The following is a 46,292-nucleotide window of genomic DNA, read 5'->3' on the forward strand; positions in this document are numbered from 1 at the left end:
GCGTCAGCGCTCTGGCTACCAAGCGCCCGCTCTACCCCAACCTGTAGCAGTGCCCGCCGTGTGGGCCGCGAAGGCCCACACGGCGCCGGTCACCACGGCCCCATCCCCTGTGCTCAATGAGGAGGACAGCCATGGCCATCAGCGTCTTCGACCTGTTCAAGATCGGTATCGGACCGTCCAGTTCGCACACCGTCGGCCCGATGAAGGCGGCCCGGACGTTCGTATCCGGGCTGCGTACCGAAGGCCTGCTGTCGCGGGTCTCCCACGTGCGGGCGGAGCTGTACGGCTCCCTGGCGCTCACCGGCAAGGGACACGGCAGCGACACGGCCGTGATCCTGGGGCTGATGGGGCATGCCCCCGAGCTCGTGGACGTGGACTCCGTCCCGCAGCTGGTGGAGGAGGTGCGGACCGCCAGGACGCTGTTCCTGGGCGGCCCGGACGGCCCACCGGTGGCCTTCGACCCTGCCGTCGACGTGGACTTCCGGCGTAAGGAGAGCCTGCCCGACCACCCGAACGGGATGCGCTTCGTGGCGCTGGACACCAAGGGCGTCGAGGTGGCGGCCAAGGTGTACTACTCGGTGGGCGGCGGTTTCGTCGTGGACGAGCGGGCCGCGGGCGCGGACCGGATCAAGGCCGACGACACCGAGGTCCCCTACCCCTTCGCTTCCGCCGAGGAGCTGCTGGAGCTGTGCGACCAGACGGGCATGTCGATCAGCGCCCTGATGCTCGCCAACGAACAGGCCTTCGGCCGCACCCCGGCCGAGATCCGCGCCGAGCTGCTGGAGATCTGGGCGGCGATGCGCCAGTGCGTGCGCCGCGGGGTAACCACCGAGGGCAGCCTGCCCGGCGGCCTGAAGGTGCCCCGCCGGGCGCACCGGCTCTACCGCCAGCTGGGCGGCAACTGCGACGACCACGGCCTACTCGCCCCCACCCACGTGGACCCGGACCCGATGCGCGGCAGTGACTGGATCACGCTGTACGCCCTGGCCGTCAACGAGGAGAACGCCGCGGGCGGCCGCGTGGTGACCGCCCCGACCAACGGCGCGGCCGGTATCGTCCCGGCGGTCCTGCACTACTACCTGCACTTCAGCCCGGGCGCGGGCGACGACGGCGTGGTCCGCTTCATGCTGACCGCGGCGGCCATCGGCATACTGTTCAAGCAGAACGCGTCCATCTCCGGCGCCGAGGTGGGCTGCCAAGGCGAGGTGGGTTCGGCCTCCTCGATGGCGGCGGCCGGACTGGCCGAGGTGCTGGGCGGTTCCCCGGCCCAGGTGGAGAACGCGGCGGAGATCGCCATGGAGCACAACCTGGGCCTGACCTGCGACCCGATCGGCGGCCTGGTCCAGATCCCGTGCATCGAACGCAACGCGCTGGCCTCCGTCAAGGCGATCAGCGCCACCCGCATGGCCCTGCGCGGCGACGGCAGCCACTTCGTGAGCCTGGACAAGGTCATCAAAACCATGCGCGACACCGGCCGGGACATGCACGACAAGTACAAGGAGACCAGCCGCGGCGGCCTCGCGGTCAACGTCATCGAGTGCTGAGGGGCGCCGCTCTGCACGTATTAACGAGCGTCGCACCGCACGGATAGATGTTAACAAAGATCGCGCACTGGAGTGCGCTTGACCAACACGATCGCCGTGTGTACCTTTTTGTTTGAAGGATGGTCCATGCGATCGCGCTTTCGGTGAACCCACCCGGGCGGCGCGTGTAACCCTGCCCCGGAAAAAGCCGTGCCCCGGGTGGCATGCGATGCAGAGGCGAACCCGGGGCGTACGACTCTTATAGTACCCGATCTGTCACCCCCTACCCTCTGCGGCCCGACCCGAGGTAGATCGAAGGTTGTCGTGAGCACTGGCTTCCCGGAGTGGATGAACTCCGTGTACTCCTCCCCGCGCCTGACGCCCTATCTCCGGCACAGTCAGGGCGACCCGGCCAGGGCTGCCAACCTGTACTACTGGAACACCATGGTCTCCGCTGCCTTCTTGGGCCCTTTGCACACATTCGAACTAGCCTTGCGTAACTCAGTCCACAACCGCCTGGGCACCCACTTCAGGCAGGAGGACTGGTGGAACAGGGCCCCGCTGGACAACGAGGGGCAGCGCCTCGTCCGCCAAGCGCAGTCCCGCTTTCGCCGTGCGGCCACCCCAGACGACATCGTCGCCGAACTGTCCCTCGGTTTCTGGACCTCGCTGCTCGCCCGCAGGTACGACCGGGTTCTCTGGGTCCCTGCGCTCCACCGCGCCTTTCCCGGCTACCGGGGGCCGCGCCGCGACCTCCAGGACCAGCTCTATTCCCTGCGCCTACTGCGCAACCGCATCATGCACTGCGAGCCGATCCACCACCGCCATCTGGAGGCGGACCACGCCAAACTCTACGCAGTGCTGTCCTATATCAACCCCGAAGCCGCAACCGGGATCAAACCCATGGACAGGGTGCCCGAGGTGCTCCTGGTCAAGGAACAGATGTGCAGGGGTGACCTTCCGCCGAGTTTCTGAGGAAGACCGTCGTGGATCAGAACGAACTGAAACTCGTATCGAGGGCACAACTTGCCCGCTATGCCGAGGTCAGCCGCGCCGCAGTGACCAACTGGGGCAAGCGCGAGGCCAACTTCCCCGAACCGGCGGACGAAGAAGGCAACCTGTTCGACCTCGACCAGGTCATCGCATGGCTGTCCACACGTGCCATCCCGGCCAACGCCCGCCACCCGCACGAATCAGCCGGTGCCACCTACGCCGATCGCGTGCGCGCCACAGTGGCGGGCGACGCCCCGGGAGCGATGTCAGGACCAAGACATCGATTCCCGGTCGACACCGACAGCGTCGACAGCGCCGTCTTCCGTTTGCTGAACGACCTTCGGGGTTTGTGCGAACCAACCGAGTCCGCTCTCCTCATCGCGGTACTCGTCTTTCTCCGCGCCTCACATGCTGAACAGTGGGGCCTTTTAAGGGAACGGACCGGTCACGGCACCGTTGACGGGTCCGTGTTCGCGGCCGACTTCTGCGGCCACATCCCCCCTTTCGTCCCCGGCTATCTCCAAAGGCTGGGGGCTGACGCCTTCACCACGGCAGTTCGTGGAGTTGACACGATCGACGCCCAAGGCCAGGAGCAGGACATCCTGTTGACCGCCTTCAACAGCGCTCTTTCCCGCCACTCGGATCTGCGCACCCCGGAGCCAGTGGTGCGCATGATGGTGGACCTCCTCACACCCGATAATCCTTTCGACAGTGTGTACGACCCCTTCTGTCGGACGGGCGAGTTCCTGGCTGAGGCCGTACGAGCACGAACGGAAACCGATCCGACGCGAATCCCCCGTGTCAGCGGTACCACTTTGAACGAGCTGGTCTTCGGTATCGCCAGTATGAACATGCTGATGCACGGCATCGAGGCCGACTTCGGCCGCCGCCCCGGATTGCCCTGGGACCGCGACTCCGCAGACGACACCGCAGATCTCGTCCTGGCCAATCCGCCGTTCAACCTGCGCATGTGCAGCCCCCCCGGAGACTCCACGCGCGAGAGCTTCCGCTACGGAGAACCACCGGAGGAGAACGCGAACTTCCGCTGGCTCCAGCACGTGATCGACCGCCTTTCTCCGAACGGTAGGGCGGGCGTGGTGATGGCCAACGGCGCATCAAGCTCGGCCAACGCCAAGGAAGCCGTGATCAGGGCGAACATGGTCGAGGATGGTGCCGTGGAGTGTCTCATCACCCTCCCCAGTCGGCTCTTCCAGCACACCGCCATCCCCGTGACCCTGTGGATACTGAAAGCTCCGACAGGTAGGTGCGAGGAGGTCCTCTTCATCGACGCTAACGGACTCGGCAGCATGACCTCGCGTACGATCCGAACTCTCCGAGAAGAGGACATCGCACTCGTCCAACACGCATACAACGGGTGGCGTAACGGGGAGCGAGATGGCTCCAAGAGTGAATCGTCGAGTATCAGCTACGTCGCAAAGATTCAGGAGATACGCGACAAGAAGTACTCACTTCGCCCATCGATCTATGTCACCGGACGTGCACCGCAGACGGGCCAGGCAGAGCAAGCGGAAGTGCTCACGTCACTCATCCGATACCTGGACTCTCTGGAGGCACAGATTCCCTACCTCGATGCCAAAACCAGTCAGGTGCTCCAGGAGGCACGGAAATGGATTCGTTAATCGGCCCGCTACCCGACGGTTGGAGCGGGCATCGGCTGGACGAGGTCTGCGAGATCCAAGCAGGCCCCTCTGGCGCGACCCTGCCCTCCCAGGAGCTCGGCAAGCAGGGAACCCCGCTGGTCAGACCCGGCGACATCGCCGACCGGCGAGTGTCGGATACCGGCCTGGCCCACGTCGCCCGCACGACGGCTGGACGGCTGCACCGCTACCGGCTCCGCTCGGGCGATATCGTCGGCACCCGAACCGGAACACTCGGCAGATTCGCCCGGGTCACCTCGGATCAACAGGACTGGCTGTACAGCACCCAACTGCTTCGTGTGCGCCCGTCCGAACGAATGGATCCCGTGTACCTGGTGCACTATCTGACCCTGCCCACGGTCCAACACTGGATCGACAGACACGCCTCTGGAAGCACGGTCAGTTCGCTCACGATGGACACACTGCGATCGCTCCCTACGGCTCTACCTCCCCTACACGTTCAGCAGGAGATCGGAGCTTCCCTCGAAGCCCTGGATGACAAGGCTTACCTGCACGCCGAAATCAGCCGGACCACGAGCGAACTGCACGACGCTCTGGCCCCCATGCTCTTCTCCGGTCGAGCACACGCTTCAACAACCAACACATGACACCCGCCCCTGAAGGGGTAGACCCCAGCTGAGGATTTTCAGTCCTCTCCGAGGCAGTACGGTGGCATGTTATTAACCGTTGCACTGGACAGGGTTATCAAGACGATGCGCGACATGCACGGCAAGTACAAGGAGACCAGCCGCGGCGGCCTCGCGGTCAACGTCATCGAGTGCTGAGCGGCCCAGCAGTTCGGTTCAGCGCGTGAAAAGTGCGCAGGGCAGCGGCGATGGCCTCGATATCGCCGAGTTTTCCCTCGGCGACGTCGAGGACGAAACGCTCGGCGCGATCCACATCGACAGGTTCCGCCAGGGGCCACCCGTTCACTTCGAGGAAAGTCGCCGCGGAGTTCCACGCGGCTCGCTTGTTGCCGTCGAAGAACACATGGTTTCTGGCCAGGGAGTGCATCAACGCAGCGGCCTTCTCAAAGATGTCCGGGTAGTGCTCGTCCCCGAACGAAGACCCCATCGGGCGGTGGACCGCACTCTCCAGCAGCCCGGTTTCGCGAACCATGGCAGGGCCCTGGCCTTCCTGGGCCAGGGCCATGGTGGTGATTTCGATGACCATCACCGAGTCCAGGTAGAAGACGTCGTCCACCTACTTGGCGAGCCTTTCGTTGAGCTCGACGGAGAGGGTGGTGACGCGCTTTGCCGCAGCCTCGAAGCGGCGGCGACGGACATCGGCGAGCACGCTCTCCCGCATCTCCTGGACCAGCTCCTGCGGTGACCGCTGCTCAGCGGCAGCTGTCTGCCGAATCTGTTCCGACTCCGCCTCTGTGAACTCGATACCGAGCGCGGACATGCTCACCCCCTGTAGTACACGTCTGGCTACCAGAGTACACACAGGCGCCGAGAGACGGATCTGATCTTCCGAACGGGAATCACCTGGGGACATCTCGGGTTGTACCAGGCGCACGGTCGACAACCGGGCTTGAGCTTCCCACCCGCTCGCCCAGTCGACCGTCACCCCGGGTCTGGTGGCTCGAGCCCAGCTCGCCACCAGACTCGCCCCTGTCCCGGGCCTTTCGCAGCAGGAAATCCACGGATTCTCTCACGGCAATTCCCGGAGCCCTGTGGGCGGTCGCTCAGTCGTAGATCGTCGACCGATGTCCCGCCTGGACCACGACAATGATCAACTGACCATTGTCGACCGTGTAGACCACACGGCAGTCCCCGGCTCTCAGTCGACGGTGCCCGGGCACACCGACCAGTGCGGTGGTACCGAACGCGAACGGGTCGGTTTCCAGCTCGGCGAGTTTGCGCAGGATGGCCATAGCGTAATCGCGTGGCACCTTGCGGAGTTCCAGCTGCGCCTCGACCTTGAACACAGTCGTGTACTTACTCATCACGCGCCAAGGTCTCAGCCATGACGTCAGCGATCGGGACCGTGGGGGAGTTCCGCCTTTCCTCGACGAGTCTGCGCAGCTCTTCCTCCTCCCGGACCCTGGCCTGTTCCAAGACCTCCATCGGCACGAAAGCCCCGACGGCTCTGCCATGACGAGTCACCACGGTGGCGTCGCCTGACTTCGCCCGGTCGATCGCTTCGGACAGGTGGGCACGGAACTCTCGAGAGGACAGCGTCTGAGTCATGCGACAAGCGTACTTTGAGCACACTGTGTACACAACGTACTTTCATGGGGAGGAAGCCGCATACACAGGCCCGACCCCAGACGAAGCCCGCCGACCCACTACGGACCGCTCCCCTTTGACCGCATCCGACCATCGCGCTCGGACCAGGCCGTCCGGGCTCGGATTTTCAGCGGATCGGCCTGCCCCCATCCGCCTTTCGCGAAAAACGCGTGGATGTTCTCACTTCAATTCCGAAAACCCCGCGAATTCACACCATCCGCGAGTGGTATAGATTTCGGCCGTGACCTCCAGAACCCTTTCCCCAGTTATGCGCGTGCTCGTCCCCACGGCCGCGCTGTCCCTGTTCCTCTCGGGCTGCGGCCTCGTCAACAGTTCCTCGGGCGAAGAGGAAACCACCTCAGCCTCGGCTGAGTCCCCCGCCGCAGAGGAAGAAGCCCCTCAGGAAGAGGACACCGAGGAGGAGTCCGAGGAAGAAAGCTCGAACACGCCTTCTCTGGCCGACCCCGGGATCCTCACGGCCAACTGCGGTGTGCGGGAAGGGTGGGTCGAGTACACCCTGTACTCCGACACCGCCGAGCAGATTCTCCATGCCCGCTTCGACATCCTGGGCGTCGACCGCGCCGAGTCCCCGGACCTCTCGCACGGCCGGGCGGTGGACGCCGGTATCGCCCTGGGCACCTCGTGCCACAAGGAGGCGCCTCCCCTGTTCCCCGAGCGGCACCTCGTCCTGGTCACCTTCAGTGAGGAGGTGAACGGTAACGACGTCAAGGGGTTCGGAGTCCTGTCCGAGGACGGCGTGTTCACGGCGCTCAGCCCCGAACAGGAGGTCGGCGACTTCGCTACCCCGATCAACTACGTCCACCCGGTGGCCGACCCGGAGCGCGACAGAATCCTCTTCGTTCAGGACGAAGGCGGGAGCGAGCACACCATCCACGCGATGGATCTGGAGAGCGGGGAGATCACCGACCTCGACGGCACCTGCGCCAGGATGCGTTGCGACCAGCTCACGGTCGTACCGGGGATCGACGCCGCCGTGCTCTACGGGCACCACTTCGTCGGCATGGCCGTGATCGACGACGGCACGGGGCTGGTCGGAAGCGTCGACTCGCACCTCGCGCACTACTACGACCTCAGCGACCAGGTCGGCGCCGACGTGGTCGATCTGACCCGTGACGGCATCAACTCGAACCGCTCCTCCGATGTGCGGGTGGACCCGACGGCCACCTTCCAGGCACTCGACGACGGCACCCTGGTCTTCGACGACAACGTGCTGAGCGTCATGGAGTTCACTTCGGAGACCCCCGCGGAGTACGAGGCGGCGAACGAGGGCGTCATCTACATCGAACAGGAACCGCTGCCCGCCGACCGGACCCTGATCCCGGAGGGCACCCGGTCCAACTCCGCCGCTTTCGTGTCCCACGACTCCTCCGAGGTCGTCTTCCGCTCCAAGGCGCCGAACGGCGACACCAGCTGGTACCGGGTTCCCGCGGACGGATCAAGCGAACCAGAGAAATTCCCCGGGCTACCCACGAACCTCAACGCGATCCTGTCCTGGACGTAGCACGCGAAAGGGGTCGGCGCGCAGTGCGCGCCGACCCCCGCTGGTTCCCGGAGTACCTCAGGCCAGGCTGCGCCGGGGGTTCTTAGCCGGGGCGGTCATAGACATCCGGATGACCGTGGGGACCTGGTCCAGTTCGAGTGCGCCGCGCAGGTTGGCGATCGCCTCCGAGCGGACCCGCTGCCACACGCTCGCCACGTCGGCATCGTCCTCCAGGGTCAGCGCCAGCCGCAGGTGCGGACGGTCGCTGGACTCGGTCAGGCGGGCTCGGGCCCGGCGGACCCCCGGGTAGTCGGCGACCTCCTGTTCCAGGGCGCCGCGGGCCACGCTCTCGGTCATCTCGACGTTGCCCGCGTCGTCGCGTTCCAGGAAGAGTCGACCCACTGTGTCGTTCATGCCCTGCACCATCAGCCACCGCAGGGCCAGGAAGCCCGCCACAAAGGCGACAGCCACCGCCGCGTAGGGCACCCACCGCTGGGCGAGCACCTCGTTCACCTGATCCCCGAGCAGGGGCGAGGCGGCCAGGTCACCGCCGAACAGGCCCTGCCCCACCGCCAGGGCGGACAGCCCCCCGGACAGCAGTACCGATCCGACGATCACCAGGCCCAGGCGGTTGCCCCGGGCCGACCTCCGAGACCTGTCGCGCGCCATGGTCAACCCTCCGCGTATCGAACGTGCGTGGCGATCCGCATGCTTCGCAGCGGTGCCAGTTCCTCCAGACGGTGCTCCACGGCCGCGGTCACCTCGGCGGGCAGTCCGCGTGACTCGCGCATACCGGTGCGCACGTGCACCCGGAGCTTGTTGCCGCGCACGGCCACGTTGACGCTGTCGACCCCGCTCACGTCCTGGGCGGCAGCGGCCACGGCCCGGCGCAGCGCGGGCCGGGTCAGGCCGACCACCAGCGCCGGGTCGTCGGTGCGCAACGCGGTCCACCGGCTCTGTCCGGGGGCCAGCGCGACCACGATCAGGGCCAGGCCGATCAGTGCCAGGACCCCCGAGGCGATCTGCACGGAGGGTTCCGACCAGGTGGTGGCGGCCGCGTAGTCGGTGGCTGCGCCGACCGGGATCAGGCGTAGCGGGTTACCCGCGAGAGCGGCGATGACCTCGGCTGCGGCGACCACGGCCACCACCAGGATCACGAGTCCGGTGAGCACCGCAGGCCAGGAGCGGCGCGGCCGGAACGTGTGGACTGCGACCCGCTTGGCGCGGCGGTCGAGCCCCTGGCTCGGACGACCGAGCACCTCTTCCACGGTGGTCATGTCAGCGCACCAACTCCGCGATCTCGATGTCGATATGGTGGACCTGTTTGCCGGTGATCCACTCGAGCCGGTTCTTGACGTGTTCGCGTACCGCCTGGGCGACCTGACGGGTGGGCCGCGGGTAGTCCACCTCGATGCGCAGCCGCAGAAGGACGACCTCTCCGCTGACACGAGCGCGGGCCGCCCTCGAACGCGCGGCCCGCGCCCCGGGGACCTCGCCGACGGCCCTGGCGGCCGTCTTCTCGATCACGGCCCCCGGGATGTCGGTGCGGCCTCCGGGGTCCCGCGTGCGGGCGTGCTTTCCAGCCCCCTCCCCCGGGGGTGCGGCCACCCGTTGGCGGGGGACCGTATCGCTCCGAACGCCGACCACGACCTCACCCCTGTCTACGCCGACCGCCGTGTGAACATCTCGGCGAGGTCGATCTCACCCTCCATCGCCCGGCCCGCGACGAACCCGACGAGGCCGAGGACCAGAACCAGCGCGAAGGCGGGAAACCCGCCGAACGCCGCCGCGAGCCCGAGCACCGTCCCGTAGGACAGTCCAACGATGGGCCACATGGCTACCCCCTCTAATCAGAACGCCCTGCTTGTAGGTCTGTGTTCAGCTGGCGGTGGTGCGTGTGCCATCACCGAGGCCGGCGACCACGTCCTCCACGGACACGTGGACGGCGCGGCCGCCGGACAATGGGGCCAGGCCCCGGCGGATCTCGGTGGCGATCTCCGGCAGCGGACGCCCGTAGCGCACGACCACGCCGACCTCGACGTAGCCGTCGCGTACCGTCACCCCCCGGATCCGTCCCCCCGGCACGGCCGTGCTCAGGGTTCCGAAGGCCCCGGAGGACAGTTCAACCACGTCGGGAAAGCCCGTGGCCGCCTCGGCGATGGTCCGTGCGGTTTCGCTGCGGGCGTCGCTGCCGGCCACGGCTAGCGGACCCTGGGTTCGGAGTCGCCGTCGTCGGCGGACTCGTCGTCCTCGGGCAAGTGGATGTCGTCCACCTTGATGTTGATCTCGGTGACCTCGAGGCCCGTCATCCGCTCGACCGCGTTGGTGACGTTGCGGCGCACCGCGGCGGCCAGATCCTGGATGGCCGCGCCGTACTCGACGACCACGTCGATGTCGACGGCGGCCTGGCGCTCCCCGACCTCGACCGAGACCCCCTGGGCCACCGAGCTGGAAGAGCTACCGCCGCTCACGGCGTCGCGCACGGCCCCCACCATGCGGGCAGTCCCACCGCCCATGGCGTGGACACCGCCGATCTCACGGGCCGCCATTCCGGCGATCTTGGCCACGACACCGTCGGCGATCTGGGTGTGGCCGTGCTGCTCGTCCCGGTTGGCGGCGTTACGCTTACTGGCGGCGTCGCGGGCGCTCGGCACCGCGGCTTCGGTCTTCATGTCCGACACTGGTCCCCCTACGCAGTGTGCAAAACAGTGTGCAAACCGTTCTGGAGTCTTCTACTTCTTCTTGAAGACGTCCTTGATCTTCTCCCCCGCGGACTCGAACGCGTCCTCGGCCTTGTCCTTGAGCTCCTCGGCCTTGCCCTTGGCCTTGTCCGCGGCGTCCTTGGCCCCGGCCTTGGCCTGGTCGGCCTTGCCCTCGAACTCGGTACCGCGGTCGCCGGTGGCCTTGCCGAAGGCTTCCTTGCCCTTGCCGGCAACGTCGTCGAAGTGCTTGCCCATTTGTGCCCCCTGATCAGAGTCGGTTCGACTCAGGGTTGATGGACCGAAACCCAGGTCGGCCCGGGTCGGGACGACCGGAGAGGTTTCGACCTCATCACACCATATACACACTCTATGTAGCCAACAAGATACTGAGAGCCATGAATTGCTGGTACAGAGGGTCATGGTCTTACCATCCTTGCCCCAAAACCCCATCCGGAACCCCGTCTGGGCCAGAAAAACGTCAGGGGTGCCAGCAGGCACCCCTGAGCGTCCGAAATCGAGTTGTCCCCGGCCGCGTCGCCGGGTCATCGGCTAGTCGAAGATGACCGTCTTCTCGCCGTTGAGCAGGACCCGGCGCTGGGCGTGCCAGTTGACGGCGCGCGCCAGGGCCACCGACTCCAGGTCGCGGCCGATCGCGGTGAGCTGCTCCGGGCTGTGTGTGTGGCCGACCCGGGAGACCTCCTGCTCGATGATCGGGCCCTCGTCCAGATCAGCCGTGACGTAGTGGGCGGTGGCACCGATCAGCTTCACCCCGCGTGAGTGTGCCTGGTGGTAAGGGCGGGCGCCCTTGAAGCTCGGGAGGAAGGAGTGGTGGATGTTGATGATGCGCCCGGACATCTTGGTGCACAGCTGCTCGGAGAGCACCTGCATGTAGCGGGCCAGCACCACCAGGTCGACATCGTAGGAGTCGACCAGCTCCAGGATCCGCCCCTCCTGCTCACGCTTGGTCTGCGGGGTGATCGGCAGGTGGTGGAAGTCCACGCCGTAGGAGTCAGCCAGGAACTCCAGGTCGGGGTGGTTGGAGACCACCGCGGCGATGTCGATGTCCAGCAGGCCGCTGCGCTGGCGGTAGAGGAGGTCGTTGAGGCAGTGCCCGAACTTAGACACCATCACGATCATGCGCGGGCGCACGTCCCGGGCCTGCAGGTCCCACTCGACGAACGAGTCGCCGGGGCCGCTGCCGAAGTCACCGGCCAGGGCGGCGAAGGCGCCGCGCAGCACATCCTCGCCGACCGCGCCGGAGGTCCCGGACTCGGTCACGAACTGCATCCGCAGGAAGAAGCGACCGGTGAAGTGGTCGCCGTACTGCTGACTCTCGGTGATGTTGCACCCGTGGTCGGCCAGCAGGTTGGCCACCGCGGCCACGATGCCCCGACTGTCGGGGCAGGCAAGGGTCAGGACGTACTCGCGCTCGCTCATGAAAGGAACCACTCCCGGGGTCGACCGGCCGATCAGCCGTGACGCCCCAGGATATCGAGCGTACGGAACCGGTGAAGTCGTTCCCGGGGTATCCCGTGTCACCTGCGGGTTCCCCGGAATTTATCGAAACCCGCAAAATCGGACCCTGCGGACAATATGAAAGACATTCATGTTCTGGCATCCTCATGACATGACTAGCCTGCGTGAGAAGTACGAGGCCGCCACGCGCGAAATCCAGGCCCCCTTCGCCATGGTCGACCTGGCCGCCTTCCGCGCCAACGCGGCCGACCTCACCCGCCGCGCCCACGGGCGCCCCATCCGGGTGGCCAGCAAGTCCGTGCGCTCCAGGGAACTGCTGCGCACCGCCCTAGCTCTGCCCGGCTACGCGGGCATCATGGCCTTCACCCTGCCCGAGGCGCTCTGGCTGGCCACCGCGGGCCCCGAACCGGTCAGCGACGACATCCTCGTCGCCTACCCCACCGCGGACACCGACGCCCTCACCGAACTGGCCTCGGACCCCGCCGCCGCACGCGTGATCACCCTGATGGTGGACGGCACCGCTCACCTCGACCTCATCCGCGCCGCCGTGGCCAAGGCCGACCGCGGCCCCGACGCCCCGGCGGTCCGGGTCTGCCTGGACATCGACACCAGCTGGCAGCCCCTGGGCCCCGGCGTGCGCGTGGGCGCCTACCGCTCCCCCGTCCGCACCCCCGCCCAGGCCGCCGCGCTGGCCCGCGCCGTCGTACGCCGCCCTGAGCTGGAACTCGACGGGATCATGGCCTACGAAGGGCAGATCGCCGGGGTGGGCGACGCTCCCCCCGGCCGTCCCCTGTACGGGCGCCTGCTACGCGCCGTCCAGCGCCGCTCCGCCCTGGAACTGGCCAAACGCCGGGCCGCGATCACCCGCGCGGTACGCCGGGTCGCCCCGCTTCGCTTCGTCAACGGCGGTGGTACCGGGAGTCTGCACACCACCGGACGCGAACGGGCGGTGACCGAACTGGCCGCCGGTTCCGGCCTCTACCAGCCGCACCTGTTCGACCAGTACCGGTCCTTCAGCGGCCGCCCCGCCGCGCTGTTCGCGCTGCCCGTGGTCCGCCGGCCCGCCCCGAACGTGGCCACCGTCCTGGGCGGCGGCTACCCGGCCTCCGGGCCCGTCGACGCCCACCGCGCCCCGGTCCCCCACCTGCCGGCGGGCCTGTCCTACAGCGCCACCGAGGGCGCGGGCGAGGTCCAGACCCCGCTGATCGGGGAGGCAGCCCGCGACCTGGCCGTCGGCGACCGGGTGTGGATGCGCCACGCCAAGGCCGGCGAGCTCTGCGAGCGCTTCGACACCCTGCATCTGATCGACTCCGACACCGGAACGTACGAGGGCGCGGTGCCCACCTACCGGGGCGAGGGCCAGACCTTCCTCTGATCCTCACCCCGACAACAGAGCCCCGAACGCCATGGAACGGGCACAACGGAACGGGGGCCCGCGCGATCCTTCGCGCGGGCCCCCGTTCCGGACTGTCGGAGGTTGGGTGCGGCTACTTCCGCTTGCGGCGGACCGCCCAGGCGACAACACCCACCGCGATGACCGTACCGACCCCGGCCGCGAGGATCAGCGCCTCGGGCGGCAGCTGACCGCGCGACTGGTAGGTGGTCACCACCTTGTCGTCACCCTTGATCACGATGCTGCCCTCCTCGGGCTGCACCAGGTGGCTCTCCACACGCACCGCGCCGCCGCCGAGCACGAGCGCCCGGGCCTCGTCGAAGATCCGGGTCCCCCGCTCCTTGGCCTTCGCGACCTGGCGCCGGGCGATGTTGGCCGGGCGGGCCTGCACGCTGAGCTCGTCCAGGGTCTCCGCCAGCCGGCGCTGCTCCCGGTTGATCTCAGCCTGGATCTCGTCGGGGGTCTGGCGCGGTTCGGTGTCGCTTTCCGCCATTCGGCTGCCTCTCTCCACTAGCGCACGGTTGTCTGAGAGTCCGAGTCCGAGCCGGTGTCCTGACCCTGCTCCTCCGCGCCGTCGGACGGACCGGAAAATCTCAGCGCGCCATCGATTCCGTCGACCACACGGAAGAAGTCCCGCGTGGACAACCACAGTTTATAGATGATGGCGATCTCGAAGGCGAGCAGCAAAACGCCGACAAACGCCGTGATCCAGCCGATAATCCACGGACCGAAGAGGGCCGCGGCGACCGGGGCGACCATGAAGACCGCCATCTGGAACTCGATCCCGCCGACCAGGTGGGTCCGGATCCGGCGGGCGTTCAACGCCGCCCAGAACCGCTGGTACCAAGGGAAACGAGTCCGGAACTCCTGGTGCAGGTCCACCTTGGGCAGGGTCAGGTCCGGCTGCTTGCCCGCGGTGCGCTGGTTGCGCGCCTCCCGCTCGTTCTGGCTGCGCAGGATCTGCTCCAGCACGCCGATGCCGTGTCGCAGCACCGCCTGCTCGCCGCCGTCACTCATCGTCCGGCGGCCGCCGCCGGTCGCGTCACCGGTGGCGTCACCACTGGCGTTGCCCTCAGGCTCCAGCATGGACAGCGCTGCGCGGGCCCGCTCCAGGGCCGCCGCCAGGTGCGAACGCATCTCCCGGCGGACCTTGTACACCTGGAGCGCGTTCAGATAACGCAGCATGTCGAGGAAGACCACGGCCAGCGCCAGCCAGACGAACGCCACGTGCTCGGTCTCCCGGTACTGGCCACCCATCAAAGCGACCACGCACACCAGGACCCGGAAGCGGTCCGAGACGTAGTCCATCCAGGCACCGAAGAGCGATTCGGAGCCAGTGAGCCGGGCGAGCTTGCCGTCCGTGCAGTCCACGAGGAAGCACACGTAGTACAGCAGGGCACCCAGGATGAGCAGCTGCCAGAAACCGAAGGCGAAGCACACGGCCGCGCCCAGGCCCAGGAAGAGGGCGACCACGGTCAGCTGGTTGGGGGTGATCGACGTCCGGTTGGCGATCTGCCGCACGAGCCGGACCGCGATCGGGTCCACGAGGTAGACCGTCAGCCAGGAGTCGCGTTCCTTGAGCGTACGAGCCCTGACCTCGTCGAGTGTGAATCCAGGCATCGTGGCGAACTACTCCCAAAGCGAAGCGGATGTGTCCCGGTCGGCGGCCGCCGGACACATCCTGCGGGTCACGGGCGGCCCGCGCACGCTACGCCATGTCCCAGGGGGCGGCCAACCTATAGCACATGGTCAACAATAGGTGATCGAACCGCTGGTCACTCCCAAAGCGGATGAACCGAACCGGAATCGCAACCGAAGAACCACCGCCTCGCCGACCAGCGCCGACGAACCGGCCCCCCGGCAGCGAGAACGTGACGCTCGGTACTGTGTGCCATGAACATCCGGACCGGTATACCCGGTCCGCCAGCCGCAGACAGGAAGAAACATCGTGAGCGAGCCCATCCGCCTCGAACCCGGCGACCAGGCACCCGACTTCACCCTCGACGACGCCGACGGTCGGCCCGTCAGTCTGAGCAAGGTGCTGGCCGACACCGGCAAGAGCGTCGTCCTGTACTTCTACCCGGCCGCCATGACGCCCGGGTGCACCACCCAGGCCTGCGACTTCCGGGACAACCTCACCGAGTTCGCCGCCGCGGGCTTCACCGTCCTGGGCGTCTCCCCGGACAAGCCCGAGAAGCTCGCCCAGTTCCGGGAGAAGGAGAGCCTGACCTTCACCCTGCTCGGCGACCCCGGCAAGGACACCCTGAGCGCCTACGGGGCCTTTGGTGAGAAGAAGAACTACGGCCGCGTCGTTCAGGGGGTCATCCGCTCCACCGTCATCGTGGGCGCCGACGGCAAGGTCCAGAAGGCCTTCTACAACGTGAAGGCCACCGGCCACGTGGACCGCATCAAGAAGGAACTGGGAGTCTGACCCGGTTGATCGGTCGTCCGGTAACCACGGGGCCGGACGACCGGTCGTCTCCCGAATCCCGGTAGAGTGGCCCCGTCGGGGCCGTAGTCCAACTGGCAGGAGACGGCAGCTTTAGGTGCTGTACAGTGCGGGTTCGAATCCCGCCGGCCCCACGAAAAAGGGATGACCTCGCAGCTCGTGCGAGGTCATCCCTTTTTACTTACCGGCCTATGTCTCCAGACCAAAGAGCGCCCACATGACCAGGGCCAGCAGGGCGATGATACCCAGCCCCACGGCGGCGGCCCGGGTGAGGTGGCTGCGGTCGGAGTGCTTGCCCGACTTGGTCAGGCCCAACGTCTCGGAGGACTCGCGGATGGACAGCATGATCGAGTTCATCGCCTCCGGGCTGTGCCGCAGCCGTTCGCTGATGGACTCGGCCAGGGCGTGCGCGCCCGCGCGGAAGTGCTCCCGGGCGGACTCACGCTCCTCGGTCTGCTCGCCCTCGGCCGCGGCGCCATCGGGGCCGCCGACCGGGGTCTCACCGGGGGCGGGCTTCTCCGGAGCCCAGGGGGCCAGGGCGGCGATGCGCAGCATCTTGGCGGCGTTCTCCGCGCTCAGCCGCTCGCCGGGCTCGACCCGTAGCATCCCGGCCAGCACCGGGGCGAGCGGACCGGCGTTGGCGGCCTCCTTCGGCTCGTCCAGCTGTTCCTGGCGCAGGATCTTGATGTAGCCCTTGCGGTCATAGGGCGGGTAGCCCTCGACGGCGGCGTACAGGGTGGCGCCCAGGGACCAAATGTCGGACTCGGGGCCGACCGGGCCTGCCTTGGCGCGCTCCGGAGGGATGTAGGCGGGTGAGCCGATGATGCGCCCGGAGGAGCTCAGCGCGGACTCACCGTTCCAGGCGGCCAGTCCGAAGTCGGTCAGCACCACCCGTCCGGCCTCGCTGATCATCACGTTGTCCGGCTTGACGTCGCGGTGGACGATGCCCTCGCCGTGCGCGACCTTGAGCGCGTCGATCAGGTTCAGCCCGATCTCGGCCACCCGCTGGTAGGGCAGCGGGCCGCCGACCTGGATGATCTCCTCCAGGGTGGAGGCCTCCAGCAGTTCCATGACGATCCACGGCCGCTCGTCCTCGTCCACGACGTCCAGCACGGTGACCAGGCTGGGGTGGGTGAGGCGCCCGGCGACGCGGGCCTCGCGGGTGGTGCGCTGGACCAGCGACTCGCGCTCGGAACGGCTCAGGTCCGCGGGCAGGCGGAGCTCCTTGACCGCGACCTCGCGCTTGATGACCAGGTCCATGGCGCGCCAGACGGTGCCGACACCGCCGCGGGCGATCTCGGAGGTCAGCTGGTAGCGACCCATCAGCAGCCGTCCGCCGGCCTCCGGCTCAGCCACGGCCGCCTCTGGACGCGCGGAATCGGGCGACGTCTGGGGCCGCTGCGTGTGGGGGTTTTCTAGGGAGGACACGGTTATCCACGGGTCCATTCACCGGCCATGGTGGCCTCCTGCGGAGCATTGCGGTCGCTGTCACCACGTAGGTGCACGGATCACTCGTTATACCAGCATGACGCAATGTCCACGCTGGTGGTTGCCTGATGGCTGACACATAGGTTCGGTTTCGTTATGTCCGAGGGAGAGCCACACATGCCATGACAAGGCTCTCCCTTGCCAATCCTTGACCTGAACCGGGTTTCGTGCACGTGCGTCGGCGCGTGCACGAAACCCCTGGCGATCAGCTCCAGAGGGACTCGGGAGAGCGCACCTCGACCGGGCCGACCTCGGTCTTGGCGAGTGGTTCGCGCAGGCTGTCGGCGTCGCCGACCACCACCACGACGGCCTCCTCCGGTCGAAGGTACTCGACCGCGGCGCCGTTCAGGTCCTCGGCGGTGAGTTTCTCGTACCCGGCACGGTTGCGGTCCACGTAGTCGTCGGGCAGGTCGTGCACCACCATGTCGACCAGCGCCCCAGCCATGGCCCGGGCGGTCGAGTAGGTGACCGGGAGCCCCACGATGTTGGACTCACGGACCGAGGCGAGCTCGTCCTCGGTGACGCCCCCGTCGCGCAGCTTGTTGATCTGCTCCAGGGAGGAGGTGACCGAGTGCGCGGTGGTAGCGGCCTCCACCTGCGTGCTCATGAAGAACACCCCGCTGTCGCGGCGCAGGTCGAATCGGCTCCCAGCGCCGTAGGTGTAGCCCAGGCGCTCGCGCAGCTCCATGTTGAGGCGGGAGGTGAACATCCCGCCCAGGACGTCGCTGACACCCTCGGCGCGCGGCAGGTCCACCTGCGAGCGCGAGGGGGCGCGGTGCGCGATGACCAGGGCCGACTGGACCGAGCCGGGGCGGTCCACGATCAGCACGCGGGGCAGTTCGCCGGGCGGCGGGGCGGGCGCGGTGACCTGCCGTTCAGGCGTGGGCGAGGCGTCACCGAAGACGATCCGGCCCAGTTCCTCGAGGTCGACGTTGGCCAGGTCGCCGACGACCACGAGGGTGCCGGCGACCGAGGCGATCGAGTCGGCGTGGAAGCGGGCGACGGTCTCGGGGGTGATATCGGCCAGCTTGACCGGGCCGCCGGCCAGGGGCGTGGCGTAGCGGCCGGTGAACAGCTGGCCGCCGAGGCTGCGCATGGCCAGGGTGGAGGCCGAGGAGGCGTCCAGCCAGAAGCGCTCCAGGAGCTGCTCGCGGCGGCGCACGACATCATCGGCGGTCAGGGCGGGGCGGCGCACGGCATCGGCGAACAGGCGGACGGCGTCGCCGAGGCGGCTGGTGGGCGCGTCCAGGCCGGTGATGAAACCGTCCCAGTTGACGCGGGAAATCCACTCGGCGCCGTAGCGCTCCAGGGCCGGGGCCAGGGAGCTGTTGCCGTCGGGGCCGTCTTCCAGGGCCTCGCTAGTCAGGGCGCTGACGCCCATGGCGTCGAGCGGCTCGACGGCACCACCGAAGGGGTGCACGAGACGGAGGGAGGCCAGCTGCTGGCCAGGCACGTCGATGGCGACGACGGTGCCGCCGCCGACGCTGACGCGCTGCGGCTTGGGAAAGGTGAAGGACGCGGGGGCGCCGAGGTCCGGGCGGGTCTGCTGCATGCTCTGCGGCTCTTTCTGCGCTTGGCGGGAACGGGCGGTGACGCCTGGGTGGCGGTGACGCCGGTACGGCGGCTATCCCTGCGGGGCGTTGGCCGCGGCGTCGGCCTCGGCTTCCACCTCGAGCGTCTCGGCGGCGGTCTCGGACTCGGGGTCGAACCGCACGACCAGCATGTTGTCGTCGACCAGCAGGCGCTCGGCCACGGCCCGGACCTCCTCGGCGGTGACGTCCGCCCAGCGCTCAGGCCAGGTGTAGGCGAGCTCGGGGTCGCCGAGCAGCTGAGTGCAGCTACCGATGGAGTCGGCCAGTCCGGAAGGGCTGGCGATGGAGTGGAGGTGCTCGCGCTCCAGCACGGCGCGGGCCCGGTCCAGTTCCTCATCGGTGATCCCGGAGGCGAGCTTGGCGACCTCCTCGCGGATGGCCTGCTCCAGGACGTCACCGGCCACACCCTCGCGGGCGAGCATGTTCACCAGCAGCAGGCTGTCGGTGTAGCGGAAGGGCAGGATGTCGGCGGAGCCGCCGCCGTCGTCGGCGGCGATGGGCCGGTCCACGACCAGGGAGCGGTACAGGCGGCTGCCCTGGCCCTGGCCGAGGACGGCCGCGGCCAGCTGCGCGACGTCGTGCTCGCGCTCACCGTAGGCGGGAACGCGGAAGCCGATGAACACCCCGGCGGCCGGGACCGTCTCGGAGACCGAGTCCCGCACCGGACCGCCCAGCGGGGCGCGCAGGGTGGGGTCGGGGGGCTCGGGGATGAAGTCGCGGGCGGGAATGGCGCCGAAGTACTTCTCGACCCGCGCCAGGACGTCCGCGGACTCCAGATCGCTGACGATGGTCAGGACGCAGTTGTCCGGGCCGTAGTGCGCCTTGTGGAAGGACTTGACGTAGTCCAGGTCGGCGGCGTCCAGGTCGGCCATGGAGCCGATCGTGGAGTGGTGGTAGGGGTGGCCCTCGGGGTAGGCCAGGCGCAGGATGCGTTCCAGGGCCGTGCCGTAGGGCTGGTTGTCGTAGCGCTGGCGGCGCTCGTTCTTGACCACGTCGCGCTGGTTGTCCAGGACCTCCTGGGTCATGCCCTCGCGCAGGGTCGCCAGGCGGTCCGCCTCAAGCCACAGGACGGAGTCCAGGGCGTGCGTGGGGACCGTCTCGTAGTAGTTGGTCCGGTCGGTGGAGGTGGAGGCGTTGATGTCCCCGCCCAGCCGCTCGACCACGTCGAAGTGCTCGCCTTTGGTGACGTTGCCGCTGCCCTGGAACATCAGGTGTTCGAAGAGGTGCGCGAACCCGGTGCGGCCGGGCACCTCGTGTCGGGACCCGACCCCGTACCAGAGGTTGACCGAGGCGACCTGGCCGGTAGAGGCCGGAGCCGTCACCAGACGCAGTCCGTTGTCCAGTTTGTACTGTTCGACCCGGCCCGACGTTTCCATGGTGGTCACCAGCGCATGCACCCCATCAAGTTCCGTTGACTGCTTGACCGGTTACGAGCCTATGGCCTCAAAGCACCGCGGGGACACTCGGTTCCAGTAATCCACAGGGGTTTTGCCGGAGTTTGTCAGGTGATGTCGGAACAGAATGGAATTCCCGTCCGGGCACCGGGGAGAGCCGGAACACCGGGACGGATGCAGGACGGGAGCGCTAGGACGCGTTGCGGTACTCGGTGGTGTCCATCGACGCGGCGATCTCGTCGTAGAGGGCGCTGTACTGGGCGTCCGCGGACCACACGTAGAGCATCACGTCGCTCTCGGGCAGGAACCACATGCGCACCTCGAAGGTGTCGTCGTTGTCGCAGGTGACCGACCAGACCGAGTGGTGAGACTTGAGGCCGTCCGCGTGCTCGAAGATCTGACCGTGGTCACTGGTGAGCGTGGCCTTGTCCACTCCGATGTTGCCCGAGGCGGCGGTGTTGAGGCTGCGGCAGCTATCGGTGTTGTCCGCCCAGCCGTCGTCGTCGTAGAAGGCGTCGCCCTTCTTCGGCCAGTCCTGCGGGTGGTTGGCGGCCTGTTTGGGGACCAGCTGGACCGAACCGTAGGCGCAGGCGCTCTGACCGGGCGGGGTCATGCACAGCTGACCGCCCTCGTTCTGGACCTCCCAGTCGTCCGGGGCGTCGATGCTCACCCCACCGACGTCGGCGCTGTCGAAACCCTCGGGGCCGGGCGGCTCGATAGCGGGCATCATGCCGCTCTCGCCGCGCTCCAGTTCGATCTCGCCGGCCGACTCACCGGCGCAGGCGCTCAGCGCCAGGAGGGCCGCAGCACTCACCGCGAGAACACGACCACTTCCCGCCCGGTGCCGGACCTCGCCCGTCGTGCGCGCCATGGATCGTTCCGCCCTTCTCTACAGGTCTGCCGACCACGCGTCTGACAGATCGGAGCACAGTCGACCATAGCGCCCCCGACACACCCGCCGCACCGGGAAACCACCGCCACTACCCTGGGTCCATGGTGGACCTCGCGAAGATCACTGAGCCCTTGTCCCTCAACCGGTTCGGCCCCAAGCCCCGGGGCCCGTTGGTGCTGGAACTCGACCTGACGGAGGGTGTGGCCGACGATTCACCGGGCGACCCCCTCAGCCAGATCATGAACCGCCGCAAACAGCAGTACCTGGAAGTACTGGAGGGAATCCGCCGCGGCGCCCGCGACCCCGAGGTGGGCGCTCTCATCGTGCGCGTGGACGCCCGTGCCCTGGGTATCGCCAAGATCCAGGAGCTGCGGGACACGGTCGCCGATTTCCGTGCGACCGGCAAGACCGCCGTGGCCTGGGCGGACACCTACGGAGAGGCCGGAGACGGCAACCTCCCCTACTACCTGGCCACCGCCTTCTCACGGATCGTTCTCTCGCCCACCGGTCTGGTGGGCCTGAGCGGCCTGAGGTCGCGCACCACCTTCCTCAAGGGTGCCCTGGACAAGCTCGACGTGAAGTTCGAGGCCGGGGCGCGCCACGAGTACAAGAACGCGATCAACCAGTACACCCAGACCGAGTACACACCGGCCCACCGCGAGGCGATGGGCCGGATCGTGCAGTCCATGAACGACCAGATCGTCACGGCGGTCGCCAAGAGCCGCGACCTCACCGAGGAGCGGGTGCGCGAACTCATCGACACCGCCCCGATCCTGGCCCGGGAGGCGCTGGACGCCGGGCTGGTCGACCAGCTCGCCTACCGGGACGAGGTCTACGCCGAGCTCACCAAGGAGGTGCGCGACAAGGGCAAGGACTCCCCCGAGCCCGGACTGCAGTTCGTCACCCGCTACCACCGCAAGCACGCCTCCGCGCCCAAGCCGAAGTTCGCCGACGGCGGCGAGCACATCGCCCTCATCTCCGCCAGCGGCGGCATCACCCTGGGCAAGAGCCGCCGCTCCCCGCTGGGCGGCGCCGTGATGGGTTCGGACACCGTCTGCGCCGCGTTCCGCGCCGCCCGCCATGACCCCCGGGTCCGGGCCGTGGTGTTCCGGGTGGACAGCGGCGGCGGCTCGGCCATCGCCTCGGACCTGATCCGCCGCGAGAGCCAGCTGACCCGCGAGGCGGGCAAGCCGGTCATCACGACCATGGGCGACGTCGCCGGGTCCGGCGGCTACTACGTCGCCCTGGGTTCGGACGCGATCGTGGCCCAGCCCGCCACCATCACCGGGTCCATCGGCGTGCTCACCGGAAAGCCGGTCCTGGGCGAGCTCAAGAAGCGGTTCGGGATCACCTCGGACTCGGTGAGCGAGGGCGCGCACGCGGGCATGTTCGACCCCGAGCAGGGGTTCAGCGAGTCCGAGTGGGAGCGGATCAACCTGCTCCTGGACACCATCTACGACGACTTCGTGACCAAGGTCGCGGCCGCCCGCGGGCGGACTTGGGACGAGATCCACGAGGTCGCCAAGGGCCGGATCTGGACCGGGGCCGACGCTCAGGAGCGCGGGTTGGTCGACGAACTGGGCGGGGTCGAGACGGCCGTACGGCTGGCCCGGGCCAAGGCCGGGGCCGGGGCGCTGCCGGTGCGCGCCTTCCCGCGCCCGCACCCGCTGGACCGGTTCCGCCAGCACGAGTCCAGTGAGGACCTGGCCTCGTCCGAGCCGCAGACCGTCCTGAGCGCCTGGGGCCCGCTGGAGCACCTGGCGGTCCGGATGGGCCTGCCCGTCGGCGGTCCGCTGAGCATGCCGGGTGCGTGGGAGATCCGTTGAGCGTTGACGGCGGCGCCTACCTGGAGGCCATGGCGCTGTTGCCGACCGGGGTGACCGTGGTGACCGTCGCGGACGGCCGCGACGACATCGGGGCGACGGTGAGCGCCCTGGTTTCGGTCTCTGCGGATCCCCCGGTGGTGATGCTGAGCGTGGCCGGGGACGGCTACGTGGCCGAGGTGGTCGAGGAGGTGGGCGCGTTCGCGGTGAGCGTGCTCGCCGCCGACCAGCGCGCCATCGCGGGCCGCTTCTCCGCGGAGGGGCGGCCCAGCGCCCGGCTCCTGGTGTCCGGAGTGCCCCACCACCGGGGTGAGCGCACCAGGGCGATCGTCCTGGACGAGGCGCTGTCCGCGCTGGAGTGCTCGGTGCGACAGCGCGTGGAGGTCGGCGACCACGTGGTGTTCTTCGCCGACGTGGTGGGCCTGCCCGAGGTGGGTGCGGAGCGGCGCTCCGCGGCGGCGATGGTCCGCTGGGACGGGCGCTACCACGTGGTGGACTAGAGGTCTGCCCCCGGGCCGCAGCCCGCCCCGTGCTCGGGCTGCGGCCCGGGGCCCCTTCGGGCGCCTCCGGTGTTTCCCGGTCCCCTACTTCCCACCCTCACCGGGGTCGAAGAGGTCGAGGAAGGCACAGGTGAAGGCCGCGGCGTACCCGGCCGCGACCGGCTGCCAGAAATCGTCCTCCTCAGCGGTCTTGCCGTCGACCAGGTCCGAGATACCACGGACCACCAGGGCATGCGTGCCCGAGGACAGGTAGGCGCCGCGCAAGAACCCGTACCCCTCCATCTCCACCGCGACGGCGTCACCGCAGTGCAGGCGCAGGCTCTCGGCGGTGGCGGAGCTCCGGTCGGCCACGACCTTGTTGCCCGCGGCGATGGGTTTCACGAAGGCGCGGGGCGTGTGGCCCGGGACGCCGACCTTGGCCAGCGCGGGCCACTCCTGGCGGAAAACGACGTCCATGACCCGCTGCATGGCCGGGTGGGAGGGTCCCTCTGTCTTGGCCCTGGAACGGAACCCGTCCTGGTCGACCTTGCCGGTCTCGTAGTCGTAAACGGCGTCGGCGACCACGACGTCCCCCTTGCGGACGTCCTTGATCCCGCCTGCCACACCCACGAACACGATCACCTCGGGGTCGAAGGCGGCCCGAGCCCGTTCCAGGTGCACCCCGGCGTCGACGTTGCCCGGGCCGGTCTGGGCGAGGGCGACCCGGCGGGTGCGCTGCTTTCCCTTGAGCGTTCCGATCCGGTAGAGGGTGCCGTTCGAGGAGTGCTCCTCGAAGGGCTCGACCAGGTGCTCGGCGACCGCCCGGTACTCGGATTCAAGGGCGGTAACGACCACCGCATCGGCCTCGGAGGGCTTGGGCCGGTCGGCCTCGCGGCCCTGTTCGCGGGGCTGCCCCTCGGAACTCGCGGAACTTTCGCCGGGGTGGTTGGGGTAGGTGTTCCGCTGGTCGAAGTTGATTCCGTCTCCGAAGGCCATGTTGTGCGCCCTGAAGTTCTGCTTTCCCGAGAAGTGGTTCACGCGCTCTTCCCCTCCTTGCCGCCGCCCCCTGCGGGCTGGTTCGTCCGCTGGTCGAACTTGACGTCACCGAAGCCCATGTTCTGGGCGTTGTAGTTCTGGACGACCTGGGCCACCTCGCCGGTGCTGTAGCCCTCGGCCCTGAGGACCTCGCCCACGCAGACGAGGACCTTCTCCCGCACCGCGTGGGTGACCCGGCGCAGGTCGTGCGACTGGAACAGCTGCTCGAGCCCGTCGGCAGCGGCCAGCTCGCGCACGCCCCGGCGGGGTGAGTAGTCGAAGAGGTAGTCGTTCGCGATGGCCGCGTTGTACTCGTCGTCGTGGTCCCGGGCACGCTTGTTCATCCGCTTCGAGGCACCCACCTCGCCGAAGTTCCGCTGGAAGTCGCCGAACAGACCGGTGGCCGCGCCCCAAAGCGCCAAGATGAAGTCGTCGGCGTCCTTCCCTCGGGGCAGGTCTCCCGCGGGAACCGCGTAGCGGTCGGAGATCGGAGGCATGACCAGGGTCTCGCCCTCGATGTGCAGCAGCCCGCCCCGGGAAGTCACCCGGACGAAGACGGTGACCACCAGCTCGCCCTCCCAGAGGCTGACTCCGATCTCCAGGAAGTGGCGCGCCCGCTCGTGGGAGACATCGATGAGGCGGTGGACCCAGTCCGGTTCGAGCCGCGTGGGACGGCCGTAGACCAGGTCCTTGACCAGGCCCTGGGGTGGCGCGTCGCGCTCACCGGGCAGGAAGACGCAGTCGGCGACCGCGAGGCTGGTGCGTGCGGCGGCGGGCAGCGTCCCCTCGTCAGCGAGTTCGGGCAGGCCCTCTCGCAGACGCTCGTAGACGGCCTCCACCAGGGCGGTGTCCGTCGCGGGCTCGATTCCGGTGACGTCCGCGAGGTGGCAGGGGGCCGGATCGCCGTCCTGTGCCTGGTCCTGATTGTCGTCCCGCCGCAGTCTCAGGGTGACCGGCCAGGATCGGAACTGTTGGCCTGCCCCGACAAAGGGCAGGTAGGAGCTGTAGAAGGCGACCGGTCTCGTGCCCACCCCGCTCCGGTGGGGACGGGGTGCCGTCCGCTGTCCCGCGTCCTTCTCCTGCCGTTTCCGTTCCTCACGGAGCTTCGCCAGGCCCTTCCGGCGCAGTTCCCACAGGGCGCGGTTGGTCCGGACCCGGGCCCAGGTTCCGACCCCGACGGCGGTCACGAGCAGGAGAAGAACCCCGACCCAGACGGGGATCAGGAAGCCGACCGTCGGCGTTCCGGAGCCGCTGGGCGGGTACGGCTGGGAATCGAGGTTCCCGCTGCCGTGGGGGTCGACCGGACCCGTTTGGCTCAGGAGAACGGCTCCAAGCAGCGGCAGGAGCCAGCTCGCCACGAAACCGATCAGGGCAAGTACGAACAGGGTTCGGGCCCAACCGGGGATTCGGCCCAGCGCCGTGCTGCTGATCAGGCCCACCGACGCGAAGAGCACCGCGAGGACGATGCCGAACACACCGACGGGGAAACTGAAGAAGCACATCGCGGCGCTGATGACGATGAACCACCATCCGGCGGCCACCCGCACGCCGCGGGCCTCCTCACACTGCCCGGCGACTTTCTTCGCGTCCAGTCCCGGTTCACGGGCATGGGTCCGGTGCTTCTGTTCCTCGTGCTCTCCCAGGACGGCGTCCCGGAATTCGGCGTCCGTCCAGGCCGCGCAGGAGAGTCTGGTCGTGGGGTCGTACTCGGAGTAGCCCACCAGTTCCTCGACCTTGTCGAGGTCGGTGGGGGTCGTGTTGCGGCGGGCGGGGAGCCCGCGTTCGTGGGGGTGTTCGGTGCTCACAACAGATCCCTGGGATCCGGGCCCACCCGGTTTCGGGGGGCAAGGGAGTGGTGGCTGTGCTCGTGCGGCGGGAGGTCACGAGCGGGGGACCGTTCCTGCACCGGGGCGGCGGGGCCCACGGGCGGGGGAGGACGGTCAGTGTGGGAGGCGGGGGCGCCGTCAGGGGAACGGCTCGCCTCCCAGGCGGTGTCGAACACACGCAGGGCGAACTCGTAGAGCCACCCTGATTGGCCTGCGACGATACAGGGCGACCTGCGCCCATGTACGGCTTTTCGGTAGAGAGTGAGGAAGACGAGGTTCTCGGTGACGACGATCCGGTAGAGGTTAGGCAGGTCGTAGAAGCGGATCTCGGTACTGTCTTGGGCCGCGGTCGCCTCCAGCAGGTAGCGGTGGTTGGCCAGGACCTGGTCCCGCAGCACGCCCCGCCGGAACCCGGGGTCGGTGACGCCCAGTTCGCGTTCGCGCCGGTCAAGCCAGGACTCCCCCTCCTCGGGGACGTAGGGGTCGGGCAGGAGAACCCGGGTGGATTCAGGTGTCCGTCCCCCACCGCTCCACAACGGCGCGAAGCCGTCCCGGGTGAGTTCGTTCCCCCGCCCGACCATGACCCGCACCGAGCGCGCACGCCGCAGTTCCTCGGCGAGCTCGCCCTTCGCGTCGTCCTGGTGCCGATGGATCCGCAGTACGCCGAGCCCGCTGAGCCGGGCGAGCGCGGCGAGCACCCACCCGCGCACCCGCTTCGACATCAGCCATCCGAACCCGAGCGTCGCGGCGGTGGCCGCCAAAGAGCTGGCCACACCAAGCGTGAACTCCGTCAACGCGGACCCCCCATGAGTTCACGGGCAGCACACCCGAACAATTAAGGTCTCTTGGACCATAACCCTCCTCCCATTTATGGTCAAGTTCACCTTTAGTAGGTTGGTGGGATGACCACCCCGAGATCCGAACCCGCACCGCCCCGCTTCCCGGTCTCCGTCACGGTCGACCTCGTGATCCTCACCGTGCGGGACGGGCACCTGAACGTGCTGCTCATCGAACGAGGCAAGGAGCCCTTTCTCGGGGGCCACGCGCTACCGGGCGGCTACGTGCGCCCCGATGAGGCGCTCGACGGGGCCGCGCTGCGCGAGCTCAAGGAGGAGACCGGACTCGACGGGCACACCCTGCACCTGGCCCAGCTGCGTGCCTACGGCGAGCCGCGCCGCGACCCGCGCGGACGGGTCATCACGATCACCTACCTGGCGCTGGGACCCGATCTGCCGACACCCGTGGCGGGAACGGACGCGGCACGGGCGGCCTGGATCCCGGTCGAACGAGCCCTGTCACCGGACTTCCCCCTGGCCTTCGACCACAGCACGATCCTGGGCGAGGCGGTCGAGAAAGCGCGCGCAAAGCTGGAGTACACCACCGTCGCCACCAGTTTCTGCACGGAGCCGTTCACCGTCAGCGACCTGCGCCGGGTGTACGAGGTGATCTGGGGGACCGCGCTGGACCCCAGCAACTTCCGGCGCAAGGTCACCCGCACGGAGGGCTTCGTCGAACCGACCGGGGAGCGCCGGGCCGCCGAGGCGGGTCGGCCCGCCGCCCTCTACCGGGCGGGCCCCGCCCGGGTGCTCTACCCGCCGCTGCTGCGCGGCACATCCCTGGGCTGACCCCCACCGGGACAAGGGGAAGGGGCTCCCGAACCGAAGAAACGGTTCCGGAGCCCCTTCCTGTCAGAGCTTCAGAGCGGTCAGGCCAGGCCCTGCTCCTCGAGCCACTCCTGGGCGACGTCCGCGGCGTTCTCGTTCTGGATGATGACGCGTTCGTTGAGCTGGGTGAGCTCCTCCGTGGTCAGGGCCGCGGAGACGGCGTTCAGGGCGGCGCGCGCGGTGTCGTCGACCTGGTCACTGTTGATGATCGGGGTGATGTTCTGCGAACCGAAGAGGTTCTCCGGGTCCTCCAGGACCACGAAGTCCTCCACCGCGATCTGCGGGTCGGTCGTGAACAGGTTGGCGGCCTGGATGTCGTCGTCCAGGAGCGCCTGGGTCAGCAGGGCGACCTCCAGCGAGCGGAACTCGCCGAACTCGACCCCGTAGACCGACTCCAGGCCCACCACGCCCTGGTGGCGGGTCTCGAACTCGGGCGGACCGCCCAGGACCAGCTCGTCGGCGACGTCGGCCAGGTCGGCCAGGGTGGTCAGGTCGTACTCGTCGGCGACCTCGCTGGTGACGCTGACGGAGTCCTTGTTCTCCGCGCTGGAGGAGTCCAGGATCTCCAGGCCGTCGGGCAGGGCCTCCTCGACCAGGCGGTTGGTCTCCTCTGGGTCGGTGCTGGGCGCCTCGTCGTCGAGGTAGGCCAGGGTGGCGCCGTTGTATTCGGGGAAGACCGACAGGTTGCCCGACTCGATCTGCGAGTAGTACACCTCGCGGCTGCCGATGTTGAGCCGGTACTCGACGTCGACGCCCTCGGCTGCCATGGCCCGGCCGTACAGCTCGGCGAGCAGGCTGCTCTCGGGGAAGTCGGCCGAACCGATGACGACCGTGCCCGCTTCGCCGCCCTCCTCCTCGAAGGGGTCACTGCCACCGCACGCGCTGAGGAGCACCACGAGTGGAAGCCCGATGAGGGCGAGCTTCTTGTGCATGTCCAAACCTTCTCTCTGGGAACCTTCGCTTGTCGGGTGGTGCCTGAAGGCGACCCGGTCAGCGCGCCGCCGCGGCTTCGGAGCGCAGTCCGGGAGCAACGAGGAGCCGTCGCAGCCCGGCGAACAGGAGCGTGGTGACCACTGCCAGCGCCACCACGAGTACGGAACCGCCCAGCATCATGGTCAGGTCCTGGCGGGCCTGGCCGTCGACGATGTAGCGGCCCAGGCCGCCCACCCCCACGTAGGCGGCGATGGTGGCCGTGGCCACCACCTGGACGGCAGCGGTGCGCATCCCGATCAGGATGAGCGGTGTCGCCACCGGGAGTTCGAGTTTGAACAGGACCTCGTGGCCGCGCATGCCCATGCCCAGGGCTGCGTCCTTGAGTCGGGGCTCGACGCCGCGCACTCCCTCGTGCGTGTTGACCAGGATCGGCGGTACGGCCAGCGCCACCAGCGCGGCGACGACGGGGACCAGGCCGATCCCGGCGGCCAGCACGATCAGGAACAGCACGCCGATAGTGGGCAGGGCGCGGGCGAAGTTGGCCAGGCTCGCGCTGAAGAAGCCGCCCACCCCGGTGTGTCCGGTGAGCAGGCCGATCGGTACCGCGATGGCCGCCGAGATCAGCAGGCCCAGCAGCGAGTAGTAGACGTGTTCGCCCATCCGGGCGGGGATGCCGGCGGGGCCGGTCCACTGCGCGGGGTCGGCGAACCACGCCGCGAGTTCGTTCAGGATGTCCATGTCACTCCCCCGCAGTGGCTTGGTTCGGGCCCTGCACGGCGGTGGTCTGGGCGCCGACGGGGGTCCCGGTGGCCACCACGGCCCGTTGGCGCGAGCGTGCGCGGCCCGACCGTCGCGCCCGGCCCGATCCACCGTTACCCCGGTTCCAGGGGGTCAGCAGGTACTGGGCGACCACCAGCAGGGCGTCGGTGACGAACGCCAGCAGGACCACCAGGACGATGCCGACCACGATGGGCGCATCGAACTGGCGGCGGAACCCGTCGCTGAGGATGAGCTGGCCCAACCCGCCCAGTCCCACCAGGGAGGCGACACTGACCATGCTGATGGTGGCCACCGAGGCCACCCGCAACCCGGCGATGACCACCGGGACCGCCACCGGCATCTCCACGGTGAGCAGGCGCCGGAGCGGGCTGAAGCCCATCGCGACCGCCGCCTGGCGCACGTGGTCGGGGACCTGGCGCAGCCCGTCCACCACGTTGGGCAGCAGGATGACCAGCGTGTACAGGGACAGCGGCACGATCGCGGTCCAGTCGCTAAACCCGGTGTAGGGCAGCATGAGGAAGAACAGCGCGATCGAGGGCACCGCGTAGAGCACGTTCACGCCGGTGAGCACCGGCGGGTACAGCCGCCCCCAGCGCGCGCACGCCAGACCCAGCGGCAGCGCGACGGCTAGGCCGATGAGGATGGAGAGGTAGGCCAGGCGCATGTGTTCGAGCAGCCGGGGCCAGATGCCCCGGTTGGGCTCGTCGGGGTAGCTCCAGTTGGCCACACCCCACTCGGTGACCCGGGTGATCCACTCCCAGACGCCGAGCGCCCCGTTCCCGCCCTCCACGGCGATCACTCGGACACCGACCAGATGGCGGCGCCCAGGTCGTTCTGGGAGACCACCCCGACCACCCGGCCCTCGTCGTCCACGCCGACCGCCCGGCCCGCGGGTGAGAGCACCGCGGCGTCCAGGGCGGCCCGCAGGGAGTCCACGCCGACGTCGAAGGTGTGGCCGTAGGGCGCCAGGTCCAGCGAGCCCAGGGGCACCCCGCTGGGGGCCCGGTCGAGCTGCTCGGCGCTGACCCACCCCTTGGGCATGCGTTCGGCGTCCACGACCAGCGCCCAGGGCTCGTTCTCCCCGGCGACCAGGGTCTGGGCCCGCTCCACCCGGTCCTCGTCGTCGAAGACCACGTCCTCGCGCAGGGAGAGCCCGCTGGCCGGAAAGAAGGACAGGCGGCGCACTCCGCGGTCGTAGCCGATAAAGGATTCCACGAAGGCGTCCACGGGTTCGGCGAGCAGCCGCTCGGGGGCGTCGTACTGGGCGAGCTCCCCGCCGGGGCGGAAGACCGCGATCTTGTCTCCCAGCCGCACCGCTTCGTCGATGTCGTGGGTGACGAACACGATGGTCTTGTGCAGCTCCTGCTGGAGGCGGATCAGCTCGTCCTGGAGGCTGGTGCGCACCACCGGGTCCACGGCGCTGAAGGGCTCGTCCATGAGCAGGATCGGCGGGTCGGCCGCCAGGGCGCGGGCGACGCCCACCCGCTGCTGCTGGCCGCCGGAGAGCTGGTGCGGGTAGCGCTTGGCCTGGGCCGGTTCCAGCCCGACCAGCTCCATGAGCTCGACCGCCCGCGCGCGGGCCCTGGAGCGCCGCCAGCCCAGCAGCAGGGGCACCGTGGCGATGTTGTCCAGGACGGTGCGGTGCGGGAAGAGGCCCGCCTGCTGGATGACGTAGCCGATGGAGCGGCGCAGCTGGGCAGGGTTCTGGTCACGGATGTCGGCGCCGTCGATGCGGATGGTGCCGTCGGTGGGCTCGACCATGCGGTTGATCATCCGCAGGGAGGTGGTCTTGCCGCTGCCGGAGGGGCCGACGAAGACCGTGGTCTTACCCGTCTCCACGGTCAGGTCCAGGTGGGCGACGGCGACGGTGCCGTCGGGATAGATCTTGGCGGCGCCCTCGAATGTGATCATCGCGGGGTCGTCTCCGTTCGGGGGCCGGTGGGTGTTGCCGGTGGGGAGCATGCGCAGATGTGCACTGTTTCCCCCAGGATTGGGGATCAAACGGGCAGCATGGGGAGTCAGCCGTCACTGGGACGTGCTGGGAGGGTACCGGGGAGACCCCGGGGCGGGGCGGGACGACACGCGGGCTCAGCCGCGGGCGGTGATCCAGTCGGCGAGCTGGTGAAGGTCGTCGGCGACGACGTCGGCGCTGCGGGCCTCGGGGGTGGCGGAGTGGCGGTAGCCGTAGATACCGCGGCGCAGCAGGGCGGTGGCCATCCCGGCCCGACCGGCGGGCAGGACGTCGTTGTCGACGCGGTCGCCGACGTAGAGGATCTCCTCGGCGGTCAGCCCGGGGCGGCTCCGCGCGGCCAGCTCCAGAGTCCGGTCGAAGAACTCCGGCTGGGGCTTTGCCACCCCCCAGTCGTCGGAGATCCCGATGCCGTCGACACCCAGCTCCATGGCGGCCAGGGCCGGACCGGCCTCGGGCGGTTGGTTGCCCGCGATCACCAGGGACAGCCCGGCCGCGCGCATGGTCTTGAAGGCGGAGCGCACATCGGGGTAGAGGTCGCGTTCGGTGAAGTGCTCGCGCTCACCGTCGGGCTCCTCGGCACGCCAGCGGGCGCTCTCGGCCTCCAGGTCGAACCCGGGCACGAGCAGGCGGAACCCATCGGTGAGGGTACCGCCCGAGGCGATCACACCACCGATGGTGCCGAAGAACGCCATGTGCGGGATCGCGAAACGGTCCGCCCAGCGCGCGAAGATCCGCGTCTCGTCGATGAGCGTCTCGCCGACGTCGAACACCACAGTACGAATTGCCACGGTTAGGGAGTTTACACAGCGTCCTCGGCCGGAGACTCGGGCCGACGCGACGCGGCCGCCGGGTCAGCCGCCGGAACCGCCTCCAGGTCAGCCGACCGGCGGGCGCAGCACGGCGAAGGCGTCGGTGACCTCCAACTCTCGTGCGCGGAAGCGGAAGAGCGCGGCGGGCCGGCCGCCCGAACGCCCCGAGGGCACCGAGCGCCCGGTCTCCTCGATCTGCCCGCGCCGCAGCAGGACCCGGCGCAGGTTGGTGGCGGCCACATCGTGCCCGAGGGCGGCCCGGTAGTGGGCGGACAGCTCCGACATGGTGAACTCCGGCGGCGCCAGCGCGAAGCCAAGGTTGGTGTAGCTGAGCTTGGAGCGCAGGCGACGGCGGCCCGAACGGACGATGGCGGCGTGGTCGAAGGCCATCGGGGGCAGGTCGGCGGCGGGGTGCCACCCAGTGTCGTCGGGCACCACCGGGTCGATGTGCGCCGGGACCAGACCCAGGTAGGCGGTGGCCAGGGTGCGGCGCTGGGGGTCGCGTTCGGGGTCGCTGCGCGTCTCCAGCTGCTCCAGGTGGCTCAGGTCGCGGACGTCGACCTTCTGGGCGAGCTGGCGGCGGATGGAGGCGCCCAGGCTCTCGTCGGCGCGGAGGCGGCCGCCGGGCAGCGCCCATTCCCCCTCGCAGGGCGGCAGGGCCCGCCGCCACAGCAGCACGCACAGTTCACCGCCGCGGATCTGGAGGACGACGGCGAGCGCCTCGTGTGCCGAGAGCACCGTTCCCCCACCTCCCCCTCCGACCGCTCCGGCCTCGTGTGGGGCGGCCGTCGCGGTCGCTCCCGCTGCGGCGTCCGCTCCGACCACCGTGACCTGTCCGTTTGCTTCCGGGATATCCACCCTGTCCCTTCCGTTCCACGACATGTTAAGCTTCACCAGGTTTGTGCCTGCAAGACAAAAACTAGTCCACCGCACTGACCTCCCACGGCACGGCGCCCGCACGACGTGCCCACAGCCTCAAGGAAGTAGTAGGACATGGCAACGGTCACCGCGACGGCGGACACCATGACCAGGCAGGAATGGGCCGCTGAGGTCCGCCGCCTGGCAGATGAGCGCGACGCTGTCATCCTCGCGCACAACTACCAGCGTCCGGAAATCCAGGACGTCGCCCACCACACCGGCGACTCCCTGGCGCTCTCCCGGCTCGCCGCGAGCGTGGACGCCGGCACCATCGTCTTCTGCGGTGTGCACTTCATGGCCGAGACCGCCAAGATCCTCGCGCCGGAGAAGACCATCCTCCTGCCCGACCCGAACGCCGGGTGCTCGCTGGCCGACACCATCACCGCCGAGGACGTGCGCGCCTGGAAGGCCCAGCACCCCGGCGCGGTCGTAGTCGCCTACGTGAACACCACGGCGGCGGTCAAGGCCGAGACCGACATCTGCTGCACGTCGTCCAACGCCGCGGACGTCATCCGCTCCATCCCGGAGGACAAAGAGATCCTGTTCCTGCCGGACCAGTTCCTGGGCGCCCACGTCAAGCGGGTCACCGGCCGCGAGAACATCCACATTTGGATGGGCGAGTGCCACGTGCACGCCGGGATCGACGGCCACACCCTGCGCGAGCGGGTCGCGGCCGAGCCCGACGCCGAGGTGTACGTCCACCCCGAGTGCGGCTGCGCCACCTCCGCCCTCTACCTGGTGGGCAGCGGCGCGGTCCCCGCGGACCGGGTCAAAGTGCTCTCCACCGGCGGCATGCTCAGCGCCGCCGAAAACACCAGCGCCAAGAAGGTGCTGATCGCCACCGAGACCGGCATGCTGCACCAGCTGCGCAACGCGAACTCCACCACGGAGTTCGAGGCGGTCAACTCGCGCGCCGAGTGCCACTACATGAAGATGATCGACGCCGACAAGCTGCTGAACTCTCTGCGCCACGGCACCACCGAGATCCTGGTCGACCCCGAAACCGCCGAACGCGCCCGCCGCTCCGTGGAGCGCATGGTCTCGATCGGTCAGCCCTCCCGGGGCGGCGAGTAACGGACTTGCAGGGCTTTCGAGGCCTTCGGAGCCTGCCGGGGAACGGTCAGAACGCGCGTTCGGAGTGACGCCGGACGCGCCTGGACGGTAACAGAAGTCTCACCTTCCAGATACAGCTGATCGATTCACCCACGCTAGACGCCTCCCCTCGCTAGCGTCACCACAGAAGCGGGGGGAGAATCGTGACCAGAGGTAACGAAACAGACGTACCGGCGGCAGAGGTCGTCGAGGCGCTGCACGACACCTTCGCGCCGTCGCTGTACCTGTACGCGTGGTCCCTGTTGGGCGACCCCGAACGGTACGTCGAGGGCGCGCGGGAAACGGACGCGGCAGAGTCCGGCTCGGGGGAATCGGGCGAGGACCCGGTGACCGATGCCGTGCACGAGGCTCTGGTCGCCGGGGTGGGGCTCGAGGCCAAACTCACCGACCCCGCGGACCGCGGGCCCTGGCTCTATGCCCTGGTCCGCTCCGCCTGCCAGCGCCGCGGCTTCTCGCTCACCTGCCCCTACACACGCCTGGCCACCGTGCCTGCGGAGGTCCCGGTCGCACGGATGTTCTCCCGGCTGCCCGCCAGCCACCGCGAACTGGTCGAACTCAACCTGCGCCACGCGCTGTCCACCTCCGCTGTGGCCCGTGTCCTGGGCCTGGAACCGCGGATCTGCGGCGAGCTGTCCCGCTCCGCGATCCGCCGCGCCGCCGAAGGAATGGAGGACCTCGGCGAGTCTGACGCCGGGAGCGACTCCGAGGCGGATACCCCCACCAACACCTGGCGCACCCAGGTCCAGCAGGTCTCCTCCGCCCTGGCCCTGCTGCGGCCACCGGGCCCGCCGCCCGGTCTGCGCGCACGGGTCGTGCACACCTGCACCTCACCCGAGGCGGCCGGGGACCGCACCCGCATCGCCGCCGCCATGCAGCCGCTCACCGCGGACGGCTACCCGATCCACCGCTCGCGCCCGCCCGGCGCGCCCGTGGTCGAGGCCCCAGAGGAGGGCGGCACGGTCGAGATGCCGCTCCCCCGGGCCCTGCCCGGCGACCGGCTGACCACCGCCGACCACCCCCTCCACGAGGACGTGCACGCCCCACTACCCTCCCCCGACCACGACCCGCTCGACGAGATCACCGGACCGGGACGGCGGCGCTGGCCGCTGCCGGCGGTCTCGGGGCTGGCGACGGTCGCGGTGGCTTTCGGTCTGTGGTGGTGGGCCAGTGCCATAGGCGCGCCCTCCACCATGATCGACGCGGGTCCCGCGCTGCCGGGTCAGCGTCCGGGCCTTTCGGAGGTGGAGGCGGCCTCGACCGCCTCCGACGGCAAGCCGGGGACCGAGCAGACCGAGACCTCGGCCTCGGGCAACTCACTCCAGGAGGGCTCGGAAGCGACGGGGCCGCCGGGAGAGGAGCCCGGCGACCCCGCGGAGGCCCCCGAGGACGAGGGGGTTTCCGAAGGCGAGGAGCGAACCAGCGAGGGTTCGAACGAGGAGGTCCCGGAACAGCCCGGGGAGGAGCCGGTTCCGCCCCGGGCCCCCGAGGAGGGCGGCGGCCCGGCCCCGGGCGCACCGGAGGAGACCCCCGAGACCGATCCCGGCAACGGGGGCTCCGAGGGCGGAGGGGGTTCGAACGGCCTGCTCGGCGGCCTGCTGGGCCTGCTGTTCGGCAGCGGCCAAAGCGACCCAGGAGACTAGGGCGACCGGGCGGGACCGGTAAGAGGACTGGCTAAAAGGAGACGAGCAGGCGCTCGGCCGCGATCTGGAGGCGACCCTCGACCTCGTCGACGTCACGGCGGCCCTTGAGGATCTCGACCAGTTCGAAGATCCACACGCTGGTGAGCGAGCTGACCAGGACGTACCCGGTGCTGTCGCGGTCCACCCCGGTACCGGCGCTCTCGGACTCGTCGTCGGCGCCGGTCTCGGCAGCGGTGGTGTCCGCGCCCTCCAGGTTGCCGGTGGCCACCCGCCACACCAGGTCGCTGATGCGTACGTCGAGCTCGATCTTGACCTCGGCCATGATCAGGGACCGCACCAGGGCGTCGGCGAGCTCGGGCTCGCGCATGAGACCCCGGGTGGCGCGGAGCAGGACGTCGACCGCCCTGCCGGAGGGGGAGTCCGCAGTGGGCGGGCGGCGGACGATGCCGCCTTCCAGGAGGTCGAGTTCCTCGGTGACCACAGCCACGACGAGGTCCATCTTGGAGGGGAAGTAGCGGTAGAGCGTGCCCAGGGCGACACCGGCGCGCTCGGCGACCGAGCGCATCTGCATGGCCTCCACGCCACCGCGTACGGCCAGGGCGGCCGCGGTCTGGACGATGCGCCGACGACGCTGGGTCTGACTCCGCGTCATCGTTCCGGTCGCTGCCTGCACCGCCACAGGGTCTCTCCCATTCGTCACCGGTTCCGCGCGCGCCGTCGAGCGGCGGACCGAGGCCAACTGCGCCGGGCTGGTGCGTACCCTGCCAACCAGGCTTACGAGAACACGTTACCCAACAGCTTCCCACCATCGCAGCGCTTCGCGCCCATGATCCACGCCTCATTGCCCGATGTAGTGAAGGCAATACGAGAACTTGACCCGAGCTTTCAGGTGACCCGTTCGACCTTAGTAGAATATGTTCTATTTTGCTCGGGCGATATGGCCTGGACCACACTCGGCCACGCAAATCGGGCCCGGACCGACCCCGAGCCGGACCCGTAGGGCACCCACCGCCCGAAGACCCAGGCGAGTCCTTCCCTAGAATCGAATCAGATTCGGTTTCCAGTGGAGAGGTCGGCCCAGGATGCGTGAAGTCCCCCCAGTAGAGGACCTAGGCGAGGGATTGTGGAGCATCCCCGTGCCCGTTCCCCACAACCCGATCGGGTTCACCTACGTCTACGCGCTGTCCGCGCCCGGCGGCCCCGTCCTGATCGACACCGGCTGGGACCACGATGACTCGTGGGACGCCCTGGTCAGCGGCCTCAAACAGGCCGGACACGGCGTCGACGAGGTCCAGGGCGCCGTGCTCACCCACTTCCACCCCGACCACTCCGGCCTGACCGGCCGCCTGCGCGAGGCCTCCGACGCCTGGGTCGCCATGCACCCCGCCGACATCGAGGTCCTGCGGCGACTGGAGGAGCGCACCCCCGACGAACGCGGCGCCTCCGTCCTGGAGCAGATGACCCGCGCAGGCTTCCCCGAGCAGGACCTCGAGGCCTTCAGCGCCGCCCCCAACGTCTTCCAGTCACCCGCACTCCCCGACCGCGCGCTCGGCGACGGCGAGCGCCTAGACGTCCCCGGCCTGGACCTGCGCCCGCTGTGGACACCCGGGCACACCCCCGGCCACCTGTGCCTGCACCTGGCCGAACGCGACCTGCTCTTCACCGGCGACCACGTGCTGCCGCGCATCACCCCGCACGTGGGCCAGTTCCCCCTCGACTCCGCCGACGGCGACCCCCTCGGCGACTTCATCGCCTCCCAGGCCCGCATCGGCCGTCTGCCCGAGGCCGACCGGCTCCTGTGTCTTCCCTCACATGAGACGCGCTTCTCGGATCTGACCGCACGCACCGCGGAGATCATCGACCACCACGAGGAACGCCTGGACTTCATGGCGCGCCTGCTCGAGCAGGGCCCCACCACCCTCTGGGAACTCACCTCGTGCCTGGAGTGGCGCCGCCCTTGGGCGGACATGCGGCTCCTGGCCCGACACATGGCCGCCTCCGAGACCGCCGCGCACCTGCGCCTGTTGGAGGAGCGCGGCCTGGCGACCCGGAACGGCTCGGTGGAGCTGCCCCGCTGGGTCAGCGTCGCCCAAGCGCAGCGCCCCGAATAGGATCCCCTGTACCTAAAGCCCGGCGCCGACCCCGAATGAACTCGCGAGTAACATATGGGGGCGCGCAACTATCCCAGCGGCCGCCCCAGCAGCGGCTCCGGCCACACCGGAGCCCGCCAGGAGCAACGGCGGCGACCGGGCACGCGACCCAACGAAGAGGTGGACTCTTGACCCAGTCGGGCACAAGCACGGGACCGACCCCACGGCCCTCCGGCGACCGCCCCCTGCGCGTCGCCCTCCTGTCGTACCGCAGCAAGCAGCACGTGGGCGGACAGGGCGTCTACGTCCGCCACCTGTCCCGCGAACTGGCCGCGCTCGGTCACGAGGTCACCGTCTTCTCCGGACAGCCCTACCCCGTCCTGGACGAGGGCGTCACCCTGGAGAAGCTCCCCTCCCTGGACCTGTACAACGACGTCAACCCGTTCGTCGCCCCGCCCGTGCGCGAGTGGCGCGACTGGATCGACGTCCTCGAGGTCGCCACCATGTGGACCGCCGGGTTCCCCGAGCCGCTCACCTACTCCCTGCGCGCCAACCGCGAACTCCGCCGCCGCCTGGGCGAGTTCGACGTCGTCCACGACAACCAGACCCTGGGCTGGGGCCTGCTCGGTATCAAGTCCGCAGGGATCCCCCTGGTCACCACCATCCACCACCCCATCAGCGTGGACCGCCGCATCGAGCTGGAGGAGGCCAAGGGCCTCCAGAAGCTCTCCAAGCGCCGCTGGTACGGGTTCGTGAAGATGCAGGCCAAGGTCGCGCGCAAGCTCGACCCGATCCTGGTGCCCTCCCAGTCCTCCGCCGACGACATCGCCCGCGAGTTCGGCGTCGACCCCGCCACCATGGAGGTCACCCCGCTCGGCGTGGACACCCGCTACTTCCACCCCCGCCCCGAGGTGGAGCGTGTCCCCGGCCGCATCGTATGCACCGCCAGCGCCGACAGCCCCCTCAAGGGCGTCAGCATCCTGCTGCGCGCCGCCGCCAAGCTCGCCACCGAACGCGACGTCACACTCACGATCGTCAGCAAGCCCAAGCCCGGCGGCCCCACCGACCAGCTCGTCGACGAACTCGGCCTGCGCGATCGGGTGGAATTCGTCAGCGGCATCGACGACCGGGAACTAGGCGAACTCATCTCCAGCGCCCAGGTCGCGGTCGTCCCCTCCTTCTACGAGGGCTTCTCCCTTCCTGCCGTGGAGGCCATGGCCTGCGGCACCCCGCTCATCGCCAGCCACGCGGGCGCCCTGCCCGAGGTGGTGGGCACCGACGGCGACGCCGGCCGGCTCATCCCGCCCGGCGACCCCGAGCTACTGGCCGCCGAACTCACCTCCCTGTTCGACGACGACGCCGAACGCGAGCGGATGAGCGCCGCCGCCTGGCGCCGCGTCCAGGAACGCTTCACCTGGAAGGCCGTGGCCGAGCTGACCGCCCAGCGCTACGCCTCCACTATCGACGCCGTCAAGGGGACCAGTGCCGGTACCGGCGACGACGACAACCGACCCGCGCCCGTGCGGGCCCGCGCGAACGGTGCCTGACCCGGCAGGCCGCGCACTCCACGACCCGCAGCACCACCCCTAGGGAGCTTCCACTGATCACCGTCGACTTCAACCTGTTCCCCGTCGGCCCGGGCCACCGCGTTCTCGACCTCGGCTGCGGCGGCGGCCGCCACGCCTTCGAGATCTACCGCCGCGGCGCCGACGTCGTCGCCTTCGACCAGAACGTGAACGACCTCGCCGAGGTCGAGACCATGTTCGCCGCGATGGCCCACGAGGGTGAGGCGCCCGCCGAAGCCAAGGCCGAGACCGTCAAAGGTGACGCTCTCGACATGCCCTTCGACGACAACAGCTTCGACCGCGTCGTGGCCGCCGAGATCTTCGAGCACCTGCCGCACGACACCGCCGCCATGAAGGAGCTGTACCGGGTCCTCAAGCCCGGGGGCATCGCGGCCGTCACCGTGCCCAGCTTCCTGCCCGAGCGCATCTGCTGGGCCCTCTCGGAGGAGTACCACACCAACGAGGGCGGCCACATCCGCATCTACACGCGCGCCGAGCTGGAGGCCAAGCTCAAGGCCACTGGCTTCGTGATCGGCCCGCACCACCACGCGCACGCCCTGCACGCGCCCTACTGGTGGATCAAGTGCGCGGTGGGCACCGACAACAACGACCACCCGGCTGCCAAGGCCTACCACGACCTGCTGGTCTGGGACATGCTCCAGGCCCCGAAGGTGACCCGCGTGGCCGAGAAGCTGCTCAACCCGGTCATCGGCAAGAGCGTCATCGTGTACGTGCGCAAGCCGCACACCGACGCGGCCTCCTGATGGCGTCCGCCCCAGAAGCCCTGTACCTGCCCGGAGTCTTGAGCACCGAGCAGCTCCACCTCTCCGCCCACTACCTGGCGCGGTCCCAGGAGGCCGACGGGGTCATCCCGTGGTTCCCCGGCGGCCACGCCGACGTGTGGGACCACGTGGAGTGCGCGATGGCCCTGACCGTCACCGGCCGGCTCGTCCCCGAGCACGCCGAGGCGGCCCGCCGCGCCTACCTGTGGCTGGACGGCAGCCGCCACCCCGACGGCGGTTGGTACGCCAAGTACCGCCAGGGCCGGGCCGTGACGGAGCTGCGCGAGGCCAACCACGCCGCCTACCCGGCGGTGGGCCTCTTCCACCATCTGCTCGTCACCGGCGACACCGCGTTCGCCGAGCGCATGTGGCCGGTGGTAGAGAGCGGTCTGGAGTTCGTGCTGGCCCTGCGCGGCGAGCAGGGCGAGATTCTGTGGGCCCGCTCCGAGGACGGCTCCCCGGGCGACCACGCGCTGCTCACGGTGTGCGCGAGCGTGCACCACGCCCTGCACTGCGGTGCCGCCCTGGGCGCCCGTCTGGGCCGTGAGCGGCCGGAGTGGTCGGCGGCCGCGGACCGGCTGGCCGAGCTCATCAAGAACGACGAAGGGCTGTTCTCGGACCGCTCCCGGTTCTCGATGGACTGGTTCTACCCGATCCTCGGCGGCGCGGTGCGCGACGAGGCCGCTAAGGCCCGGATCGCCGAGCGCTGGGACACCTTCGTCATGCCCGGCCTGGGCGTGCGCTGCGTGAGCGACCAGCCGTGGGTGACCGCGGCGGAGTCCTCGGAGCTGGTCATGGCGCTGGCCGCCATGGGCGAGACCGAAACCGGGGTCCGCATCCTGCGGGACGTCCAGCACCTGCGCGACGCCGACGACGGCGTCTACTGGACCGGTTACCAGTTCGCCGAACAGGTGCGCTGGCCGGTGGAGCGCAGCACCTGGACCTCGGCGGCGGTCATCCTGGCGGTGGACGCGCTCACCGGCACCACGCCCGGTTCCCGGGTCTTCCTGCACACCTGGGAACAGGAGCCGGTCGGCGTCTGAGCCGCTGGAACAGGGTTCAGGTAAGAACACAAGGAGGGCCTTGGTACCGGATGCCGGTACCAAGGCCCTCCTTTCGCTATCCGGCTGTCGTCATCAGCCCTCGTCACCACGGCCCGGTGGGAAGTCGGGAATCCCCGGCTCCTCCGTCTCGCCCGGCCCGCCCGGCTCCTCCGGTTCGACCGGAATCTCGGGCTCCACCGGAACCTCGGGCTCCACCGGAACCTCGGGCTCGGGGTTCTCCGGCTGCTGCGGCTCCTGCGGCTCCCGGGGTTCCTGCGGCTGCTGGGTCGCCGGGTCCGGGGCCCAGTTCTCCGTGTTGCCGCCGAATTCGGGGCTGGGGAAGGACTCGCGTTCGTAGCCCTCCATTGCGCGGCTCATGTACGAGTTCCACATCGAGGCGGGCAGACCGCCACCGGAGATGTTGTGCCCCGGGATGCTGAAGCTCTCGTTGTTACCGCTGTAGACCCCGACCGCAGTGGACAGCTGCGGGGTGTACCCCACGAACCAGGCCGCGACGCTGCCGTTGGTGGTACCGGTCTTGCCCGCCACAGGGTGGTCCCACAGCCGCGCGGCCGTGCCGGTACCGCCGTTGACCGCCTGCTCCAGGGCGTAGGTGACGTCGGAGGCGGTCGACTCCTCGAGGGCGCGCTCGCCCTCGATCTCGGGCCGCTCGTTCTCGCCCTCCTGGTTCACGACCTCCTTGATGACGTGCGCCTCCATGTGGACGCCGCCGTTGGCGAAGGTCGCGTACCCGCTGGCCTGGTCGATCGGGCGGACGCTGGTGGCGCCGAGCGGCATCACCGGGACGAGCTGGTTGTCACCGATACTGCCGTCGGGCAGGCCCACGTCATAAGCGGTCTGACGGACCTCCTCGAAGCCGACCTCCTGGGCCAGCTCGACGAAACCGAGGTTGTTGGACACCGTCGTCGCCTGGGTGAGCGTCATGACGCCGCCCGGGGCGTTGCCCGCGTTCTGCACCCGGGAACCCGCGATGTCCCTCGGCCCGCGGCCGTCCACCGTGGAGTTGAGGCCGTAGCCCTGCTCCAGCGCGGTGGCCAGCACGTAGGGCTTGAACGCCGAACCCGCCTGGGCAGCGCCGAGGAAGGAGCTGTCGTACTGGTTCTCCACGTAGTCGTGTCCACCGTAGAAAGCCAGCACCTCACCGGTCTTCGGGTCGATGGTGGTCAGCCCGATGTTGACGCCCTCGGGGAGGTTCTCCGGCGGAACCATCTCCTCCACCGCCTCGTAGGCGGCGTTCATCATGTCCTCGTCGAAGGTGGTGACGATCTTGTAGCCCTGGCGCTGGATGTGGTCCTCGGTGAAGCCGAGGTCGGCCAGCTCGCTCATGGCCTCCTGGAGCATGTACCCGCGGTATCCGGAGATGTTCTCCACGGTCTTCTCCGGCTCGGGGGCCGGGAACTCCATGGCGTCGGCCTCGGCCTGGGTGATCGCCCCGGTCGTGACCATGCCGTCGACCACGTACTGCCAGCGGTTCTCCATCCCGGGAGTGGTCTCCACGTCCGCCTGGCCGAAGTGGGTCGGCTGCTGGATGGCGGCGGCCAGGAACGCGGCCTCCTCCGGGGTGATCTCGTCGACGTCCTTGTTGTAGTACGCCTGCGCGGCGGCCTGGACGCCGTAGGACTGACGACCGAAGTAGATGGTGTTGAGGTACTGCTCCATCACCCACTCCTTGTCCTCGCTCTGATCCACCTTGATGGAGATGATGATCTCCTGGATCTTGCGGGACACGGTCTGTTCCAGGGAGACGCCCTCGTAGTAGTTGCGGACCATCTGCTGGGTGACGGTCGAACCGCCCTGTACCTGCTCACCGGTGACCGTGGACCACACGGCACGCATGGTGCCGCTCAGCGAGACACCGGGCTCGGTCCAGAACCCGCGGTCCTCGGCGGAGATGACCGCTTCGACGACCTGGTCGCCGCCGGCCACCATCTCGTCGTAGGTGATGACGTCACGGTCGGTCCCCCGATAGGCGAACTCGGTCTCACCGTCGGCGAAGTAGAAGGTCGACCCCTGCTCCACGGCGTCGGCCTTCGCAGCGTCCGGCACCTCGACAGTGCTGTAAAGGAACGCGAAGGCGCCGCAGGCCAGGATGATGAGCAGGCCGGTGACTATGAGGAAGGCACGCAGCAGCCGCAGCCACAGCGGCTTCTTGCCCTTCTTTTTCTTGCCGGACTTGTCGCCGGGCCCCTTGGGGCCACCGGGACCACTGGGCGGACCCTTGGGCCCACCGGGGCCACCAGCCGCACCGCCTGCGGCGTGTTCAGCCGCCGGGCCTTGCTGCTGTCCGCCGGAAAACCCCTGAGGGCCGCCGGGAGTACCAGGAGGCGTGGCACCGCCTGGCGGCGTGGCCGCCGCAGCGGCAGCGCCGGGCGCCCATACACCGGACTCACTGTCGGAGGACTCGGGGTCCTCCGACGAGGGTCTGTCCGAGACGTAGTCAGACAGCCGCCGGGCCTCGGGCCATAGGGCAGCCGTCTCGGCGTCGGTGCTCTCCCCCGCCGGCCCGGACTCCGCGCGGTGCTCGGCCTCGGGAGGAGCAGCCGCGAAGGGCACCGTACCCGGGGCGGGCGCAGGCATGGCCTCGGTCCGGGGCTCGTCGGAGTCCTTCGGGGTGTGCCCCTGGTCGTCGTCCTCGTCCGGGAGCTGGAAGGGCTGGGTCGCGGGTCCGGTCTCGGTCACGGCGGCAGCCGCGGCCACCGGGTCACCGACGGGCTCCTCTTGCCCCCGCGCCGGGATCTTCTCCGTGGCGGGCTCACAGTCCGACTCAGCGGAACCCTGGGGTTCCTCGACCGGAATCCTCTCCGTCCGAGGCTCCTCGAGCTCAGCACCGTCATCGCCATCGTCTTCGGCAGCCGCGTCGGTGCTCTCCGTGCTGTCGGATCGCGTGTCAGCGGTCTCCGAAGCATCGCTCGGCGGAGTCTCCGACTCCAGGGAGCTCATATCACCGGTTTCGAAGCCCTGTTCAGCCAAGGTCTGCGCTACGCGGTCACGGAAGAAGGTGCCACTCGTCTTGAAGGCGATCGGCCCCGCGATGAATTCCGGTTCGGGCAGGCCATCGTCCCCCTGCTCCTCAGCCGATGCCTCCCCTGTAGATTGATCCTCACCAGCGGTGGGTAGGTTGTCACCCTGGGGGGTCGCATGACTGGACAGCTCCTCAGCAGAGGTGTCGTTCGTCTCCGGCATGTTCGAGTCAGGACGCTGTCCATCCGTCCCGTCACTGCCGTGTGTGCTCTTGCTCAGCTCCCCGCCCCCAAGGCAAATCACGTCCGGCACTGTGCCGTCCTGGTGTTTGACGCGCGAGTGCCCCTGATCGGTTCAGTTCAATTCGGGACTGAAGCGGTATTCACAGGGAAATCGCCACCATCGCTCCACCCTCACCGCCACGATACCCGCACGTAACCGTGTCAAGGTCAAATCCGTAACCGCGCGGTCACTTCTTACCGAAGGCTTACCCTTCGAAGGTGTGTCACAGGCAGGGTGTTGAGTCACCCGCATGAGCGACCTCTGACACAACTGTGACCAGGGAAAATCACCGATCGTACACAGAAGGAGACGGGGGCGTACGGCACACCCCCGCCCCAGGGGTCAGGCGACGCGCTCCAGGACCCGCATGGAGCCGACCACACGAACCTCCTTGAAGTTCCCGGAGTCGAGAGCGCGGCAGTAGATGTTGTAGGGCGGACGACCACCGTCCTCGGGGTTGGGGAACACGTCATGGATGACGAGAGCACCCCCGACAGCGACGTGCGGGGACCAGCCCGCGTAGTCGTTCTGGGCGGCCGTCTCGCTGTGCCCGCCGTCGATGAAGAGCATGCCCAGCTCGGTGCCCCAGATTGCGGCGACGTCCACGGAGGCCCCGGCGATCGCGATGACCTCGTCGTCCAGGCCCGCCTTGCTCATGGTGTGCCGGAAGTGCGGCAGGGTATCGAACTTCCCGGTCACCGGGTCGATGAGCGAGGCGTCGTGGTACTCCCAGCCCTCCTGGTGCTCTTCGGACCCGCGGTGGTGGTCCACGGTGATGATCTTCACCCCGCTCACCCGAGCAGCCGCGCCCAGAAACACTGTGGACTTTCCACAGTAGGTACCGATCTCGACGACCGGCCCACGGTCGGCGTATTCCAACGCGCTCTCAAAGAGGGCCAGCCCCTCATCAGTGGGCATGAAGCCCTTCGCAGCCTCAGCAGCAGCCAGCAGATCCGCGGGGATTGTCTTTGTCATACCGAAATTCTCCCACCACCAGAATCCCCCCTCACCAGCACCCCAACCCCAATCACCCGCACTCCTCGCCGGCCAAGACAAAGCACCGCAGACACAGGGGGTTCGAAGCCCCATCACGCGCACTGTTGCAAGCGGCACAAAATCGCTCCCCTCAACCCCCACGGGACCAAGGTGCACGATCAAGGTGACAGGAGCCCCAGAGGGTGAACCCCCACCCCACCATTCACATGTTCACAAACCCAAGCAACAAAAAAGGAGGAGGCTCGTTCCGAAGAACGAACCCCCT

General features: G+C 68.9%; 46 protein-coding genes and 1 tRNA gene. 17 read left to right on the plus strand and 30 right to left on the minus strand.

The genetic code is table 11. The features are described from left to right. The first annotated feature begins 131 nt into the window (after positions 1–131). The 4 genes from D457_RS0128745 (at position 132) to D457_RS0128760 (ending at position 4,782) form a co-directional block, all read left to right on the plus strand. The gene (locus D457_RS0128745) at positions 132–1,544 is read left to right on the plus strand and encodes an L-serine ammonia-lyase (RefSeq protein WP_017584125.1); all 1,413 of its coding nucleotides are present in this window, start codon (positions 132–134) and stop codon (positions 1,542–1,544) included. A 303-nt stretch (positions 1,545–1,847) separates the two neighbouring features. Then, a complete protein-coding gene (locus D457_RS0128750) occupies positions 1,848–2,498 on the plus strand; it encodes a hypothetical protein (protein WP_017584126.1) in 651 nt (216 codons plus the stop codon). Between the two features lie 11 nt (positions 2,499–2,509). Next, the gene (locus D457_RS34305) at positions 2,510–4,156 is read left to right on the plus strand and encodes an N-6 DNA methylase (protein WP_017584127.1); all 1,647 of its coding nucleotides are present in this window, start codon (positions 2,510–2,512) and stop codon (positions 4,154–4,156) included. Continuing rightward, entirely contained in the window at positions 4,144–4,782 is a 639-nt protein-coding gene (locus D457_RS0128760; RefSeq protein ID WP_017584128.1) for a restriction endonuclease subunit S, read from the plus strand. Before D457_RS34305 ends, D457_RS0128760 begins: the two co-directional genes overlap by 13 nt. A 163-nt stretch (positions 4,783–4,945) precedes the next feature. Here D457_RS0128760 and D457_RS33685 read toward each other — a convergent pair whose 3' ends face one another. The 4 genes from D457_RS33685 to D457_RS0128785 form a co-directional block, all read right to left on the minus strand. Continuing rightward, positions 4,946–5,377, minus strand: coding sequence for a type II toxin-antitoxin system death-on-curing family toxin (locus D457_RS33685; RefSeq protein WP_017584130.1), 432 nt, complete (start codon positions 5,375–5,377; stop codon positions 4,946–4,948). Then, positions 5,378–5,581, minus strand: coding sequence for a hypothetical protein (locus D457_RS0128775; RefSeq protein WP_017584131.1), 204 nt, complete (start codon positions 5,579–5,581; stop codon positions 5,378–5,380). 283 nt (positions 5,582–5,864) lie between these two features. Next, positions 5,865–6,125: a type II toxin-antitoxin system RelE family toxin gene (locus tag D457_RS0128780; RefSeq protein ID WP_026117128.1), complete on the minus strand. Its 261-nt coding sequence runs from the start codon at positions 6,123–6,125 to the stop codon at positions 5,865–5,867. Beyond that, positions 6,118–6,369, minus strand: coding sequence for a type II toxin-antitoxin system Phd/YefM family antitoxin (locus D457_RS0128785; protein WP_017584133.1), 252 nt, complete (start codon positions 6,367–6,369; stop codon positions 6,118–6,120). The genes D457_RS0128780 and D457_RS0128785 overlap by 8 nt, the downstream gene beginning before the upstream one ends. Positions 6,370–6,649: 280 nt before the next feature. Between D457_RS0128785 and D457_RS33690 the strand changes: the two genes are divergently transcribed. Continuing rightward, positions 6,650–7,930 carry a hypothetical protein gene (locus tag D457_RS33690; protein ID WP_152514404.1) on the plus strand — a complete coding sequence of 427 codons (1,281 nt, stop codon included), beginning with the start codon at positions 6,650–6,652 and terminating at the stop codon, positions 7,928–7,930. Between the two features lie 57 nt (positions 7,931–7,987). Here D457_RS33690 and D457_RS0128795 read toward each other — a convergent pair whose 3' ends face one another. The 8 genes from D457_RS0128795 to purU all read right to left on the minus strand — a co-directional run bounded on the left by D457_RS0128795 (position 7,988) and on the right by purU (position 12,048). Continuing rightward, positions 7,988–8,578, minus strand: coding sequence for an alkaline shock response membrane anchor protein AmaP (locus tag D457_RS0128795; protein WP_017584135.1), 591 nt, complete (start codon positions 8,576–8,578; stop codon positions 7,988–7,990). Between the two features lie 2 nt (positions 8,579–8,580). Continuing rightward, on the minus strand, positions 8,581–9,186 hold the full coding sequence (locus D457_RS0128800) for a DUF6286 domain-containing protein (RefSeq protein ID WP_017584136.1): 606 nt from the start codon (positions 9,184–9,186) through the stop codon (positions 8,581–8,583). A gap of 1 nt (position 9,187) precedes the next feature. Further along, entirely contained in the window at positions 9,188–9,556 is a 369-nt protein-coding gene (locus tag D457_RS0128805; protein ID WP_026117129.1) for an Asp23/Gls24 family envelope stress response protein, read from the minus strand. Positions 9,557–9,570: 14 nt separating this feature from the next. After that, positions 9,571–9,744, minus strand: coding sequence for a hypothetical protein (locus tag D457_RS36565; RefSeq protein ID WP_017546417.1), 174 nt, complete (start codon positions 9,742–9,744; stop codon positions 9,571–9,573). Between the two features lie 43 nt (positions 9,745–9,787). Further along, positions 9,788–10,108 carry an Asp23/Gls24 family envelope stress response protein gene (locus tag D457_RS0128815; RefSeq protein ID WP_017584138.1) on the minus strand — a complete coding sequence of 107 codons (321 nt, stop codon included), beginning with the start codon at positions 10,106–10,108 and terminating at the stop codon, positions 9,788–9,790. A gap of 2 nt (positions 10,109–10,110) precedes the next feature. Then, positions 10,111–10,581, minus strand: coding sequence for an Asp23/Gls24 family envelope stress response protein (locus D457_RS0128820; protein ID WP_017584139.1), 471 nt, complete (start codon positions 10,579–10,581; stop codon positions 10,111–10,113). 60 nt (positions 10,582–10,641) lie between these two features. Next, entirely contained in the window at positions 10,642–10,866 is a 225-nt protein-coding gene (locus D457_RS0128825) for a CsbD family protein (RefSeq protein WP_017584140.1), read from the minus strand. A gap of 294 nt (positions 10,867–11,160) precedes the next feature. Further along, a complete protein-coding gene (gene purU / locus D457_RS0128830; RefSeq protein ID WP_017584141.1) occupies positions 11,161–12,048 on the minus strand; it encodes a formyltetrahydrofolate deformylase in 888 nt (295 codons plus the stop codon). A gap of 190 nt (positions 12,049–12,238) precedes the next feature. Between purU and D457_RS0128835 the strand changes: the two genes are divergently transcribed. After that, complete coding sequence (locus D457_RS0128835) at positions 12,239–13,462, plus strand: amino acid deaminase/aldolase (RefSeq protein ID WP_017584142.1); 1,224 nt, start codon at positions 12,239–12,241, stop codon at positions 13,460–13,462. A gap of 112 nt (positions 13,463–13,574) precedes the next feature. Here the strand turns inward: D457_RS0128835 and D457_RS0128840 are convergent, their stop codons facing one another. Together D457_RS0128840 and D457_RS0128845 are read right to left on the minus strand one after the other, a co-directional pair. Beyond that, positions 13,575–13,973, minus strand: a complete 399-nt coding sequence (locus tag D457_RS0128840) for a DUF3618 domain-containing protein (protein WP_017584143.1) — start codon at positions 13,971–13,973, stop codon at positions 13,575–13,577. Between the two features lie 17 nt (positions 13,974–13,990). Continuing rightward, on the minus strand, positions 13,991–15,100 hold the full coding sequence (locus D457_RS0128845; protein WP_017584144.1) for a CDP-alcohol phosphatidyltransferase family protein: 1,110 nt from the start codon (positions 15,098–15,100) through the stop codon (positions 13,991–13,993). Between the two features lie 328 nt (positions 15,101–15,428). Between D457_RS0128845 and bcp the strand changes: the two genes are divergently transcribed. Together bcp and D457_RS0128855 are read left to right on the plus strand one after the other, a co-directional pair. Then, positions 15,429–15,911: a thioredoxin-dependent thiol peroxidase gene (gene bcp, locus D457_RS0128850; RefSeq protein WP_017584145.1), complete on the plus strand. Its 483-nt coding sequence runs from the start codon at positions 15,429–15,431 to the stop codon at positions 15,909–15,911. A gap of 77 nt (positions 15,912–15,988) precedes the next feature. Continuing rightward, a tRNA-Leu gene (locus D457_RS0128855) sits at positions 15,989–16,063 on the plus strand. 55 nt (positions 16,064–16,118) lie between these two features. Here the strand turns inward: D457_RS0128855 and D457_RS0128860 are convergent. From D457_RS0128860 to D457_RS0128875, 4 genes are all read right to left on the minus strand, one after another. Beyond that, positions 16,119–17,285 carry a serine/threonine-protein kinase gene (locus D457_RS0128860; RefSeq protein ID WP_026117131.1) on the minus strand — a complete coding sequence of 389 codons (1,167 nt, stop codon included), beginning with the start codon at positions 17,283–17,285 and terminating at the stop codon, positions 16,119–16,121. A 337-nt stretch (positions 17,286–17,622) separates the two neighbouring features. After that, positions 17,623–18,969, minus strand: a complete 1,347-nt coding sequence (locus D457_RS0128865; RefSeq protein ID WP_017584146.1) for a M16 family metallopeptidase — start codon at positions 18,967–18,969, stop codon at positions 17,623–17,625. Positions 18,970–19,041: 72 nt separating this feature from the next. After that, positions 19,042–20,385, minus strand: coding sequence for a M16 family metallopeptidase (locus tag D457_RS0128870; RefSeq protein ID WP_051073065.1), 1,344 nt, complete (start codon positions 20,383–20,385; stop codon positions 19,042–19,044). A 208-nt stretch (positions 20,386–20,593) separates the two neighbouring features. After that, positions 20,594–21,274, minus strand: a complete 681-nt coding sequence (locus D457_RS0128875; protein WP_026117132.1) for a hypothetical protein — start codon at positions 21,272–21,274, stop codon at positions 20,594–20,596. A gap of 122 nt (positions 21,275–21,396) precedes the next feature. Here D457_RS0128875 and sppA point away from each other — a divergent pair, with 122 nt between their 5' ends. Then, positions 21,397–23,121 (plus strand): signal peptide peptidase SppA, encoded by a 1,725-nt coding sequence (gene sppA, locus D457_RS0128880; RefSeq protein WP_017584149.1) that lies wholly within the window; start codon positions 21,397–21,399, stop codon positions 23,119–23,121. Continuing rightward, positions 23,118–23,618: a flavin reductase family protein gene (locus D457_RS0128885; RefSeq protein ID WP_017584150.1), complete on the plus strand. Its 501-nt coding sequence runs from the start codon at positions 23,118–23,120 to the stop codon at positions 23,616–23,618. Before sppA ends, D457_RS0128885 begins: the two co-directional genes overlap by 4 nt. A gap of 84 nt (positions 23,619–23,702) precedes the next feature. On the opposite strand, the gene D457_RS0128890 is transcribed toward D457_RS0128885, so the two are convergent. The 3 genes from D457_RS0128890 to D457_RS0128900 are packed head-to-tail and all read right to left on the minus strand — an operon-like array spanning position 23,703 to position 27,231. Next, positions 23,703–24,635: a 5'-methylthioadenosine/S-adenosylhomocysteine nucleosidase family protein gene (locus D457_RS0128890; protein WP_017584151.1), complete on the minus strand. Its 933-nt coding sequence runs from the start codon at positions 24,633–24,635 to the stop codon at positions 23,703–23,705. Then, positions 24,632–26,437 (minus strand): DUF4149 domain-containing protein, encoded by a 1,806-nt coding sequence (locus D457_RS0128895; protein WP_017584152.1) that lies wholly within the window; start codon positions 26,435–26,437, stop codon positions 24,632–24,634. Before D457_RS0128895 ends, D457_RS0128890 begins: the two co-directional genes overlap by 4 nt. Further along, the gene (locus D457_RS0128900; RefSeq protein ID WP_193374550.1) at positions 26,434–27,231 is read right to left on the minus strand and encodes a hypothetical protein; all 798 of its coding nucleotides are present in this window, start codon (positions 27,229–27,231) and stop codon (positions 26,434–26,436) included. The genes D457_RS0128895 and D457_RS0128900 overlap by 4 nt, the downstream gene beginning before the upstream one ends. A gap of 129 nt (positions 27,232–27,360) precedes the next feature. Here D457_RS0128900 and D457_RS0128905 point away from each other — a divergent pair, with 129 nt between their 5' ends. Beyond that, on the plus strand, positions 27,361–28,083 hold the full coding sequence (locus D457_RS0128905; RefSeq protein ID WP_017584154.1) for an NUDIX hydrolase: 723 nt from the start codon (positions 27,361–27,363) through the stop codon (positions 28,081–28,083). An 80-nt stretch (positions 28,084–28,163) separates the two neighbouring features. Here D457_RS0128905 and D457_RS0128910 read toward each other — a convergent pair whose 3' ends face one another. The 6 genes from D457_RS0128910 to D457_RS0128935 all read right to left on the minus strand — a co-directional run bounded on the left by D457_RS0128910 (position 28,164) and on the right by D457_RS0128935 (position 33,354). Next, positions 28,164–29,054 (minus strand): ABC transporter substrate-binding protein, encoded by an 891-nt coding sequence (locus D457_RS0128910; RefSeq protein ID WP_017584155.1) that lies wholly within the window; start codon positions 29,052–29,054, stop codon positions 28,164–28,166. Between the two features lie 58 nt (positions 29,055–29,112). Further along, complete coding sequence (locus D457_RS0128915; RefSeq protein WP_017584156.1) at positions 29,113–29,793, minus strand: ABC transporter permease; 681 nt, start codon at positions 29,791–29,793, stop codon at positions 29,113–29,115. 1 nt (position 29,794) lies between these two features. Beyond that, positions 29,795–30,634 (minus strand): ABC transporter permease, encoded by an 840-nt coding sequence (locus tag D457_RS0128920; protein ID WP_017584157.1) that lies wholly within the window; start codon positions 30,632–30,634, stop codon positions 29,795–29,797. Then, on the minus strand, positions 30,631–31,746 hold the full coding sequence (locus D457_RS0128925; RefSeq protein ID WP_026117134.1) for an ATP-binding cassette domain-containing protein: 1,116 nt from the start codon (positions 31,744–31,746) through the stop codon (positions 30,631–30,633). Before D457_RS0128925 ends, D457_RS0128920 begins: the two co-directional genes overlap by 4 nt. 177 nt (positions 31,747–31,923) lie before the next feature. Continuing rightward, entirely contained in the window at positions 31,924–32,580 is a 657-nt protein-coding gene (locus D457_RS0128930; RefSeq protein WP_017584159.1) for an HAD family hydrolase, read from the minus strand. 102 nt (positions 32,581–32,682) lie between these two features. Further along, positions 32,683–33,354, minus strand: coding sequence for an NUDIX hydrolase (locus D457_RS0128935; protein ID WP_017584160.1), 672 nt, complete (start codon positions 33,352–33,354; stop codon positions 32,683–32,685). 255 nt (positions 33,355–33,609) lie between these two features. On the opposite strand from D457_RS0128935, the gene nadA reads away from it, so the two are divergent. Then, on the plus strand, positions 33,610–34,608 hold the full coding sequence (gene nadA, locus D457_RS0128940; protein WP_017584161.1) for a quinolinate synthase NadA: 999 nt from the start codon (positions 33,610–33,612) through the stop codon (positions 34,606–34,608). 182 nt (positions 34,609–34,790) lie between these two features. After that, positions 34,791–36,287 carry a hypothetical protein gene (locus D457_RS0128945; RefSeq protein WP_026117135.1) on the plus strand — a complete coding sequence of 499 codons (1,497 nt, stop codon included), beginning with the start codon at positions 34,791–34,793 and terminating at the stop codon, positions 36,285–36,287. 31 nt (positions 36,288–36,318) lie between these two features. Here D457_RS0128945 and D457_RS0128950 read toward each other — a convergent pair whose 3' ends face one another. Beyond that, positions 36,319–36,966 (minus strand): TetR family transcriptional regulator, encoded by a 648-nt coding sequence (locus D457_RS0128950; protein ID WP_017584162.1) that lies wholly within the window; start codon positions 36,964–36,966, stop codon positions 36,319–36,321. Between the two features lie 403 nt (positions 36,967–37,369). On the opposite strand from D457_RS0128950, the gene D457_RS0128955 reads away from it, so the two are divergent. From D457_RS0128955 to D457_RS0128970, 4 genes are all read left to right on the plus strand, one after another. Continuing rightward, complete coding sequence (locus D457_RS0128955) at positions 37,370–38,398, plus strand: MBL fold metallo-hydrolase (protein WP_026117136.1); 1,029 nt, start codon at positions 37,370–37,372, stop codon at positions 38,396–38,398. A 167-nt stretch (positions 38,399–38,565) separates the two neighbouring features. Next, positions 38,566–39,924: a glycosyltransferase family 4 protein gene (locus D457_RS0128960; RefSeq protein WP_017584164.1), complete on the plus strand. Its 1,359-nt coding sequence runs from the start codon at positions 38,566–38,568 to the stop codon at positions 39,922–39,924. 53 nt (positions 39,925–39,977) lie between these two features. Continuing rightward, entirely contained in the window at positions 39,978–40,706 is a 729-nt protein-coding gene (locus tag D457_RS0128965; RefSeq protein WP_026117139.1) for a class I SAM-dependent methyltransferase, read from the plus strand. Further along, positions 40,706–41,767, plus strand: a complete 1,062-nt coding sequence (locus D457_RS0128970; protein WP_017584166.1) for a prenyltransferase — start codon at positions 40,706–40,708, stop codon at positions 41,765–41,767. Before D457_RS0128965 ends, D457_RS0128970 begins: the two co-directional genes overlap by 1 nt. A gap of 93 nt (positions 41,768–41,860) precedes the next feature. Here D457_RS0128970 and D457_RS0128975 read toward each other — a convergent pair whose 3' ends face one another. Then, positions 41,861–44,971: a transglycosylase domain-containing protein gene (locus tag D457_RS0128975; protein ID WP_449406557.1), complete on the minus strand. Its 3,111-nt coding sequence runs from the start codon at positions 44,969–44,971 to the stop codon at positions 41,861–41,863. Between the two features lie 402 nt (positions 44,972–45,373). Next, positions 45,374–46,006 (minus strand): class I SAM-dependent methyltransferase, encoded by a 633-nt coding sequence (locus D457_RS0128980; protein WP_026117138.1) that lies wholly within the window; start codon positions 46,004–46,006, stop codon positions 45,374–45,376. Positions 46,007–46,292 lie beyond the last annotated feature (286 nt).

This window comes from Nocardiopsis valliformis DSM 45023 (assembly GCF_000340985.1).
Classification (GTDB): Bacteria; Actinomycetota; Actinomycetes; order Streptosporangiales; family Streptosporangiaceae; genus Nocardiopsis; species Nocardiopsis exhalans.

Excerpts from the sequence above, each read along its gene's own strand:
- D457_RS0128745 (WP_017584125.1), top strand. The coding sequence starts at position 132 with ATGGCCATCAGCGTCTTCGACCTGTTCAAGATCGGTATCGGACCGTCC.
- D457_RS0128760 (WP_017584128.1), top strand. The coding sequence starts at position 4,144 with ATGGATTCGTTAATCGGCCCGCTACCCGACGGTTGGAGCGGGCATCGG.
- D457_RS0128775 (WP_017584131.1), bottom strand. The coding sequence starts at position 5,581 with ATGTCCGCGCTCGGTATCGAGTTCACAGAGGCGGAGTCGGAACAGATT.
- D457_RS0128780 (WP_026117128.1), bottom strand. The coding sequence starts at position 6,125 with ATGAGTAAGTACACGACTGTGTTCAAGGTCGAGGCGCAGCTGGAACTC.
- D457_RS0128785 (WP_017584133.1), bottom strand. The coding sequence starts at position 6,369 with ATGACTCAGACGCTGTCCTCTCGAGAGTTCCGTGCCCACCTGTCCGAA.
- D457_RS0128795 (WP_017584135.1), bottom strand. The coding sequence starts at position 8,578 with ATGGCGCGCGACAGGTCTCGGAGGTCGGCCCGGGGCAACCGCCTGGGC.
- D457_RS0128800 (WP_017584136.1), bottom strand. The coding sequence starts at position 9,186 with ATGACCACCGTGGAAGAGGTGCTCGGTCGTCCGAGCCAGGGGCTCGAC.
- D457_RS36565 (WP_017546417.1), bottom strand. The coding sequence starts at position 9,744 with ATGTGGCCCATCGTTGGACTGTCCTACGGGACGGTGCTCGGGCTCGCG.
- D457_RS0128820 (WP_017584139.1), bottom strand. The coding sequence starts at position 10,581 with ATGAAGACCGAAGCCGCGGTGCCGAGCGCCCGCGACGCCGCCAGTAAG.
- D457_RS0128825 (WP_017584140.1), bottom strand. The coding sequence starts at position 10,866 with ATGGGCAAGCACTTCGACGACGTTGCCGGCAAGGGCAAGGAAGCCTTC.
- purU (WP_017584141.1), bottom strand. The coding sequence starts at position 12,048 with ATGAGCGAGCGCGAGTACGTCCTGACCCTTGCCTGCCCCGACAGTCGG.
- D457_RS0128835 (WP_017584142.1), top strand. The coding sequence starts at position 12,239 with ATGACTAGCCTGCGTGAGAAGTACGAGGCCGCCACGCGCGAAATCCAG.
- D457_RS0128840 (WP_017584143.1), bottom strand. The coding sequence starts at position 13,973 with ATGGCGGAAAGCGACACCGAACCGCGCCAGACCCCCGACGAGATCCAG.
- D457_RS0128845 (WP_017584144.1), bottom strand. The coding sequence starts at position 15,100 with ATGCCTGGATTCACACTCGACGAGGTCAGGGCTCGTACGCTCAAGGAA.
- D457_RS0128865 (WP_017584146.1), bottom strand. The coding sequence starts at position 18,969 with ATGCAGCAGACCCGCCCGGACCTCGGCGCCCCCGCGTCCTTCACCTTT.
- D457_RS0128870 (WP_051073065.1), bottom strand. The coding sequence starts at position 20,385 with ATGGAAACGTCGGGCCGGGTCGAACAGTACAAACTGGACAACGGACTG.
- D457_RS0128875 (WP_026117132.1), bottom strand. The coding sequence starts at position 21,274 with ATGGCGCGCACGACGGGCGAGGTCCGGCACCGGGCGGGAAGTGGTCGT.
- sppA (WP_017584149.1), top strand. The coding sequence starts at position 21,397 with ATGGTGGACCTCGCGAAGATCACTGAGCCCTTGTCCCTCAACCGGTTC.
- D457_RS0128905 (WP_017584154.1), top strand. The coding sequence starts at position 27,361 with ATGACCACCCCGAGATCCGAACCCGCACCGCCCCGCTTCCCGGTCTCC.
- D457_RS0128910 (WP_017584155.1), bottom strand. The coding sequence starts at position 29,054 with ATGCACAAGAAGCTCGCCCTCATCGGGCTTCCACTCGTGGTGCTCCTC.
- D457_RS0128915 (WP_017584156.1), bottom strand. The coding sequence starts at position 29,793 with ATGGACATCCTGAACGAACTCGCGGCGTGGTTCGCCGACCCCGCGCAG.
- D457_RS0128925 (WP_026117134.1), bottom strand. The coding sequence starts at position 31,746 with ATGATCACATTCGAGGGCGCCGCCAAGATCTATCCCGACGGCACCGTC.
- nadA (WP_017584161.1), top strand. The coding sequence starts at position 33,610 with ATGGCAACGGTCACCGCGACGGCGGACACCATGACCAGGCAGGAATGG.
- D457_RS0128955 (WP_026117136.1), top strand. The coding sequence starts at position 37,370 with ATGCGTGAAGTCCCCCCAGTAGAGGACCTAGGCGAGGGATTGTGGAGC.
- D457_RS0128970 (WP_017584166.1), top strand. The coding sequence starts at position 40,706 with ATGGCGTCCGCCCCAGAAGCCCTGTACCTGCCCGGAGTCTTGAGCACC.
- D457_RS0128975 (WP_449406557.1), bottom strand. The coding sequence starts at position 44,971 with ATGCCGGAGACGAACGACACCTCTGCTGAGGAGCTGTCCAGTCATGCG.
- D457_RS0128980 (WP_026117138.1), bottom strand. The coding sequence starts at position 46,006 with ATGACAAAGACAATCCCCGCGGATCTGCTGGCTGCTGCTGAGGCTGCG.